A 57,671-nucleotide genomic window follows, 5' to 3' on the forward strand; every position below is an offset into this window, starting at 1 on the left:
GCTCCCGGTCACCGCCTCCGCGTGCCCCTGCTTCACCAGTCGCCGCAGATGGGCCTCGGCCTCCGAGACCGCGATGTTCCGTGAGCCGTACGGGATTTGGTCCCAGGGGCGGTTCCACTCCATCCGCTCCGCGAGCTGCCAGGGGGTGAGGGGGGTGGCCAGGAGGGTGAGCAGGCCGGTGAGGCGGTCCTCGTGGTGGGTGAGCAACTCCGCCACCCGGGAGGGCGCGTCGGTGAAGCTGTACTGGTGGGCCGGGAGGATCTCGGCGGGGGCGAGACGGCCGACGCGTTCGAGGGAGTCGAGGTAGTCGCCGAGCGGGTCGGTGACGGTGGCGTCGTCCGGATCCTCGTACAGGCCGATGTGCGGGGTGATCTCCGGGAGCAGATGGTCGCCGGAGAACAGGCGTCCGTGGCCCGGCAGTTGGGCCGGATGCTCCTCCTCCAGGTGGAGGCAGACATGGCCGGGCGTGTGGCCCGGCGTCCAGATCGCGCGCAGGCGGCGGCCGGGGAGGTCGAGGAACTCGCCGGGGACGATCTCGCGGTCGGGAAGGGCGGGCGCCAGGCCGGGGACGGTGCGGCGGCGGGCCGGGGGCGTGCGCAGCGGGGCGATGTGCTCCTCGGGGGCGCCGGCCGCCGTGAGCTTGTCCGCCATGTACGTGTACCAGCGTTCGGCGCGCGTCTCCCGGGTCCGCCGCACGATCGAGGCGTCCGCGGCGTGCATCGCCACCCACGCCCCGGAAGCCTCCCGCACCTTGCCCGACAGGCCGTGGTGGTCGGGGTGGTGGTGGGTGACGACGACTCCGTGCAGCGCGTCGACCGAGGTGCCGCAGGCGATCAGCCCCGAGGCCAGGGCGTCCCAGGACGCCGGGTCGTCCCAGCCGGTGTCGATGAGCACGGGCCCGCGGTCGGTGTCGACGACGTACACCAGCGTGTGGCCGAGCGGGTTGTCCGGGATCGGCACCCGGAGAGACCTGACACCCCCGCCGTGATCGAACGTAGCCGTCATCTGCCCGCCCCCTCCTGTGGCCCCGCGGCCGCACGGCCATTGCTCACTATAACTAGAACTGGTATCAGTTCTGGGGACAGCTGAGACACCGTCAGAAATGAAGGCAGCGGACATGGCTGAGCTCGTGGAACACGGAAAGCTGGTCATCGGCGGCGAGTTGACGGACCCGCTCGGCGACGCCGTCATCGAGGTGATCTCCCCGCACACCGAGGAGGTCATCGGGCGGGTGCCGCACGCGTCGGCGGCCGATGTGGACCGGGCCGTCGCCGTGGCGCGGCAGGCCTTCGACGAGGGGCCCTGGCCGCGGCTGTCGCTCGACGAGCGGCTCGCGGTGGTCACCCGGATCAAGGACGGGATCCTCACGCGGCATGAGGAGATCGCCCGGGTGATCTCCTCGCAGAACGGCTCCCCCTACTCCTGGAGCGTCCTCGCGCAGGCCCTCGGCGCGATGATGGTGTGGGACGCGGCGATCACCGTCGCCCGGGACTTCACCTACGAGGAGCGGCGCGCCGGCGTGCTCGGGAAGATCCTCGTCCGGCGCGAGCCGGTGGGCGTGGTCGCGGCCGTCGTCCCCTGGAACGTCCCGCAGTTCGTGGCCGCCGCCAAGCTCGCGCCCGCGCTGCTCACCGGCTGCACGGTGGTGCTGAAGCCGTCCCCGGAAACGCCGCTCGACGCCTACATCCTGGCGGACATCGCGCGGGAGGCCGGGCTGCCGGAGGGTGTGCTGTCGATCCTGCCGGCGGACCGCGAGGTGAGCGAGTACCTGGTCGGGCACCCCGGCGTCGACAAGGTCGCGTTCACGGGCTCGGTCGCGGCCGGCAAGCGGGTCATGGAGGTGGCGTCCAGGAACCTGACGCGGGTGACCCTGGAGCTGGGCGGCAAGTCGGCGGCGATCGTGCTGCCGGACGCGGACATCGCCACGGCCGTCCCCGGGATCGTCTCGGCCGCCTGGATGAACAACGGGCAGGCCTGTGTCGCCCAGACCCGCATCCTGCTGCCGCGCTCGCGCTACGACGAGTTCGCGGACGCCTTCGCCGCCGCCGCGAGCGCCCTCGTGGTCGGCGATCCGCTGGACCCGGCCACCCAGGTCGGGCCGCTGGTGGCCGAGCGGCAGCAGCGCCGCAACCTCGACTACATCCGCATCGGCCAGGAGGAGGGCGCGAAGATCCTCACCGGCGGCGGCCGTCCGCCCGGCCTCGACCGCGGCTGGTACGTCGAGCCGACGCTCTTCGGCGACGTCGACAACTCCATGCGGATCGCCCGTGAGGAGATCTTCGGCCCGGTGATCTGCCTGCTGCCCTACGACGACGAGTCCGAGGCGCTGAAGATCGCGAACGATTCCGACTACGGGCTCAGTGGCAGCGTCTGGACGGCCGACGTCGAGCACGGCATCGAGATCGCGCGCCAGGTCCGTACGGGGACGTACTCGGTGAACACCTTCAGCCTGGACATGCTCGGCCCGTTCGGCGGCTACAAGAACTCCGGGCTGGGGCGGGAGTTCGGGCCCGAGGGCTTCAGCGCGTACCTGGAGCACAAGATGATCCATCTGCCGGCCGGCTGGGAGGGCTGAGGCCGTCATGGGGGATCGGTGGCACGTCGAGGTGGACCGCTCCCTGTGCATCGGGTCGGCCCAGTGCATCCATCACGCGCCCGACGGCTTCCGGCTGGACACCGCACGCCAGTCCCATCCGGCCGATCCGGACACGGACGCGAACGAGCGGGTGCTGGCGGCGGCGGAGAGCTGCCCGGTGGAGGCGATCACGATCACGCTGCCGGAGAGCGGGGAGCCGGTCTTTCCTCCGGAAGAGTGAAAAATATCCCTATTGGGGTGTTCTGCTTTGCCCCACGTGTTCTATTCTGGTAGTGGCCTACGAGGCGAATGAGGGAGTTCGACCGGAGTAGCCGACTCTGGCGAGACGCCGAGAGGTACGGGCATCCGCTGGGGCCGACGTCGACGGACGAGCTGAGGGACCGGAAGGTCGCAGGACAGGGCCTGACGGAAAGCCCTCTTCGTCTCGTAGGTTCTATCTATCTGTCCGCCCGGTCCGCCCGAGGGTCCGTCACGTCGATCAGGCGGCAGACCGTCTCGATGTCGATCCGGACCTGGGCGATGGACGCGCGGCCCGACAGCCAGGTGATGAGCGCCGAGTGCCAGGTGTGCTCGATGACGCGGACCGCGGAGAGCTGCTCGGGGGTGGGGTCGGTCAGGCCCATCGAGTCCAGGATGATCGCCGTCGTCTGCCGGGAGACCTGGTCGACCTCCGGGGAGACGCTGCGGTCGGCGAAGGTCAGCGCGCGGACCATCGCGTCGGCCAGATGCGGCTCGCGTTGCAGGGCGCGGAAGGCGCGCATCAGGGTCTCCGCGACCCGGTCCGCCGCGTTCTCGCCCGTCGGGGGCTTCTTCCGCAGTGTGCCGTGCATATGCTCCAGCTGGTCCTGCATCGTGGCGACCAGCAGGTGCACCTTGGAGGGGAAGTAGCGGTAGAGGGTGCCGAGGGCGACCTGCGAGGACTCCGCGACCTCCCGCATCTGCACCGCGTCGAAACCGCCCCGGCTGGCCAACTGCGCGCTCGCGTGCAGGATCCGGCGGCGGCGCGCCTCCTGCCGCTCCGTGAGGGGGGAGTGCGCGGGGCGCTGAGGGGTGACTTCCGCAGGCATGGGTCCCGTTTCCGTTCCGTTCCGTCGGTCGTGCCGTCGGTGGTGCCGTCGGTCGTGGCGCGAATCACCTGATCCACCGCTCACAGCACAGCTACCTGCCGGTAGATTCAGAGCCTCCCGAACGATCAAGTCTGAAACTTGTTCTAGATTAGCGTCCCGTCGTAGTCTCGCGGGACAATGCAGGCAGAAGGGGGCCCGGAGTGACCGCTGAGGCCAGTCAGGCGGGGTCCCGGAAGGACCTTGCCGCTGACGGCGGGCGACCGCTCGACATCGCGCTCCTCACCTATAAGGGGAACCCGTTCTGCGGGGGCCAGGGCGTCTACGTACGGCATCTCTCACGGGAGCTCGTCCGCCTCGGTCACCGTGTCGAGGTCATCGGCTCCCAGCCCTATCCGGTGCTGGACCCGGGCCACGACGACCGCCTCTCCCTCACCGAGCTGCCCAGCCTCGACCTCTACCGCCAGCCGGATCCTTTCCGCACCCCCGGGCGCGGCGAGTACCGCGACTGGATCGACGCCCTCGAAGTGGCGACGATGTGGACCGGCGGCTTCCCCGAACCGCTGACCTTCTCGCTGCGCGCCCGCCGCCATCTGCGCGCCCGGAGCGGCGAGTTCGACGTCGTGCACGACAACCAGACCCTGGGCTACGGGCTGTTGGGGGACGTCGGCGCGCCCCTGGTCACCACCATCCACCACCCCATCACCGTCGACCGGCAGTTGGAGCTGGACGCCGCCGAGGGATGGCGGCGGCGGTACTCCGTGCGCCGCTGGTACGGGTTCACCGCCATGCAGAAGCGCGTCGCGCGCCGGCTGCCGTCCGTGCTCACCGTCTCCGGCACCTCCCGCCAGGAGATCATCGACCACCTCGGCGTCCGCGACGACCGCATCCACGTCGTCCACATCGGCGCGGACACCGACCTGTTCCGGCCGGATCCGGCCGTGCCGCGGGTGCCGGGCCGGATCGTGACGACGTCCAGCGCGGACGTCCCGCTCAAGGGCCTGGTCTTCCTCGTCGAGGCGCTGGCGAAGGTGCGCACCGAGCATCCGACGGCCCACCTCGTCGTCGTCGGCAAGCGCCCGCAGGAGGGGCCGGTCGCCCAGGCGATCGAGCGGTACGGCCTCGAAGGCGCCGTCGAGTTCGTCAAGGGCATCTCCGACGCCGAACTGGTCGACCTGGTGCGCTCGGCGGAGGTCGCCTGCGTGCCGTCGCTGTACGAGGGCTTCTCGCTGCCCGCCGCCGAGGCCATGGCCACGGGCACCCCGCTGCTCGCCACGACCGGCGGGGCGATCCCCGAGGTCGCCGGGCGCGACGGGGAGACCTGTCTGGCCGTGCCGACGGGCGACGCGGGCGCGCTGGCCGTGGGCCTGAGCCGGCTTCTGGGCGACCCCGAGCTGCGGGCCCGGCTCGGCGCGGCCGGCCGCGAACGGGTGCTGGAACGGTTCACCTGGGCGCGGGCCGCCGAGGGGACCGTGGCCCGCTACCGCGAGGCGATAGCCGACGGCCGTCACCAGCGGGCGGCCGAGGCGCCGGCCCCGGCCCAGGCCCAGGCCCCGGCTTCTCAAGCTGTCGACCCTGACGTGGACGTGGACGTCGACGTCGATGTCGTAACCGAAGCATCCGATCGCGAAAGCAGGGCCACGTGCTGACCGTCGACTTCTCCCGGTTCCCGCTCGCCCCGGGCGACCGAGTCCTGGACCTCGGCTGCGGGGCCGGCCGGCACGCCTTCGAGTGCTACCGGCGGGGCGCGCAGGTCGTGGCCCTGGACCAGAACGCCGAGGAGATCCGCGAGGTCGCCAAGTGGTTCGCGGCGATGAAGGAGGCCGGCGAGGCCCCGGAGGGCGCCACCGCCACGGCGATGGAGGGCGACGCCCTCGCGCTGCCCTTCCCCGACGAGTCCTTCGACGTCGTCATCATCTCCGAGGTCATGGAGCACATCCCGGACGACAAGGGCGTCCTCGCGGAGATGGTGCGGGTGCTCAAGCCGGGCGGCCGGATCGCGATCACCGTCCCGCGCTACGGGCCCGAGAAGGTCTGCTGGACCCTCTCCGACGCCTACCACGAGGTCGAGGGCGGCCACATCCGCATCTACAAGGCGGACGAACTGCTCACGAAGATCAAGGAAGCCGGGCTGAAGCCGTACGGCACCCATCACGCCCACGCGCTGCACTCGCCGTACTGGTGGCTGAAGTGCGCGTTCGGCGTGGACAACGACAAGGCGCTGCCGGTGCGGGCGTACCACAAGCTGCTGGTCTGGGACATCATGAAGAAGCCGCTGGCCACCCGGGTCGCCGAGCAGGCGCTGAACCCGCTGATCGGCAAGAGCTTCGTGGCCTACGCGACCAAGCCGCATCTCCCGACGCTGTCCGAGGCGGCCGCCAAGTGACCACCCCCCGGACAGAACACCTGGTCCTGCCCGGGGTCCTCACCGCCGAGCAGGCCGCCGCGACCGTCGCCGGCATCCTCGCCGTGCAGCGCGAGGACGGCGCGATCCCGTGGTTCCGGGGTCACCACCTCGACCCGTGGGACCACACCGAGGCCGCCATGGCACTGGACGCGGCCGGCGAGCACGAGGCCGCCGACCGCGCCTACACCTGGCTGGCCCGGCACCAGAACGACGACGGATCGTGGTTCGCCGCCTACGCCGACGGGGACTTCGACGAGGTCACCGACCGCGGCCGGGAGACGAACTTCGTCGCCTACATAGCCGTCGGCGTCTGGCACCACTACCTCTCCACCGGCGACGACACCTTCCTCGACCGCATGTGGCCGGCCGTCTACGCGGCGATCGAGTACGTGCTGCGGCTCCAGCAGCCGGGCGGCCAGATCGGCTGGCGGCGCGACGACGACGGCACACCGACCGCCGACGCGCTGCTCACCGGCTCCTCCTCGATCCACCAGGCGCTGCGCTGCGCCCTCGCCATCGCCGAGCAGCGCGAAGAGGCGCAGCCGGACTGGGAGTTGGCGGCGGGCGCGCTGCGGCACGCCATACGACGGCATCCGGAGCGGTTCCTCGACAAGGACCGCTACTCGATGGACTGGTACTACCCGGTGCTGGGCGGCGCGTTGACCGGCGCCGAGGCCAAGTCCCGTATCGAGGCGGACTGGGAGCGGTTCGTGGTGCCCGGTCTCGGCGTGCGGTGCGTCGTGCCCAACCCGTGGGTGACGGGCGGCGAGTCCGCGGAACTCGCCCTCGCGCTCTGGGCGATGGGCGAGTCCGACCGGGCGCTGGAGATCCTGCAGGCGATCCAGCATCTGCGGGACGCGGAGTCCGGGCTGTACTGGACCGGGTTCGTGTTCGACGACGAGGCGATCTGGCCCCGCGAACTCACCACCTGGACCGCGGGCTCGCTGCTGCTCGCCGTCGCGGCCCTCGGCGGCCACGAGGCCACCTGCGCGGTGTTCGGCGGTGAGCAACTCCCCTCCGGGCTCGAGGCGGACTGCTGCGCCTGAGCGGACCGGCCGCGCCTGAGCGGATTGCTCAGGGGTGGCTCGGCGGCTGCCGAGTGGCTGCTCGATGGTGGCTCGGCGGCTGCCGATTGGCTGCTCGGTGGCTGCTCAGTGGCGGTGGACGCGGCCTGCGATCGCGTGGCCCACGAACAGGTAGACGACCGCGGCCAGGCCGTACCCCGCCACCACCCTCGCCCACGCCTCGTCGAACGTGAACAGATCGTAGGACCAGCCCGCGAGCCAGCGGGCCGTGTCGTGGACGAACTCCACGAAGCTGTTGCCGCGGTTGGCGTCGAACAGGTACATCACGATCCACAGGCCCAGGATGAGGGCCATCACGTCTGCGACGATCGCGATGACCGTCCCTGCCTGGTTGGCGCCGTTGCGATTTCGAGTGGACATGCTGCTCGGGTTGCCGTTCGCACCCGTATGAAACGTGTTCCCCGCGAAACCCGTTCCCTAGGCGGTGAGTTCCGCCAGCACCCGCAGGGTGTGCGGGTCGGGCGCCACCACCAGGAGGTCCGTCACCGGGCCCTTGCGCCACAGCTCCAGCCGCTCCGCGATGCGTTCGCGCGGGCCGACGAGGGAGATCTCGTCGGCGAAGGCGTCCGGGACGGCGAGTACGGCCTCCTCGCGCCGGCCGGCCAGGAACAGCTCCTGGATGTGCCGGGCCTCCGCCTCGTAGCCCATGCGTGCCATCAGGTCGGCGTGGAAGTTGCGGGTGGCGTGGCCCATGCCGCCGATGTAGAAGCCCAGCATGGCCTTCACGGGCAGCAGTCCCTCGGCGAGGTCGTCGCAGACCCGCGCCCGCGCCAGGGGGGCCACCCGGAAGCCCTCGGGCAGCTCGGCCACCGCCGGGCCGTACGCGTCCGGCCGGTTCGGCGACCAGTACAGCGGCAGCCAGCCGTCGGCGATGCGGATCGTCTGGGCCACGTTCTTCGGCCCCTCCGCGCCCAGCAGCACCGGCAGGTCGGGGCGGAGGGGGTGGGTGATCGACTTGAGCGGCCGGCCGAGGCCCGTCGCGTCCGGCCCGCGGTAGGGATGGGCGTGGAACCGTCCGGCCGCCTCCACCGGCCCCTCGCGCCGCAGCACCTGCCGGACGACGTCCACGTACTCCCGGGTCGCGGTCAGCGGCGACTTCGGGAACGGGCGGCCGTACCAGCCCTCGACGACCTGGGGACCCGACAGGCCCAGCCCCAGCATCATGCGGCCGCCGGACAGATGGTCCAGGGTCAGGGCGTGCATCGCGGTCGTGGTGGGGGAGCGGGCCGCCATCTGGGCCACCGCCGTGCCCAGCCGGATCGTCGACGTCCGGGCGGCGATCCAGGTCAGGGCGGTGAAGGCGTCCGAGCCCCAGGCCTCCGCCGTCCACACGGAGTCGTAGCCGAGCCGTTCCGCTTCACGCGCCAGCTCCACGTGGTCGGGGGAGGGGCCGCGGCCCCAGTAGCCGAGCGCCAGACCGAGCCGCATGACTGCCTCCTGACGGTTCGTCAGATCACAGAGGTGGGCTGCGACTGTACGACAACGGCCCCCCGCCCGGAAGGGCGGGGGGCCGTTGTCGTACAGGTGCTGCGCGGGGGTGGGACTCAGCCGCGCTGGATGCCGGAGGTGTCCCGCAGGACACCGCGACGGCCGTCCTGCGTCTGGGCGACCAGACCCTGGCCGCCCTGCTCGACCGCCAGGTACCAGGTGCCCGGCGCCAGTTCGGCGATGGGCAGCGGCGCACCGTCCTCCGCGTACAGCGGACGCGGCACCGGCACCGCGAACCAGAACGGCGAGAAGTCCCCGGCCGGCGGCTGCACCGGACCCGGCTGACCGCCGCCGAACGACTGCGGACCCGGCTGACCGGGCTGGCCCTGCTGCGGCGGAGTGCCGAACGCCGACGGCTGCGGCGCGCCCGGGTAGCCGTAACCGGCGGGCGGCTGCGCGCCGTACGGCTGGGGCGTCGGAGGCTTCGGCGCCGGGATGAGCCCGGCCTGGAGCGCGGGGACCAGCGGAGTGGCGATCGCGCCGCCGGCCATCACCAGCGTGGCGACCAGGGCGAGGATCAGACCGGTGCCGGCGGAGGGGGCGTTGGAGTTGTCGCCGCCGAAGTTGTCCAGGCCGCCGATCGGGTCGATGACGTTGCCCAGCGCGCTCCACGCGGCGAAGACCACGAAGGCCACGCCGAACGGGCCGAGGTCCAGACCGGCGACCTTGCGGGGCTGCGGCAGCGCACGGGCCACGACGATGAGCGCGGCGCCGATGAGGCCTGCGAGGACGACGCTGAGCAGGACCGGTCCGCTCGACCAGAGGCTGGGGATGTCGAGACCGCTGGCGACGCCGTCGTACGAGTAGTTGTCCAGGAACGACGCGATGAACAGCAATACCGCTGCTCCGATCACCACGCCGTCGCCTCGAGTGAGGGAGCGGATATTCACTTCAGGTCCTTCGTCAGTCGTCTCGTCGTCGGTACACGCGTGTACGCATACACGTAGCGGGTGGAGGCGTCGCTGTCACCATGTCGCCGTAAGGCCCCTGTGTGAAGCGCGGGGGTGGCCCCTCATCGTAGGGACGACACTATCGTCCGCACGATTGAGCTGTCCGCCCGGATCAGTCCGCTGATCACTACCCGCGCAGGAAACTCACGATTCCCTCAGAGATCCCTCGCGCCGCCTGCTGCCGCCAGGCGCTGCTGGTCAGCAGCGCCGCGTCCTTGGTATCGCGCATGTTGCCGCACTCGATGAACACCTTGGGAACCGTTGACAGATTGAGACCGCCCAGGTCCTCACGCGTGACGAGACCGGTTCCGTCCCCGACGTAGTTGGACGGCGAAGTGCCCGTCGTGCGGGCGAAGTCGCCCGCGATCAGCTTTCCGAGGTCCTTCGACGGGGCGACGATGCCCCGGTTGTCGGCGATGCCCTCGTGCACCGCGCCCGGCAGGATCACATGGAAGCCGCGCTGCCCGGCCCCGGCGCCGTCGGCGTGGATCGAGACGACCGCGTCGGCGTGCGCCGTGTTCCCGATCCTCGCCCGCTCGTCGACACACGGGCCGAACGGCCGGTCCGCGTCCTGCGTCAGCTTCACCGTGGCGCCCTGCTGTTGCAGCAGCGTGCGCAACCGGTGGGCCACGTCCAGCGTGAACTCCGCCTCGCTGTAACCCGAGTTCGTGGACGTACCCGTCGTGTCGCACTCCTTCCGGTTGGTGCCGATGTCCACCTTGCGGTTGATCTCGGCGGTGTGCTCGACGTTGGTGGGGTTGTGCCCGGGGTCGATGACGACGACCTTGCCCGCGAGGCCGGCCGCGCTCTCGCTCGGCGACGCGGTGAGCGTGCCCGGCTTCTCGTTGCCGCCGGCCGGGGTGGGGTCGAGGACGCCGGCGCCGGCAGAGGCGCCCGCCCCCGCACCGGCCACCCGGTCCGCTCCGCCGCCCCCGTCGCTCCCGCCGTTCCCGGTTCCGCCCAGCGTCTCGAACGCCAGCCAGCCCAGCAGCGCCCCGGGCACGAGCACGGCGAGCGCCAAGGCCAGCGGGCGGCGCGGCGGCGAGCGGCGCGGCGGCGGAGGGCCGAAGGGGTCGGAAGCGCCGAAGGGATCGACGGGGCCGGAGTTCGAGCCTGTGTACGACACGCCTGCCACCCTAGGGCCTGTCGTTTGGATCACGCCGCAGACGCGGGGTGTGGCACGCACATCTGCGGCGTTGTCGTCAGTCGCCGACTCCCCCACTCTCGGCTGCGCTCGAGCGGGGGGACCCCCATCGCGTCGACTCCCTCCTCCGCCTTGCAGCTGCACGCACCACACCCCGCTCACCGGCGCTGATTCGGCACCGCCGATTTCCTGCGACCTGATCCAAACGACAGGCCCTAACGGGCACCCCTAACGCGTCACCTCCGCCGACTCGTACTCGGTGCCTTGTGGGGCCAGACAGGCGAACCAGTCGTACGGGGAGCCGTCGGCCGTGCGGAGGGCCGGGGCGGCGACGCCGTCTCCGGCGGCGTTCGAAGGGGCCCTGCCGACCTCGGTCTTCGTGCCGTTCTTCCAGGTGCAGGTCACCTGTCGGGCGGTCTTGGCCACATGGCCGATCACCAGCCGGTCGGGCCCTTCGGCGGTCGGGTCGAGCGGAACCGCGAAGGCGTCCATGGCCGTGCCCGACATGGTGTCCCCTGCGGCGGTCAGGCCGTGCAGGGTCAGGTGCTGCCAGGCGACGCCGTTCGCCTCGGTGCCGCGGTACACGAAGTACGCGCTCCTGCCGACCAGGTCGGCGGCCGTGTTCGCGGCCGTCGGGGTCTCGCCGTACTCCTCCATCGCGTTCATCATGGCCCGGGCGTCCCGCACGTCGGCCGGCGCCGGCCAGACGTCGAGCGTGACCTGCCATTCTTTGCCGCCGTCCGTGCCGGTCCAGAGGGTGATGCTGGTCGTGGGCCGGAACGACGACGCCGTCCCGGTGGCCGCCGGCTGCGTCGCCGCCGGTGTCACCCGCTCTCCGCCGCCGCCCGGCAGGCCGCCCGCCGCCAGCGCCCCCGTGGAGCCGGCGACCACCAGGGCCGTGGCCGTGGCGACCGCCCAGCGGCGGGCCCTGCGGCGGCGGCCGCCGCGGATCAGTGCCTGGGTGGGGGCTATGCCGATCTCGACCTCGTCCGCGGCCTCGGCCAGCAGGACGGCGATGTCGTGCTGTGTCATGTCGTGGCTCGTCTCCCGGTCCGCGTTCATCACTTCCGCCCTCCGTACGTCACCGTGTCCGCCAGTTCCGGTATGGCGCGCAGTTTCGCGATCCCCTTGGCCGCGTTGCTCTTCACCGTGCCGACCGAACAGCCCATCGCCTCGGCCGTCTGCGTCTCGGTCAGGTCCTCCCAGTAGCGCAGCACCACCGCCTCCCGCTGCCGTGGCGGCAGCGCGGCCAGCGCCTTCAGCAGGGTGTGCCGGTCGTCGGCCCGGGCGATCAGGTCGCCGGTGTCGGCGACCTCGTGCGCCGGGCCCGAGCCGTCGTCCCTCGGCGCGAGCAGCTCTCGGAGCTTCCTGCGGTACTTGCGTGCATGCGCGTTGATCATCACGCGCCGTACGTAAGCCTCCGGCTCGTCGGCTGCGCCGACCCGGCGCCAGGCCACGTAGACCTGTTCCAGCGTCGACTGGACCAGGTCCTCCGCGGCGTGCTGCTCCCCCGTGAGGAGAAAGGCCGTGCGCATCAGCCGCGGCCAGCGGCCGACGACGAAGGCCTGGAACTCCGTGTCCCTGTCCTGCTTCCCATCCCGATCCCGATCCCCCATGGGCACTGCACCTCCTAGATGTTCAAAGGAGGCCATGAGCGGTCCGGATCGTTGCCTCGGGAGGGAGAGATTCTCCGCGACAGCCACAGCAGTCACAGCGGCCACAGCAGTCACAGCCCGGCGCCACGGTCCCGTTTCCCAAGAGAACCTAAAGAAATCGTTAGTACGCCGAAGCATCGGAATAGTTGCCCATGCGTACAGGTTCAGGTCCCATGTAATCCCCGAACCACCGCCCCGGAGGCACCACCTCATGACGCACACGACCGACCGGCCCACCCGCCAAGCGAGCGGAGCCGTCGTCCCGGTGCTCGCCTTCGCGGGCATCGTGGTCGCGGTGATGCAGACCCTGCTCGTCCCGGTCATCAAGGACCTGCCGCAGCTGCTGGGCACCGAGCCCAGCAACGCCACCTGGGTCCTGACCTCCACCCTTCTCTCCGGCGCCGTGGCCACCCCGATCATGGGCCGCCTCGGCGACCTGTACGGCAAGCGGCGGCTGCTGATCCTCAGCCTCGCGGTGATGGTCGTCGGCGCCCTGGTCAGCGCGCTCACCAGCGACCTGCTCACGATGATCGTCGGCCGTACCCTCCAGGGCTTCGCCATGGGCGCGATCCCGCTGGGCATCGGCCTGATGCGGGACATGCTGCCCCGCGAGAAGCTCGGCTCGGCGATGGCCCTGATGAGCTCCTCCATCGGCGTCGGCGGCGGCCTCGCCCTGCCCGCCGCGGCCCTGGTCGCCCAGCACGCCGACTGGCACGCCCTCTTCTACGGCGCCGCCGGCCTCGGCGTCCTCGCCATCGGCCTCACCCTCCTCGTCGTCCCCGAGTCCCCGGCCCGCGCCGAGGGCACCTTCGACGTGCTCGGCGCGATCGGCCTCTCCACCGGGCTCGTCCTCTTCCTCCTGCCGATCACCAAGGGCAGCGACTGGGGCTGGACCTCCGGCACCACGCTCGGCCTGTTCGCCGCCGCGGCCGTCGTCCTCCTGCTGTGGGGCGTGATGGAGCTGCGGCTGAAGGCCCCGCTGGTCGACCTGCGCACCACGGCCCGCCCCGCCGTCCTCTTCACCAACCTCGCCTCGATCATGGTCGGCGTCTCGTTCTACGTCGTCTCCCTGGTGCTCCCGCAGCTTCTCCAGCTGCCGAAGGCCACCGGCTACGGACTCGGCCAGTCGATGGTCACCGCCGGTCTGCTCGTCGCACCGCTCGGTCTGACGATGATGATCACCGCGCCCGTCTACGCCAAGCTGTCCGCGAAGTACGGCCCCAAGGTGACCCTGATCCTCGGCATGCTGATCATCGCGATCGGCTACGGCGCCGGACTCGGCCTGATGAGCGCCGCCTGGCAGAGCCTCGTCATCGCGGTCGTCCTGGGCGCCGGCATCGGCCTCGCCTACTCCTCCCTCCCCGCGCTGATCGTCGGCGCGGTCCCCGCCTCGGAGACCGGCGCGGCCAACGGCCTCAACACCCTGATGCGGTCCATCGGCACCTCGGTGTCCAGCGCCGTCATCGGCATGGTCCTGGCCAACACCGCGAACGACGTCGGCGGCGTAGCGGTCCCGACCATGCACGGCTTCCGCGTCTCCTTCCTGATCGCCACGGCCGCCGTCGCGATCGGCCTGCTCCTCGCGCTCTTCCTGCCCGGCCGGCCGCGCCCGTCGACGGCCACGCAGCTGCGCGCCAGCAGCGAGGAGGACGCCAACCTGGAGCGCGCCGAGGCAGTCCTGCGGGGCTTCCGCGGCCGGGTCCTGGACTCCGCCGGCACCCCGGTCGCCCGCGCCAAGGTCACCCTGATCGACCGCCGCGGCCGGCAGGCCGGAGCCACCCTGTCGTCCCAGGACGGCAGCTACGCCCTCGCCGTCCCGGCCCAGGGCGCGTACGTCCTCGCCGCCAAGGCCACCGGCCACGGCCCGCTGGCGAGCGCCGCGACCCACGCGGGCGACGAGCGGGCGGTCGCCCTGGACCTCACCCTGCCGCTGCCCGAGGAGACCGAGGAGACCCTCGCCGCTCGCTGAGGGCAGGGGCGCACCTATCCTTGGCCCCGGGGTTCCGGGGCCAAGGATCGGAGGCGACGCATGCTCGGGACGGTGTTCCGCACCGACGACGTACCCGCGGAGGGCAGGCTCGACCTCTGGCGGGATCTGCTCACCACGACCCGCTCGCCCAGCGAGATCACCAGCCCGCACGCCGCCGACTTCTGGGCCGAGTACCACCTCATGGAGCTGGGACCGGTCACCGTGTGGCCGACGTCGTACCAGCCGTCCCGGTTCCGGCGCAACCAGCGGCTGGTCCGCCGGTCGGACCCCGAGCGCTACCACCTGACGTTGCTGATCCAGGGCGGACTCGCGGTCGAACACATCGGGCGGGCCAACACCTTCGGCCCGCGCGACCTGCTCATGACCGACAGCTCACGCCCCTACGACGTCCTCCCCCACGGCGCCCCCTCCTACGACGACCGGGGCCGGCAGGTCGTCCAGGGCGTGGGCGTGGACTTCCCCAAGGCGCTGCTGTCCGTGCCGCCGCACCTGGTCCGGGACCTGCTGTGCCGACGGCTGCCCGGGCAGGACGGCGTCGGCGCCCTGCTCACCGACTTCCTCGTCGGCCTGGACCGGCAGGCCCAGCACCTCGGGCCGTCCGACGCGCCCCGCCTGGGCAGGATCGTCCTCGACCTGGTGTCGGCCTGGCTCGCCCACCTCCTGGAGACGGAGGACGCCCTGGACCCGGAGACCCGCCACCGGGTCACCGTGGACCGCATCCGGGCGTTCATCCGGCAGAACCTGCACGACCCGACGCTGACCCCGACCGTGATCGCGGCCGCCCACCACATCTCGCTCAGCTATCTCCACCGCATCTTCCAGCAGCGCACCCAGGGCGACACCGTCGCCGCCTGGATCCGCGACCAGCGGCTGGCGGGCGCCCGCCGCGACCTGGCCGACCCCGCGCTGCACGCCACCTCCATCCACACCGTCGCCGCACGCTGGGGCATGCCCCGCGCCTCCGACTTCACCCGCGCCTTCCGCACCGCGTACGGCGTCACGCCCAGCGAGTACCGGCTCCGGGCGGAGCACGAGCGGCAGCAGGAGCAGGAGCCGGGGCGGTAGTCCCACCCCTCGGTCGACGACCCGCGGGGCGTACGGCAGCATGGGCCGCCGACACCGTCGTACGACCATCGGAAGGCAGGCCCCCATGCCCGCGGCACCCGCGCCCGAGATCCTCGCCGCGTTCGAGGCGGCGAAGGGCTTCATGCCCGTCGACGAGGGGCTCGCGCTGTACGCGGCCGCCGTCGAGGCTGGTGCGCTCGGACTGCCGTTGCTGGAGGTCGGCACCTACTGCGGGCGTTCGACGATCCTGCTCGCCGACGCGGCCCGCGCCGCCGGGGTCACCGCGCTCACGCTCGACCACCACCGGGGCAGCGAGGAGCAGCAGCCGGGCTGGGAGTACCACGACCCGGAGACCGTCGACCCCGAGATCGGCCTGATGGACACACTGCCCACCTTCCGCCGGACCCTGCACCGGGCGGGTCTGGAGGAGCATGTCGTCGCCCTGGTCGGACGCTCGCCGCAGATCGCCGCGTTCTGGAACTCGCCCCTCGGCCTCGTCTTCGTCGACGGCGGTCACACCGACGAGCATGCCGCCTCCGACTACGAGGGCTGGGCCCCGCAGGTCGCCGAGGGCGGCCTCCTCGTCATCCACGACGTGTTCCCCGACCCGGTCGACGAGTTCACCGGCCAGGCCCCCTACCGCGTCTACCTGCGCGCCCTTGCCTCCGGCGCCTTCACGGAGGTCTCGGACACCGGCTCACTGCGGGTGCTGCGGCGCACGGGCAAGGGGATCTAGGCTCGATTCAGCCGACGGCGGTACCGGACCCCGGCAACGACGACGACCAGCAGGGCGCCGACGGCCGTCCACACGACGGGGTGCCGGGACGGCAGGTAGAGCGGCGCCGGTGACGCCTCCAGCGGAATGACGGCGACGTCGTTGGCGGGGGTGCGGTCGAACGGGTTGTACGTGCGGATGCTGCCCTTCGCACCCGGCACCTGCCGGTCGATACGGATGTGGAAGTCGATGGCGGTCGTCCCGCCTTCGTGCCGTACGTCGTAGAACGAGTCGTAGCCGATCTCGCAGACGAACGCCCCGCCGGGCTTCTCCGGCCGGTCGCACGCCCACTTTTTGCCGTCCTCCTCGAACTCGTACGGGATCGAGGTGACCGTGGTGCCCTCCGGCGGGACCACCTCGAAGCGGCCCAGCTCCTCGGAGCCCTGGATCCGGCCGGGGCCGAGGTCCTTCAGCCCGAGCCGCACCTTCACCGTGCTGCCGACCCGGCCCCGCACGGTCGCGGTGACCGGACGGTAGTCGGCCTGCACGGTGGTGGTGATCCCGACCCTGCCATGACTGTCGTCGAAGGCCTGGCGCGCGGTCGGGACCAGGGTGAGCGGGGCGCCCGTGCCGCGCACGGTGTGGTCGGCGGGCTGCTGCGGCGCCGACGACCAGCTGTAGCTCACCTCGCCGGTCAGCTGCCCGGGCGGGGTGAGCGTGTAGACCAGCGGGGCGCTCGTGCGGTAGGCGGCGCCCGCCGCGGCCTTCGTGGGGAACGTGCACCATGCCGAGGTGGGCGCGGGGCCCGCGTAGAAGCAGTTGCTGTGCCGGGCCGTCAGCGTCACCCCGTCCGACACGTCGACCTGGAGCGCCACGCCCTTCGTGGCGGGGAACCGGGTGTTGTTGGCGAGCCTCGGGGTGAGGTTCGTGGGGGTGCCCGGGGCCAGCCCGCTCACGCCCTTCTCCTGCCCGGGCGCGGACAGCGTCGGACCGCCGACGGTCATCCGGGTGGCGCCGGTGACCGGGGCCGCGTTGTCGGCGGTCGCGGTGTACGTCACCGTCCCGGCGGCGCCCGGCTGGACGCCGTCCACGCCGAGGAGGGTGAGGGGCCGGTAGCTCTCGCCGTCGCCGTTCTGCAGGTCGCCGTACTCGCAGGTGTAGATCGGGCCCTCGGCCGCACACGCGCGGTTCTCCCCGAGCCGGGCGACGCCGGTCAGCCCTGACGCGTCCACGACGACCCGGACGTTGCGCGCGGGCCCGCCCTTGCTCGCCTCGACGAAGACCGGCACGACGAATTCGTCGTTCTGGGCCTTCGCTCCCTCGTCGGCGTTGTACATGACGTAGGTCGCCGCGGTCTCGAAGCGCAGCACGACCTGTCCGGACTCGTCGGCCGCGGCGGGCGCCGCGGCCATGGCGAGGACGGCGGCGGCGAGACCCGACACCAGGGCGGCCAGGTGCCGGACCGCACGCTTCCGTATGGGTAGGAGCATGCGGGCACTATGCCAGCGCCGGTCCGGACCCTTGCAGCTACCCCTCCCACCCCTCTACAACCAGCCCTGTTGACGAGCCTCCCGCATCGCCTCCATGCGGTTGCGGGTGCCTGTCTTGCCGATCGCGGAGGAGAGGTAGTTGCGGACCGTGGGCTCCGCGAGGTGCAGCGCGGCGGCGATGTCGGCGACCGTCGCGCCGTCCGCCGACGCCTTGAGCGCGTCGCGTTCGCGGGCGGTGAGCGGGTTCGGGCCGGCGCTCAGCGCGGCGGCGGCGAGGGCCGGGTCCACGACCGTCTCGCCGGTCAGCACCCGGCGGATCGCCGCCGCCAGCTCCTCCACCGGGCCGTCCTTGACCAGGAAGCCCGATGCCCCGGCCTCCATGGCCCGGCGCAGATAGCCGGGCCGGCCGAACGTGGTGAGGATCAGCACCCGGCACTCGGGCGCCTGCTCACGCAGCTCGGCGGCGGCGTCCAGGCCGCTCATGCCGGGGAGCTCGATGTCGAGGAGCGCGACGTCCGGGCGGTGGAGGAGGGCCGCGTCCACGATCGCGTCCCCCCTGCCCACCTGCGCGACCACTTCGAGGTCGGCCTCCAGCCCCAGCAGCAGGGCCAGTGCCCCGCGCATCATGCCCTGGTCCTCGGCGAGCAGCACTCTGACGGACTTGGCGGGACGGTGGTCGCGGGGCATCTCGGTCACGGGGCAAGGCTATGCGTGGTGGCCGCGTACGGCGCTCTGTCGCGGCTGCCCTCGCTGTCGCCGCCGGCCTCGCTGTGGTCCGCGGCCGTCGGCAGCTGCGCCGTGACCGTGAAGCCGCCGTGTGGTTCCGGGCCCGCCGTCAGGGAGCCGCCCGCCGTCGCGAGGCGCTCACGCAGGCCGGTCAGGCCGGTGCCGCCGCCTTGCGCGCAGCGGTCACCGGCACCCGCGCCGATATCAGTGCCGGTACCCGTGCCGTTGTCCGTCACCGTCAGCCGGACCTGCTCCGGCTCGCCGGACACGGTGATCCGACACCGGGTCGCCCCGCTGTGCCGGACGACGTTGGTGACCGCCTCGCGCACCACCCAGCCCAGCAGCGCCGCCGTCTGCGGCTGCGGCTGCGGACCCGACCGGCTCACCGACGGTTCCACGCCCGCCGCCGTCAGGGCCGAGCGGGCCCGGTCCAGCTCGGTGGCCAGGCTGCCCTCGCGGTAGCCGGTGACCGCCTCCCGGATCTCGCTCAGCGCCTGACGGCCCACCGCCTCGATGTCCGTGACCTGGGAGAGAGCCGCGTCCATGTCACGCGGCGCCAGCCGTCTGGCCGCCTCCGACTTCACCACGATCACCGAGAGGGTGTGGCCGAGCAGGTCGTGCAGATCGCGGGAGAAGCGCAGCCGCTCCTCCTTCACCGCGCGGCGGGCCAGCTCCTCGCGGGCGGCGCGCAGCTCCCGCACGGCCTCGGAGAGGGACAGGATCGCCGCCGTCACCATCGTCGAGATCCAGGTGGCGTAGGCGATGGTGAGGCCGCCCCAGCCGTCGTGGACGCAGGACACCACGCCCGCCAGGACGGCGACGGCGGTGCCCAGGGTGCGCAGTTGCGGGCCGCGCAGGACCGCGCCCGTCGCGAGGCCGAGCAGCGGGAAGAAGAGCAGCCAGTTGCCGCCGTAGCCCAGGGCGAGTCCGCAGGTCACGAGGCCCATCAGGGCGAGGGCCACCCGCGTCGAGGTCGCCTCGCGGGCCACCTTCACGAAGGAGCGGAAGGCGATGTAGACGTAGAGGGAGTTGAACGTCAGCAGGCCCAGGCCGCCGATCCACGGGTTCGCGGCGTCCCCCTGGAAGAGGTTGGAGAACGCGCCCATCCCCATCAGCAGCCACGGCAGCAGGGAGAAGCCGTTGGCCGGCGGGCCGGGGTCCTGGACGGCCTCGCAGGCCTCGGAGACCTGCCCGTCCCTGCACCGTTCCCGCCCGGCCTTCCAGCGCCGCCGCTGCTCCCGCGCGGCGGTCCAACGGCACCTCACCGCAGTCCACATGGTCGTGTCCCTTCCCCCGGTCCCGCTCCAGGCTCCATGCCCGTCTTCGACGCTACGTTCCCGGGCGCGCGGCCGGCAGGTCGTGATGTAACCGGTCGGGCAGTACGAATGTCACGGCCGCCCGCGACGGCGTCCGCCAGCGGGTCTGACACCCCGTCAGGAGCCTTCACAACTGTGGAGCGCTCGGCTATACAGGGGACGCCGGACTGGAACGCGTTCTAGATCGGCCACCGTGACGACCTCGGTGCGGCCGATCGGTGCGGACGGCCGTGCCGAGGTCTTGCCGCCGTCTTCGAACGATCCGAGCGATCAGGAGTTCCATGCCCATCGACGCAGCCAAGGCGCTCGCCGCCGAGCCCCGGACCGGCGAGATCACCTGGGACCGCCGGGACGTCCAGCTGTACCACCTCGGCATCGGCGCGGGCGTTCCGGCCACCGACCCCGACGAACTGCGCTACACGCTGGAGTCCCGGCTGCATGTCCTGCCGAGCTTCGCCACCGTCGCCGGTTCCGGCTCGCCCGGCGTGATCAGCGGACTGTCCATGCCCGGCGTAGACGTCGATCTCGCCCGCGTCCTGCACGGCGGCCAGCGTCTGGAGATCCACCGCCCCCTCCCGCCGGCCGGCCGGGCGACCGCCACCGGGCGCATCGCCGGCGTGTACGACAAGGGCAAGGCCGCCGTCCTCGTCATGCGCACCGAGGTCGGCGACCAGGACGGGCCGCTGTGGACCAACGACGCCCAGATCTTCGTCCGGGGGGAGGGCGGCTGGGGCGGCGACCGGGGCCCGTCCGCCCGGCTCGACCCGCCCGCCGGCGAGCCCGACAAGGTGGTCGAGCGGGCCGTCCGCGAGGACCAGGCCCTCCTGTACCGCCTCTCCGGCGACTACAACCCGCTGCACGCCGACCCCGAGTTCGCGAAGCTCGCCGGGTTCGACCGGCCCATCCTGCACGGTCTGTGCACCTACGGCATCACGCTCAAGGCGGTCGTCGACACCCTGCTCGACGGCGATGTGACCCGGGTGCGCGCGTACACCACCCGTTTCGCCGGGGTCGTCTTCCCCGGCGAGACCCTGCGCATCCGCATGTGGCGGGGCGAGGGCGAGAGCGAGGTGCGGGTGGCTGTGAGCGCCGTCGAGAGGGACGACGCGCCCGTCCTCGCCGACACGATCGTCGAACACTCCTGAAGCCCGGACGACCTGACGACCTGATCGCCTGACGACTTGATGACCTGATGACCTGAGGGGAGCCGCACCATGCGCGCAGCCGTACTGCACGAGATCGGCCAGGACAAGCTGGAGGTCCTCGACGACGTCGAGGCGGTGGGCTTCGGCCCGGGGCGGGTCAGGATCCGGGTGCGCGCCACGGGGCTGTGCCACTCGGACCTCTCCGCGATGGGCGGCGTGCTGCCGCAGCCCGCGCCGTTCGTGCCCGGCCACGAGGGCGCGGGCGAGATCATGGAGGTCGGCGAGGGCGTCACGAACGTCAAGCCCGGTGACCGGGTCGTGGTCTGCTGGCTGCCCGCCTGCGGTGTCTGTCCGGCCTGCAAGCGGGGCCAGACCGAGCTGTGCCTGGCCGGGTTCATGAACGCCGGCACGCCCAACTTCCGCCGCCCGGGCGGGGATCTGTTCGGCATGGCCGGCACCGGCACCTTCGCCGAGGAGGTCGTGGTGGACGCCCGCTGCGCCGTCCCGATCCCCGACGACGTGCCCTTCGACATCGCCGCGCTCATCGGCTGCGGGGTGACCACCGGTCTGGGCGCCGCGCTCAACACCGCCGACCTGGAGGCCGGTTCGTCCGTCGCCGTGATCGGCTGCGGCGGGGTCGGCATATCGGCGATCCAGGGCGCGCGACTCAAGGGCGCCGCCGAGATCGTCGCCGTCGACCCGGTCGCCTCCCGTCGCGAGGCCGCCCTCAAGTTCGGTGCCACGAAGGCGGTTTCACCGGACGAGCTGGGCGAGGCGAAGCAACTCGTCACCGGCGGCGAGGGGTTCGACTACGTCTTCGAGGTCGTCGGCCGCTCCGCCACCGCCCGCACCGCCTACGAGACCACCCGGCGCGGCGGCACCCTGGTCGTCGTCGGCGCGGGCGCCCTCGACGACTTTCTCCAACTCAGCATGTTCGAGCTGTTCTTCGACGAGAAGCGCATCCTGCCCTCGATGTACGGCGGCGGGGACGTCCTGCGCTCCTACGAGCGGACCATCGCCCTGTGGCGGGCCGGCCGGATCGACCTCACCGACCTGATCACGCACCGGGTCCCGCTCGCCGAGATCAACGAGGCGCTGGACCAGATGCGCACCGGGGCCGCGCTGCGGACCTGCATAGAGATCTGAGGGGCGGGAGTTGCGGATGGCACTGCCACTGGAGGGGCTGTCGGCGATCGTCACCGGCGCCGGACGCGGGCTCGGCCGGGCCGAGGCGCTGGAACTGGCCCGGCTGGGCGCGGCCGTCGTCGTCAACGACTACGGGCAGCCGGGACGGGACGGCTCCGGTGAGGCCTCGACCGGACCGGCGGAGCAGGTCGCGGCGGAGATCCGGGCCGCGGGCGGCACCGCGCTCGTCCACACCGGGGACGTCTCCGACTTCCGACAGGCCCGTGAGCTGGTCGAGTCGGCCGTCGACACGTTCGGCAAGCTGGACGTCGTCGTCAACAACGCGGGCATCCTGCGCGACCGTATGGTCTTCTCCCTCACCGAGGGCGAGTGGGACGCGGTGATCCGGGTCCACCTCAAGGGGCATTTCAACACCACCCGGTTCGCCGCCGCGCACTGGCGTGAGCGCTCCAAGGCGGCCGGCGCCCCGGTCTACGGGCGGATCGTGAACACCTCCTCGGAGGCGTTCCTGGCCGGGTCGGCCGGACAGCCCAACTACGCGGCGGCGAAAGGCGGGATCGTCGGGCTGACGACCTCGACCGCGCTGGCCCTCGCCAAATACGGCGTCACCGTGAACGCGATCTGCCCGCGCGCCCGCACCCGCATGACGGAGGACGTCTTCGCCGGGTTCGAGCAGCCGGCCGAGGGGCTCGACCCGCTCGCGCCCGAGCATGTCGCCCCGCTGGTCGGCTACTTGGCCTCGCCGGCCGCCGCCCGGATCAACGGGCAGCTGCTCGTGGTGCACGGCGGCATGGTCGCCGTCGTCGAACGGCCGCGCGTGCAGGCGAAGTTCGACAGCAAGGAGGACGTGTTCAGCCATGCGGAGCTGGAAGCGGTCCTCGGCGCGCACTTCGCGGAGCGACCGACGGGCGAGACGTTCGCGGCGGCGGAGGTGCTGGGCCTGCGGAGGGGTCAGGAATAGCGGCGAGGGGGATGCGAAGGGGGCTCCGGTCGTCCGTGGACGACCGGAGCCCCCTTCGGTCCTTCGGCGTATCTATGCATCTATGCATCTGTGTATCTGCGTTACGTCAGGCAGCCACTGAATGCTGTCCTACGCCTTGTCCTCGGTCTTGCTCTCGGCCGGCTTGCGGTGCCGGCCGTGGGGGGCCGAGTCGCCGTCGTGGGACGAGACCGGGCCCCGGTGTCGGCCGTGACCGGCCGTTTCGTGGGAGTCGGCGGACAGCGGCTGCATCGTGCTTGCGTCGCTCATCGGAAGTGTTCACCCCGTCAACATGATCTTTCTTACAGCCGGGCGATTTTATCCAGCACACCGAGGGGCGAATCCAGGCGGCCACGCCAACCGCAGCTAGTTCGTTACAAGTCTGCCGAGCGGGGCCTGTTGGAGGGGGACCGGGCGGGGGGCGGCGGTCGGCTGTTCCGTCGGCGCGGAGGGCATCGACGGTTCCTCGGGGAGCGGGTCCGCGATCGGCGCCGTCAGCAGGGCCACCGCGCACGGCTCCGCCGCCGAGGCGTACGGCAGCCGCAGCACGCCCTGCGCCGTCCACAGCCCGCTGCCCGTCAACCAACCCTCCGGGGCGGCGAACTGGTGCAGCCGGCGCTCCACCGGGCGCCACACGCCGACCCAGGCGCCGAAGGCGCCGTCGATCCGGAGCGCCACCGCGCAGGTCTCCGGCACGAGCAGCTGGCCCGGCTGGATCGCGAACGGGGTGACGGTGAGATCGGGCAGCCGCAGGGACTCCGGGAAGCGGACCGGCAGTGTGCTGCCGAGCACTCCCCAGCCCAGTCGGGTCTCGCCCGGCGAGGGGGCGTCCGAGCCGATGAGCAGCAGGCCGCTGTCGGGGTCGGCGAGCAGCAGACGGTCGTCGCTGTCGGCGCTGATCTGCAGGAGGGGCGACACCTCGCCGCCGCGCTCCAGGTCCACCACGACGGCCTTGGTCCGGCCGGCGATCTCCCGGTCCAGGGCGAGCATGCGGCCCGTATCGTCCAGCCAGACGCCGCCGGAGCAGCGGCCGGGGATCTCGGCGACGTGCTCGGGGCCGAAGCTGCCGCCCGCGACCAGCCACACGGCCGTCGTGTAGCGGCCGACGGCGAGGGCGTAGGCGCGTTCGCCGCAGGGGGCCGGGGGGAGCAGGTGCAGCCGGGTGCCCTCGTCCGGGCACTCGACGCCGCCCAGCGGCAGTTCGCCCGTGCCGGGGCCGGTCGGATACAGCAGGGAGAAGACGTGCCGTCCGTCGATCAGCCGCCGGATCAGGACCCGGCCGTCGGCCATCGGCTGCACCTCCGTGCCGGGCTCCTCCGGCTGGTTGCCGGGCAGCGGCACGGCGTACGGCTCGGGGCCGTCCAGGGTCCAGCGCTCCGGGAACCAGGAGTCGCCGTCCCGGGCCAGGCGCGCGGCGTAGGCGCCGTTCGCCGTGATCACGCAGCCCGCGGCCGGGCTGTCCGCGGCCGGGCTGTCCGCGGCCGGGCCGACGGCCGGCAGGCCGTCTGCGAGCATGCGGTCCGCGATCACGCCGTCCGCGTGCGGTGTGCGCTCGGCGGCGCCCCCCTCGTCGGGGTCTCCGGCCGATCCGGGGTCTCCGGCCTCTCCGGCCCCTCCGGGGTACTCGGGGTTCCCGGAGACCTCCCCGCCCGCCCCGTCCGCTGCGTTGGGCTCGATCGCACAGGTCGGCGTCGTCATCGTTCGGTCACCTCCGGCCACGAAGCTAGTTTTCGTACGCACGGACGTGGGACCGCCAGGCGGTCTACTTCCCTCATAAGAGTGGCGCAGAAGCGATTCGCCTGAGGGGGGCGGAGGGGGTGTGCATGGGCGGCGGCGGCAGCGGTACGGGCCCGTGGGGTGGCCAGGTAGCCTTTCACCCGTGCCCCGTCTGTCTGAAGTCATCGCCGCGTTGGAGAACCTGTGGCCCGCCGAGCGGGCCGAGTCCTGGGACGCGGTCGGCACCGTCGTGGGCGACCCCGACCTGGACGTCTCCCGGGTCCTGTTCGCCGTCGACCCCGTCCAGGAGATCGTCGAGGAGGCCGTGAAGCTCGGCGCCGACCTGCTCGTCACCCACCATCCGCTCTATCTGCGCGGGACGACGACCGTCGCGGCGTCCGACTTCAAGGGCCGTGTCGTGCACACGCTCATCAAGAACGACATCGCCCTGCACGTCGCCCACACCAACGCCGACACCGCCGATCCGGGAGTGAGCGACGCCCTCGCCGGCGCCCTCGACCTGCGCGTCGTACGGCCCCTGGTGCCGGATCCGAGCGACCCCGAGGGGCGGCGCGGCCTCGGGCGCGTCTGCGAGCTGGACCACCCGCTCACCGTCCGTGAGTTCGCCGCCCGTGCCGCCGAGCGGCTGCCCGCCACCGCGCAGGGCATCCGGGTGGCGGGCGATCCGGAGGCGCTCGTCCGGACGGTCGCCGTCAGCGGCGGGTCCGGCGACAGCCTGTTCGACCATGTCCGGGCGGCCGGCGTGGACGCCTTCCTCACCTCGGACCTGCGCCACCACCCGGTCTCCGAGGCCCGCGCCCGCAGTCCTCTCGCGCTGCTCGACGCGGCGCACTGGGCCACCGAGTGGCCCTGGTGCGAGCTGGCGGCCGCCCAGCTCGACGAGATCTCCGACCGGCGGGGCTGGGACCTCAGGGTCCATGTCTCCCGCACGGTCACCGACCCCTGGACGGCCCACGCGGCGTCCAACGCCACCTCTAGCTCAATGGGAGCCCCCAACTGAACGCCGCGACCGCCGACCAGATCCGACTCCTCGACGTCCAGGCCTTCGACGTCCGGCTCCAGCAGCTCGCGCACAAGCGGAGGTCGCTGCCCGAGCACGCGGAGATCGAATCGCTGACCAAGGACCTCACCCAGCTGCGCGACCTTCTCGTGGCCGCCCAGACCGAGGAGAGCGACACCGCCCGCGAGCAGACCAAGGCCGAGCAGGACGTCGACCAGGTCCGTCAGCGTGCCGCCCGCGACCAGCAGCGGCTCGACTCCGGGGCCGTCACCTCCCCGAAGGACCTGGAGAACCTCCAGAAGGAGATCGTCTCCCTCGCCAAGCGCCAGGGCGACCTCGAGGACGTCGTCCTGGAGGTCATGGAGCGCCGTGAGAGCGCGCAGGAGCGGGTCGCCGAGCTGACCGAGCGCGTCGGTTCCGTCCAGGGCAGGATCGACGACGCCACCGCCCGCCGGGACGCGTCCTTCGAGCAGCTCGACGGCGAGGCCGCCACCGCGACCAAGGAGCGCGCGGTCGTCGCCGGCTCCGTCCCGGCCGACCTGCTGAAGCTCTACGAGAAGCTGCGCGAGCAGCAGGGCGGCATCGGCGCGGCCAAGCTCTACCAGCGCACCTGCCAGGGCTGCCGCCAGGAGCTGTCGATCACCGACATCAACGAGATCCGCAAGGCGCCGTCCGACACGGTCGTCCGGTGCGAGAACTGCCGTCGCATCCTGGTCCGTACGTCAGAGTCCGGTCTGTAAGAGTCCGGTCTGTAAGGGCCCGGTCTGTAAGAGTCCGGTCTGTAGAGGAGCTGCGCGGTGCGGGAGTTCATCGTCGAGGCCGACGGCGGGTCGCGGGGCAACCCGGGGCCCGCGGGCTACGGCAGCGTGGTGATCGACGCGGGGACGGGGGAGACGCTCGTCGAGCGCGCCGAGTACATCGGCGTCGCCACGAACAACGTCGCCGAGTACCGGGGGCTGCTGGCCGGCCTGCGTGCCGCCCGTGAACTCGACCCGTCGGCCGCGGTGCGCGTGCGGATGGACTCCAAGCTGGTCGTCGAGCAGATGTCCGGCCGCTGGAAGATCAAGCACCCCGACATGAAGCCCCTCGCGGCGGAGGCGGCGCGGATCCTGCCGCGCGCCCAGGTCGCCTACGAGTGGATCCCGCGCGAGCAGAACAAGCACGCCGACCGCCTGGCGAACGAGGCGATGGACGCGGGCAAGCGGGGCGAGCAATGGGACGCGGAAGCGTCCCGGGCGGCGCTGCACCCCCGCTCCTCGGCACCCGCCGCCCCCGAGCCGTCCGGCCCACCCGGCGACGCCACCGCAGGCGCGGCAAGGGCCCGCGAGGCGCTGGCCGCGGCCCGCCCGGCTGCCGCGGGGAGCGCGAGAGGGGCGAGGGCTGTGGGATCGACGAGGGCTGTGGGATCGACGACGGCTGGCGCAGCGACGGCTGCCGCGGGATCGGCGACGGCTGCCGGGCCGACCAGGGCTGCCGGGTCGGCCGCGGGCGACACGGCCGGCGTGTCCGCCGCGGGCGCGGGATCGACGACGGTCGCGGGATCGGGGACGGCTGCCGGATCGGCCAGGGCTGCTGGGTCGGCCGCGGGAGATACGGCCGGCGGGTCCGCCGTGGGCGGCGATTCGGCGACGGGTGGTGACTCGGCCGCGGGTGGCGACTCGGCGCGTGCCGTGAAGTCGGCGACGGCTGTCATGTCGTCGGGTGGGGGCACCGATTCGGCCGCGGGCGGCCCGGCTGATGGGTCGGCCACGGGTGGCACGGCTGCCGACGCCGGCGTGAGCGGTACGGGCGGCGGGTCCCCCGTCGGTGGTACCGACCCGGCGGGTGACCCGAAGGGCGGCGACGCGGCGGGCGCTGGCGCGAAGGGCGGTGACGCGGCGGACGGTGACGCGGCGGGCCGCGACCCGGCGGGCGCTGACGCGAAGGGGCAGGCCGATCGTCGTGCTGCCCGGGCTGTCGGCGGCTCCGCGTCCTCCAGCCCCTCTGTCGGCTGGGGGGCTGCGCCCGATCTCGGGGCGCCTGCCACCTTTGTGCTGCTGCGGCACGGGGAGACCCCGCTCACCCCGCAGAAGCGGTTCTCCGGGAGCGGGGGCACCGATCCCTCCCTCTCCGACGTAGGCCGGGAGCAGGCCGAGCGGGTCGCCGCCGCGCTCGCCCGGCGCGGCACCGTCCAGCACATCCTCGCCTCCCCGCTCGCCCGGACCCGGCAGACCGCCGGCGCCGTCGCCGCCCGTCTCGGTCTGGAGGTCACCGTCGACGAGGGGCTGATCGAGACGGACTTCGGGGCCTGGGAGGGGCTGACCTTCGGCGAGGTCCGCGAGCGCCACCCGGAGGACCTGAACGCCTGGCTCGCCGACCCGGAGGCCGAGCCGACCGGCGGCGGTGAGAGCTTCGCGGCGACCGCCACCCGGATCGCGGCCACCCGCGACCGGCTGGTCGCGGAGTACGCGGGCCGTACGGTCCTGCTGGTCACCCACGTGACCCCGATCAAGACGTTCGTACGGCTCGCCCTGGGCGCCCCGCCCGAGTCGCTGTTCCGTATGGAGCTGTCGGCGGCCTCGCTGTCGGCGGTGGCCTACTACGCGGACGGCAACGCCAGCGTCCGCCTGTTCAACGAGACATCCCACCTGCGGCCCTGAGCGACGCGGCGGCCCGCGCGAGCTCCTCGACCCGCGACCAGTCCCGGGCCGCGAGCGCGTCCGCCGGAAGCATCCAACTCCCGCCCACGCAGGCGACGTTGGGCAGAGCCAGGTACTCCGGCGCGTTGTCCGGGCCGATCCCGCCCGTCGGGCAGAAACGGGCCTGCGGGAGCGGTCCGGCGAGCGACCGCAGATACGCCGTGCCGCCCGCCGCCTGCGCCGGGAAGAACTTCATCTCCCGTATCCCGCGCTCCAGCAGCGCCACGACCTCCGACGTGGTCGACACCCCGGGCAGGAACGGCAACCCGGACGCCCGCATCGCCGTCAGCAGGACGTCCGTCCAGCCGGGGCTGACCAGGAACCGCGCCCCGGCCGCCGCGCACGCCGTCACCTGCTCCGGGGCGATCACCGTCCCGGCCCCGACGACCGCCTCCGGGACCGCCCCGGAGATCTCCCGGATCGCGTCGAGCGCGGCGGACGTCCGCAGCGTCACCTCGATCGCGGTCAGCCCGCCCGCCACCAGCGCCCGCGCCAGCGGCACGGCGTCGGCGGCGTCCTCGACCACCACCACGGGCACGACGGGAGCCAGATCCAGTACCGAGCCGGCCGGGCCAGTCGAGCCGGCCGAGACAGCCGAGTCAGCCGAGCCGGTCAAGGTGTCCGGGACAGGCGAAGGGGAGGGCAAGGGTGAGGTCATGCGCCTCATCCTGCCCCCGGTGTGCAACACGCGCAAAGGGCATTGCGCATGTTGCAATGACGGTATGTGTGACGGGGACGACGGTCAGTGCACCTCGTCCACCAGCACATCCAGCGTCCAGGCCGTCCCCGCCCGCGTCGGCGCCTGCTCCTCCACCACGTATCCGAGGTCCCGCAACGCCTCCACGAGCTCCGCCGGGCCCTTGGGGGCGATCCCCGCCGTCAGCAGGCTCCGGACGATCCGCCCCTTCGTCGCCTTGTTGAAGTGGCTGACGACCTTCCGGGTCGGCGCGTGCAGCACCCGCACGCTCGCCGTCCGCCCCGCGACCTCGCCCTTCGGCTTCCACGCGGCCGCGTACGCCGCCGACCGCAGGTCGAGCACCAGCCCGTCGCCGGCCACCTCGGGCAGCACGGACGCCATCGGCGCACGCCAGTGCGCGCCCAGCGCCCCCAGCCCCGGCAGCCGTACGCCCATGGAGCAGCGGTACGACGGGATCCGGTCCGTCACCCGGACGGCGCCCCACAGCCCCGAGAAGACGAGCAGCGACCTGGCCGCGCGCTTCTTCGCCGCCGCGTCCAGAGTGGCCAGGCCGAGGGCGTCGTACAGGACGCCCGTGTAGATCTCCCCGGCCGGCCGGGTGCCCGCCGTGCGCAGCTCCGTGTTCTTCGCGATCTCGCCGCGCAGCCCCTCGCTCAGCCCGAGCACCTCGCGCGCCTTGTCCTCGTCGGCCGCGCACAGCTCGACCAGCTCGTCGAGGACCGCCTCGCGGGCGGCGCCGATCCCCGGCAGGGAGAGCGCCTCCGGCTTGAGCGGGGCACCACGTCCGGAGGACGCCTTGCCTTCGGAGGGCGGCAGCAGGACCAGCACGGAAAATCTCCTTCGAACTTCAGACTTCGAACGTCAGACTTCGGACTTCGGACTTCGGTAGAACGTGAACCTGGGCGGAACGCGAAACTGTGCTGCGACAGCGTACGGCGTGCCGCCGGGCCGCCCCGGTCCTACGCTCGTTGCATGCCCCGCCGCCACATCCGCGTGACCGGCGCCCCCGAAACTCCCCTCCGGGCCGCCCTCACCGCACTGCGCACCGAGCTCGGGGCGCCCGGCGACTTCCCGCCCGAGGCGCTGGCCGAGGCGGAGCGCGCCGCACAGGCCCCGGCGCCCCCGTCCCCGTCCTCGTCCTACGACGCCACGGACATCCCCTTCCTCACCATCGACCCGCCCGCCTCCACCGACCTCGACCAGGCGCTGCATCTCTCCCGGCAGGGCGCCGGCTACCGCGTCCGGTACGCCATCGCCGACGTCGCCGCGTTCGTCGTCCCCGGCGGAGCGCTGGACGCCGAGGCACACCGCCGGGTCAACACCCTGTACTTCCCGGACGGCAAGGTTCCGCTGCACCCGGCCGTGCTGAGCGAGGGCGCCGCCAGTCTGCTGCCGGGCCAGATCCGCCCCGCCGCCCTGTGGACCATCGACCTCGACGCGGACGGCCGTACCGTCGCCGTCGACGTCCGGCGCGCCCTGGTCCGCAGCCGCGCCAAGCTCGACTACGCGGGCGTACAGCGCCGGATCGACGACGGGACCGCCGAGGAACCGCTCCGACTCCTCCCCGTGGTGGGGAAGTTGCGGGAGGGCCTGGAGGTCGAGCGGGGCGGGATCTCCCTCGATGTGCCCGAGCAGGAGATCGTCGAGCGCGACGGCGGCTATGAGCTGACCTACCGCGCCCCGCTCCCCGCCGACGGCTGGAACGCGCAGCTCTCCCTCCTCACCGGGATGGCGGCGGCCGACCTGATGCTGGCCTCGGGCACGGGCGTCCTGCGCACGCTGCCCGCCGCTCCCGACGGCGCCGTCGGCCGACTGCGCCGCACCGCGCACGCCCTGCGCATCGACTGGCCGCACCATGTCTCGTACGCGCAGCTCGTCCGCTCCCTGGACCCGCACGAGCCCCGCCACGCGGCCTTCCTCCAGGAGTGCACGACCCTGCTGCGTGGCGCCGGCTACACCGTCTTCCGGGACGGCAAGCTCCCCGACATCACCACCCATGCCGCCGTCGCCGCCGCGTACACCCACTGCACGGCCCCGCTCCGCCGCCTCGCCGACCGCTACGCCACCGAGCTGTGCCTGGCCGCCGTCGCGGACGAGCCCCCGCCCGGCTGGGTGCTCGCCGCGCTCGACGCCCTGCCCGAGGAGATGGCGGAGGGCGGGCGGCGCGCGAACGCCGTCGAGCGGGGCTGCGTCGACATCGCCGAGGCCGCCCTGCTCGAGGACCGCCTCGGCGAGGTCTTCGACGGCTGTGTGGTGGACGTGGAGGAGCGCCGCCCGTCCGTCGGAACCGTCCAGCTGGAGTCCCCGGCGGTCATCGGCCGGATCGACGGCGATCACCTCCCTCTGGGGGAACGGTTGAGGGTCCGGCTGACCCAGGCCGACCCGGCGACGCGGAAGGTGCGGTTCGCGCCCGCCTGACGACCCCGCCTGACGACCCCGCCTGACGGACCCGTCTGACGACCTCGCCTGACGGACCCGTCTGACGACCTCGCCTGACGGACCCGTCTGACGGCCCCGCCCGACGGACCCGACGCGGCGGTCAGGAGACGGGCGCGCCGAACCAGCGCTCCAGGGCCGCCTCCAGCGTGTCCTCGGGACCCTTCCCCATGTCCTGAGCGCTGTCGGTCGTCGCCGCCCATGCCACGTATCCGTCCGGCCGCACGAGCAGCGCCGCCAGCTCCGGGTGGCCGGCGGCGACGGTCGTGCGGACGTCCACCCGGTCGCCGTGGCCCTCCGCGCGGGCCCGCAGCTTCGGGTCGTCGGCCAGGTCGAGCAGCAGGGCGCGCCCGCCGTGCAGGTGGTCGGCGAGCCGGGTGCCGTCGGCGAACTCCAGGTCGGGGGCGCTGTGGCCGACCAGCGGATGGTCGCCGGGCAGGTCGTAGTGCTGCCAGACGCCGGAGATCTTCTTGACGAGGTAGGTGGTGCCGCCGACGGTTCCCGCCATGCCGGTCACCACCTCGCGCAGGGCGCGCGCGTGCGACTCGGTGCGCATCAGCGCGATCTGGGCCCGAGTCCACTCCAGCACCCAGGCGCCGATCGGATGGCGTTCCCTCGTGTACGAGTCGAGCAGTCCCTCGGGGGCGTCCCCGCGTACCACCGCCGCGAGCTTCCAGCCGAGGTTCATCGCGTCCCCGACGCCGAGGTTGAGCCCCTGCCCGCCGAACGGCGAGTGCACATGCGCCGCGTCGCCCGCGAGGAGGACCCGGCCCGCGCGATAGGTGCTCGCCTGGCGGCAGTTGTCGGTGAACCGGGTCAGTGAGCGCACCTCGCCCACCGTGACGTCCACGCCGGTCACGCGGCGCACACTGGCCTGCAGCTCCTCGGTGGTGACGGGCGTCTCGCGGTCGGCGGGCGGTCCGTCGAACTCCACGGTCAGGATGCGGCCGGGCATCGGACCGTAGGCGTACGTCCCGGACTCCGTCGTGTTCCAGCCGCCCCGCAGCCCCTCGACGCCGGTCAGGTCGGCGATCGCCTGGTAGCCGGTGATCTCCGGGGGCGTGCCCGGGAAGTCGAACCCGGCGAGCTTGCGCACGGTGCTGCGGCCGCCGTCGCATCCGACGAGCCAGCCCGCACGCACGTCCTGCGCACCCGCGAGACGCACCGTGACGCCGCTGCCGCCCTCGTCGGTGTCGTCGGTGGCGAAGCCGGTCAGCTCGACCTGGCGGCGGACCTCCACGCCGAGCTCCCGGGCCCGCTCGCCGAGCAGCCGCTCCAGCGTGGCCTGCGGGATCAGGCCGATGCCGTCGGCCGGCCCGAGGTCCGCGAAGGCCGGGTCCGACTCGTCCAGCAGTGCGGCGCTGAGCATGATCCCGGCGAAGTGTCCGGCGAACCTGGGCGGAGGCACGGCCGACGCGGCTGCCGCGCCCGACTCGCCGCCCCGCGACTTCCGGAACTCATAGGACTCCCGGAACTCCCGGAACCGGTTCATCGCCGCCTCCTGCACCTCCGCGAGCGCGGGCAGCAGTCCACGCCGGTAGAGGGCGACGGCCGTCGGGGAGTTGATCGCGCCGGCCTTGATCGTCTCGTCCACCTCGGCCAGCCGCTCGACGACCAGCGTCCGCGCCCCGCCGAGCACCAGCTCGCAGGCCAGCATCAGCCCGACCGGCCCGGCCCCGGCCACCACCACGTCGTATTCCGCCACACTGTCATCCATCATGCATTTGACTGTAGTCACTAAAAGTTTGTTGCCGCTATAGTTTTCCTCATGGTGGAGGAAAAGAAAGCGGAACCGGAACCGTCCCTTCGGGAACGCAAGAAGCAGGCCACGCGGCAGCGGATCTCGAACGTGGCGACGGGCCTGTTCGTGGCGCGCGGCTTCGACGAGGTGACCGTCGCGGAGGTCGCCCGGGTGGCGGAGGTGTCCGCGATGACCGTCTTCAACTACTTCCCGCGCAAGGAGGACCTCTTCCTCGACCGCATCCCCGAGGCCGTCGAACTCTTCACGGAGGCGGTACGGCGACGGGGCCCCGACGAGAGCCCGCTCGCCGCCCTCCGCGCGCTCGCGCTCCGGCTCCTGGGCCGACGGCACCCGTTGGGCGGGCTCGACGACGACTTCGCGCACTTCTGGCGGATCGTCGTCGACTCGCCGGCCCTGCGGGCCCGGGCCCGCGAGGGGGTCGAGGAGGTGGAGGAGGCGTTGGCGCAGGCCCTCGCGGAGACCGCCCCCGAACTCCCCGACCCGCACCTGGCCGCCGCCGTGACGGTCGCGGCGTACCGCGCGGTCTACGTCGTCACGGCGCGCCGCATGCTGGAGGGGGAGCGGGCGGCGACGCTCGTGGACGGACATCGGGTGCGACTGGAGGCAGCCTTCGACGCACTGGAGGGGGTGTTCGGGACGGGAGGCTGACGTCCAACGCCCAGCGGCATGGAACCGCGGCCGGAAAGCGTTGCACTCCCAGTGGCACGAAGGGGTCGGCGGAGAGACGAGGGGGATCGGCGCGTGAGCCGTGAACAGGCCGTGAGCCGTGAACAGGCGTTGTGGACGAGAGCCCGGCTGGGCCGCTGCGGCCCTCCCCTCGACCTGCTCACCGCCCGCTTCGACAAGCACGTCTACGCCCCGCACGCCCACGACGAGTTCACCGTCGGCGTCTGCGTCGGCGGCTCCGAGATCATCGACTACCGCGGCGGCCACATCCGCAGCGGCCCGGGCGCCATCGTCGTCCTGGCCCCGGGCGAGATGCACACCGGCGGCCCCGGCAACGACACCGACGGCTACGCCTACCGCGCGCTCTACGCGGCCCCGGGCCTGCTCGGCGACGGCGCCCTCGGCACCGGCGTCCCGCACTTCCGCGACGCCGTCGTCGACGACCCGGAACTGGCCGCCGCCCTACGCCGCGCCCACACGGAGCTGGCCGCCTGCCCCGACCCGCTGGAGGCCGAGTCCCGCTTCCCGTGGCTGCTGACGGCCCTGGCCCGCCGCCACTCCACGGCCCGCGCGGTCACCGACACCGTCCCCGGCGCCGACCGCATCGCCCACACCGTCCGAGACCGGCTGGCCGACGAGCTGGTCGAGCCGCCCTCCCTGGCCGAAATGGCCGCCGACCTGGACCTGTCCCGCTACCAGCTCCTGCGCGCCTTCCGTACGACGATGGGGATACCGCCCTATGCCTGGCTGGCCCAGCACCGGGTGGCCCGCGCCCGCGGCCTGCTGGAAGCCGGACTGCGACCGGCCGAGGTGGCGACCCTGGTCGGCTTCGCGGACCAGGCCCATCTGACCCGCTGGTTCCGCCGCGTGCTGGGGGTGACCCCGGCGGCGTACCGCAACAGCGTTCAAGACGGGCTTCGCTGAAACGGTGAGCATGGCCGTATGACTGCACGCGGCTGGTTTCTGTTCTCCCTGATGGGAGTGGTCTGGGGCATCCCCTATCTGCTGATCAAGGTGGCGGTGGAGGACCTCTCCCCGTCCATGGTCGTGTTCACGCGCTGTGCGCTGGGGGCGCTGCTCCTGTTGCCGTTCGCGATCCGCCAGGGCGGCCTGATCCGTACCGTCCGGGCACACTGGGCGCCCATGCTGGCCTTCGCGTGCATCGAGATCGTGGGCCCCTGGTTCACGCTGACGGACGCCGAGCGGCACCTGTCGAGCTCCACCGCCGGCCTGCTGATCGCGGGCGTCCCGATCGTCGGCGTCCTGGCGGCCCGCTTCTTCGGCGACACGGAGGTACTGGGCGCCCGGCGGATCACCGGCCTGGCCCTGGGCCTGGCCGGCGTCGGCGTGCTCACCGTCCCGCACCTGACGGGAGGGGACGTGAAGTCGCTGGGCGAGGTGCTGCTGACGGTCGTCGGCTACGCCACGGCCCCCCTGATAGCCGCCCGCCGCCTCAAAGACGTCCCCACCCTCCAACTGATCGCCCCCTGCCTGACCCTGACGGCCTTGATCTACGCCCCCGCGGCGGCGGCGTCCTGGCCGTCAACACTCCCGTCAACGGAGGTCCTCGCCTCCCTCGCGGCCCTCGGAGCCATCTGCACGGCGGTCGCCTTCGTGGCCTTCCTCGAACTGATCAAGGAGATCGGCCCGACCCGCTCGACGGTCATCACGTACGTCAACCCGGCGGTGGCGGTGGCGGTCGGGGCGATCTTCCTGGACGAGCGCCTCACGGCAGGAATCGTGGCCGCGTTCCTCCTGATCCTGGCGGGTTCGGTACTGGCGACGGCGGGCGGTCCTGACAAAGGCACCCGCCCGGTAACATGGTCGACACGGCAGACGAGCCGGGCGGACGGCCGCGTGGAGTCCCCTTAGGGGGCTTCCCGAGGAACGTCCGGGCTCCACAGGGCAGGGTGATGGCTAACGGCCACCCGGGGTGACCCGCGGGACAGTGCCACAGAAAACAAACCGCCCGGCGCTCAGGCGCTGGGTAAGGGTGAAACGGTGGTGTAAGAGACCACCAGTGCCCAGGGCGACCTGGGCAGCTAGGTAAACCCCACCCGGAGCAAGGTCAAAAGGAAACACCCCGGTGTTTCTGCGTGGACGTCCGAGGGCTGCCCGCCCGAGTCCACGGGTAGACCGCACGAGGCCGGCGGCAACGCCGACCCTAGATGGATGGCCGTCTCCCCGGCCGCCGCGAGGCAGCCGGGCGACAGAACCCGGCGTACAGCCCGACTCGTCTGCCGTTCAGGCTCTGACCTGAATATTTGGTTAGTCACGGGATCTCGAATGTGAGGTTGACCGCGGCTGGCCTAGGACCTGCTGGAAGGCTGCCCGCGAACGGGTATTCGCCTTCGGCGAGTTCGGGCCGCTGGGGATCCGGATGACGCAAGGCTTCTGCTGGGCAGAGCAGGGCAAGCTGAACCGATGCGTCGACCGGCGGGGCAAGGCCTTCACCAACGGCTTGGCTGTGCGAGTTGATCACACCGCCGGACCCGGCGGCGCTCCAACCTGCGGCGTGACGCGGCGGGCCCGCCGAAGCCGCGCCCCAGCAGCGCGGGTGCGCCTCTTCCCTGGAGCCGTTTCCGCCGTCGCCAACCGCTGGCCTTCGAGGACCTACTACCAGGGCGCGGCACGGTCATACAGACTCTGCGTGCCGTCCACGCGTCAGCATTACACCGCTCGCCGACACCCGGCTGATGGACCGCGCAACGGCGGTCGAGCTGTACCCGCGTGCCGCGCGTCTCCGCTGCGGTCACGCCCATGCACATCGAGGTCGAGGACGTGCTGCGCGAAGCGAGTTTTCCCTCACCTACGACTCCGAGTGCAGGCGCTTCTTCCCACCGGCTGTCGAGGGCGCCCGCTGAATGGGGTCGGCACGCTGCTGGTCGACCTCAACGCGGAGTTCCTGATCGTCTTCCGTGCACTTGCCGACGAACTCGGCACCGAATGGACGAAAGTCCAAGGGCCGTGGCCATCGTCACAGAGGCCGGCGAACTCAAGCCTGGGCTGCGCTCCTACGACCAGCGCGTCACCGCTTGCCTGGTCGACCGGCTGAGGGGGCGGGCGGAGACGTCCGGCCCCAAGACGGTGCTCCTCGTCCACAACTCCGGTCTGCTCGCACTGCTACAGGGTCTTTGGTGGCTGTGTCCGATGGAGGACTCGAAGCAGAAGCCCGCGCTGGACGGGCGGCTGTAGAGGTCGATGGACCGGGCGATGGAATCGGTTGTGCCATTCGCTGTTCCTGAACGGGCTGCGGGCCGTGAACACCGAGGCTTCGTGACCGCCGAGATAGCCGTTCTGTAGTTAACGCTTCACGCATTGGTGAGCTGACCGTAGAATTCCGCGTCCAGGGGGATCAGCGGGACTTGTGCGGCCACCAGGACAGTACGGACGTCCGTGGCCGCGCTTTGAGTTGGCGGCGGTGGGGACTGCGGTCGACGCCGGTGCTCCGTCGGCCCAGAAGCGACAACATCGGGGACCAGCGTGACGAACTCGGGTGACTTCAGGGGGAGCCAGGAACTCGACCGCCTCAAGGCGATGCTCGAGAGCTGGCGCACCTCTCTGGTGGACCTGAGCGGCCGCAACCGGCTGCTCAATTTTCGCCACACCAAATCGGCGACATTGGAGATCTCGACTCCATCCGCACAGGAGCTCATCAAGGGCCTGGCCCGCGGCTGGGACTTCGCGCCGCTCCCGGACGAGGAACCGGAGGCCGGTGAGGGCATACGATCCAGCGATGTGGTCCTCGCGAAGAAGGGCGACCGCGCCGACGGCATCGTCACCCAGAAGACCACCGCGCCTGCCCTCCTGCGCGCGTTGAACAGCCTTCGCACCAAAGCGACGCAGGTCTTCAACGACTACGGTCTGTGGACCCTCAGCCTTGGCGTCGGCATGCTCCGCTGGCGTGAGGACGGGGCTGAGACGGGCAGCGACGCACCCCTGGTCCTGATGCCGGTGATCATCGAGCGCGCGCGCAACGGCCGGATCCGCCTCAGGGCGAGCGACGACGAGGAACCGCGCCTCAACCCGGCCCTGAAGGTGAAGCTGGACCAGTTCCATATCGACTGGACGCCGGTCGGCGAACAGGACCCTTCGGACCTGCAGGCGGTGCTCTCCGCCGCGGCCCGCGCGGTGGCGGGCAAGGCCGGATGGCAGCTCTCCGACCGTGTGGTGCTCGCACTCTTCGCCTCCCACAAGGAGTCGATGTACCAGGACCTGCTGGACAACGAGGACCGCGTCCTCGGCAGTGACCTCGTACGGGCGATGGCTCTCGGTCCGAACTCCGGACTCGCCTCCGACCGTTTCGACTTCGAGGAGATCGAGCTAGACCGGATCGACGAACTGAGCCCGCCCGAGGACAGTCCGCTGGTCCTCGACGCCGACGCCTCGCAGCGGCAGGCCGTCGCCGCGGCTGTGGCCGGACAGTCGTTCGTCCTGGACGGCCCACCCGGCACCGGCAAGAGCCAGACGATCACGAACATGATCGCCGGCCTGATGCACGCGGGCCGCAGTGTGCTGTTCGTCAGTGAGAAGGCGGCGGCCCTCGACGTCGTCCTCGACCGGCTGAAGTCGGTCGGACTCGACTCGTACGCCCTTGCCCTCCACAGCCACAACACCAGCCGCAAAGCAGTGGCCCATGAACTGGGACGGGCGCTCGCGGAGGAACCGCGCGCACCGCAGCTGTCACAGCAGACCCTGGCCCAGGCCAGGGAACTGCGCCTCGCGCTCAGCGCCTATGCCGAAGCGATGAACGAGGTCCGCGACCCGCTGGGACGGACCCTGCACGACGTTCTCGGTCGGGTCGGCCGACTGTCCGAGGTGCCGGTCGCCTACCTGAGCCATGGTGAGGACCCCCGCACGGGGGCAGAGGCGACGTTTCGCGCCGAGACGCTCAGTGGCGAGGATCTGCGTCTGATCGTCGAGGCGACGAAAGCCATCTCCCATGCTTGGGAGGCGGTCGCCGATCCATCGTTCCCCTGGCGTGACCTGCGGGCCGGCCTGCCCCATCCCCGCCCCGTGCTGGAGCAGGCCCAGGCGGCGCGGAACGCGCTCGCGACGGTGGCCGAACGGTACCGGGATCTCGCGCCCGACGGAGTACCCCTCACGGATCAGAGCGGAATCGACCGTCTGATCCTGCTCCTACGGCTGCTCGACGTGCGGAGTCCCGTGCCGGAGGCTTGGCTGACCACGGATGCCTTCGCCGATGAGGTGGCCGACCGGGTCGACGCTTTCCTGGCAGAACTGCGCAAGGTGCAGCGCACGAGCACTGTCGTCCGAGCGACGGTGGGCGAGCGGTGGCAGGAACTGTCCACCAGGCTGACGGCTGAGCCGGGGGAGGCCGAGAAGACGCTCTCGGCGATGGTGCCGCGAGGCCTCGACCTTGCCGGACTAACGGAGGAGCGAGCGCGACAGTTCGCCCGGGAGTTCGACGCGACCGCTGGTGTGCTGGAGCGGACCCTGCAGAGCCTTACCCGCGTCAGCCGATTCGCCGGGCTCATGAATCCCAGCACCCCCGAGGAAGCACGTCATCTGTGTGACGTGGTCGCCGTGGCCGGCACCGAACACCGTCCTCTTGAGCGGTGGTTGGTCCCTGAAGGCCCCACGCGGGCGGAGGCGGCGGCGGTGGGGGTCGCCTCCGATGCGCTGAGCGACTTCTTCACACGACGGAACCAGGTGCTCTCCGCCCAGGCCCTCGCGACGGATCACGCGGGCCCGGGGTGGGCCGAACTGCGTCGGGAAGTGAGCGCCGAGCGACCGGCCAACGAGCAGGCCCTCGCTGCACTCGAACCGCCTGGCGCCGACATCGCGTCGTTGACCGGCCGCGAGGCCGCGGAACTGGCCGAGCGGTTCGACACGCTCGCCGACGCGCTCGGGATGGCCGCCGAGCACGCCGACTCGGTGGCCGAGCGCCTCGGGTGTGACCGGCCGAAGGCGACGTCCGAGGCCGAGGGCCTGGCTACGCTAGTGGAGCTGGCCACAGCCGCGGACCGCGCGCTCGAAGCATGGCTCGACCCCCGGGCTCTTCCCGGTGTCCGGGCAGCCGTCGCGGAGATCTCCTCGGCCGCCGATGACCTGGCTACCGCAGAGGACGCGGCGGGCGACACCTTCTTGCCCGAAGTCGTCTCCACGCCCGAACTGCCCGAAGCAGTCCACCGGCTCCTGGAGGGCCGCCAGGGACTTGCCGGAATGCTTTCCAGCGGCATCCGGGCCGACCGGAAGCTCGTGGCCCGGCTGACGCACGGCGGCTCGTGGCGCAGCGAGCTGTACGACAAGCTGCCACTCGCCGACGCCTGGTGCGCCGCGTACCGAAAGCTGCGGTCGCTGGCCACGACCCACGCCGAGTTGATCGGCCGCTATCGGGGCACGTCGCTGCCCGATGTCCCGGCACTGCGCAAGGCACTCGCGCACGCCGAAGCGGTCCACGCACTCGCGCCGGAAACCGTCGCCGACCCCTACCGCCGGAGTCAGCTCGCCACTCACCTGGCCGACGGCCGAGAGCCGCAACCCGCACTCGTCGAGCGGGGAACGGCACTGCGCAGCCATCTCGCCACGTGGCGAAGGGATTTGGGCAGCCCGTCGCTGGCACCGCATGCGGCCGACCTCACCAAGCAGCCGCTCGACGACGACGCTCGCTGGCTGCGCGCCCACCTCGCCCCGTTGCAACAGGCCGTCGCGCTGTTGGACACCGTGGCGTCGGTCGGTCGCCGGGACCATGGCCCCGGCTCCGAGCACGTGCTTGCCTCAGCGCGTACGGCGGTCGCAGCCGCGCACGCGGCACAGAAGGAGACCGCCACGTTCGCCGCTCAGGCCGTCACCGACCGCAGCCTTCTCGGCCCCTGGTACCGGGGCCTCGACACGCAGGCGGACGACCTGCACGACGCCGCGCCCAACGGTGTGACGGGCTACGGGCCCATGGGGCAGCTTCTGCGCCGCGGCCTTGACCTGACGCGACAGCAACCGGGCCCATACGCCACGGAGCTACAGCGCGAGTTTCTGGGCCGGTACGTCCCCGAAGGGCGCCCCCACACCGAAGCTTTGCAGGCCGCCCTGGACTCCGCCCGGCTGATCGCCCGCCTCGCATCCGACACGCTCACGGAACCAGCGCGCCGGACGAGCCTCGTTGAGGTACTGGCCGACGGCCGGCCCCAACCGCGCGACCTCCTCACGCAGACGGACCAGATCCGCCGTGACCTGGACCTCTGGCAGGAGTACACCGGGCAGCCCCACGTCGCGACGGTCGGCACAGCGCTTGCCGCCCGCCCCCTCGAACGAGCGGCGAGCTGGCTTCGCGCGCATGTGGAGCCCTTCGAGGACGCGGCCGACCTCATCCGCTCAACCGCCCGCGTCATGGACGAGGCGACGGGCCTCACCCTGTCCCGGGCCAGGGAAGCGGTGGCCGCCGTCGTCTCCGCCCGAGCCGCCGAGTCCTCTTTCGCGGAGAACGACACCACGTACCGAAGCCTTCTCGGTTCCCTCTACCAGGGCATCGAGACAGACCGCGACACGATCCTGGATGCCCTGGACTGGGCCCAGAAGGTCCGTCGTACCGCACACGGCGGCCACTCCGCGCCCCTGCCGCGAGCGGCGGCCCGGCTGATGCTGGCCGCGCCGGCCGACCCGTCCGTCGCTGACCGCGCCGGCGACTGGAGCGGTCAGCGCGAGGCACTCGCCGGGTACTTCGAGCCTGGGCGGGCCGAGGAGCTGCGACGCGAACTCGCCGAGTCCCTCACCGCGGCTCAGTCCACCCTGTCCCGCCTCGACCGCGACCCCTTCGGCCCGGAAGCGTGGACCAGCTGCGCCGACGCACTGACCCTGCTGCGCCGCTACCACCTCGACGGGTTGCCCGACCAGCTCGCACGCCGCGAGGTTTCCGCCGAGGATTTCCCCGCCGCTTTGGAGCGTGCTGTGCTCACCGCGTGGGTCGAGCACCAGCTGGCAACCGACCCGAGGCTGAAGCCGATGCGGGCCGTGGAACGCGACCAGTTGGTGGAGCGCTTCCAGAGGGCGGACCAGGACCTGGTGGCGGCGGCACATGCCGAGGTCATCGCCGCGTGCAACTCCCGCCGCCCTCGCCGGGCATCGGTGGGCCAGGCCGCCGTGATCCGCCGTGAGTCCGAGAAGCAGCGTCGTCACATGCCCGTACGGCACCTGCTGCAGCAGACCCGCGACGTCGTACGGCTGGTCAAGCCCTGCTTCATGATGAGCCCGCTGACGGTCAGCCAGTTTCTGCCACCTGGCTTCGAGTTCGACGTCGTCGTCTTCGACGAGGCATCCCAGGTGCTGCCCCAGGACGCGGTGAACTCCGTCTACCGGGGCAAGGCCCTCATCGTGGCGGGCGACCAGAAGCAGCTGCCGCCGACCTCGTTCTTCAGCGCGGCCGGCGACAGCGACGACGGCGACGAGTGGGACGAGGACGCCACCGACGGCTTCGAGTCCATCCTCGACATGTGCAAGGCCAGCGGAGTCCTGCGCGGGCTGCCCCTTCGCTGGCACTACCGCAGTCGGCACGAGAACCTGATCGCCTTCAGCAACCACGACTTCTACGACAACTCCATGGTCACGTTCCCGGGCGCGCTGGAACAGGGACCGGACATCGGAGTGGAGTTCATCAAGGCGGACGGTGTCTACGACCGCGGCGGGAGCAGCGACAACCCCCTCGAGGCCACGAAGGTGGCCCAGCGCGTCATCCATCACTTCGACACCCGCCCCAAGCACACCCTCGGCGTGGTCGCGCTGTCGAAGGCGCAGGCGGAGGCGATCGAGGAGGCGGTGCAGAAGGCGAGGGCCGCCCGCCCGGACCTCGACCACCACTTCACGGAGGGCCGACTCGACGGGTTCTTCATCAAGAACCTCGAAACCGTCCAGGGTGACGAACGCGACGTCATCATCCTCTCCATCGGCTATGGTCCCGACCACCGCGGCAAGCTGTTGTCGACGTTCGGCCCCATCAACAGGGAGGGCGGCTGGCGACGCCTCAACGTGGCCGTGACCCGCGCCCGGCGCCGCATGGAGGTCATAGCCTCCTTCCACGGAGGCGATCTGCCGGACAGCGCCAACAAGAGCGTGCAGCACCTCAAGCGGTACCTGCAGTACGCCCAGCACGGTCCGGCGATCCTTCAGACGGAGGCCGCCGATCCGGAAGCGGCTCCAGAGAGCCCCTTCGAAGAGGAGGTCATCGACGTCCTGCGCGGCTGGGGGTATGAGGTCCAGCCGCAGGTGGGGGTTGCCGGTTTCCGCATCGACATGGCGGTACGGCACCCGGGCGCGCTCGGCACGTACGCGCTGGGCATCGAGTGCGACGGCGCCATGTATCACTCCTCGAGGGCGGCTCGGGACCGCGACCGGCTCAGGGAAGCGGTCCTGCGCGACCTGGGGTGGAAGCTGCACCGAATCTGGGGGACGGACTGGTATCGGAACCGGCGGGATGCCATGGCACGGCTGCGGGCCGCGGTGGAGGCGGCGTGCGCAGAGGATCCGCATGCGGTGCGAGTGGCGCCGCCCGTGAGGGTGGACGGCAGCAGCAGCGGCGGCGGCCTTGGTAACGGTGACGGTACGGCGGAGGTCGCGGACGGCCCCCTGAGCGCGGGGGGCGGAGAAGCTGGAGAAGTGGCCGGTGGTCCGGCAGTCCCGCGAGTGGAGTTCGTGACGGTCGACGCCGGCCCTGCACCCTGGAGCCGTCCCTACCAGGAGGTCGACCCTGACCTGTTGGCACAGGTACGTGACAGGTCGAGCAGCCAGCGGGGCATGTGGGGCGTGGAGTTGCAGGACCCCGATGCCCTCGACGTGGTGGCGGACGTGGCGCTGTGTGTGGTCGAGGTGGAAGGGCCCGTCGAGAAGGAGGTGATCTACACCCGGGTTCGTCTCGCGTGGGGTCTCGGAAGAGCCGGCCAGGTGGTCCGCGACCGCATCGACCGAGCTCTTCGCCGTCTGCTCAAGCAAGGCAAGATCGTCCGCGTCGGTACGGCCTATGACAGGCCCGGCCACGAGACGGAGTTCGCACGCACGCCCACTGAGCGGTGCGCCCGACGAGTGGCGGAGGTTCCAGTGGCGGAGCGGCAGCTCGTGCTCAGAAACGTGGTCGAAGAGGGACCGGGCGTGCAACGCGAGGACCTACTGCGGGAAGCCGCTCGCTTCCTCGGGTGGGCGCGGCTCGGAGCCGATATCCGGGATGCGCTGACTGGCGACATCGACGCGTTGATCGCCGCCGGAGACTTGGTCGAGTCGGAGGGCGGCCTGATGCCCGCGGAGGGTTCCTGATTCGTTGAGGTGGGCTCTCCTCCTATCGCCCGGATGGCCCGCTGAGCCGGCAGGATGCGGCAAGCACTCTCCGATGTCTCGTTGACGACGCGAGCGATCGAAGGTGGGACGCTCTCGTGGACAAGCCCATCGCTGATGGATTCGTGCTGCTCCCGGACCCGGACCCGGACCCGACGCGCGCTGGCGCGATCCTCATCGTCTACAACGTAGAACAGCGGTCCGATGTCCAGGTTGGGCGGCGCAGGGCGACGACGGGGTTCTGGTCGCCGTTGCGTCGACCAGGCTCCCTTGCGGCCTGTGAGCCCCTACACCGGCCGCATTAGCTGGTACGGCTGTCAGTAGCGCCAGGTACCCTCAAACACATCGTCAACGCGGCCCGACGGGCTTCCGCTCCACCCCGGTGGAGTCTCGAAGGACATGCCCCCACCCGCACGAGTCTTTTCGTGCTGCCTGGGGGAAGTCCTTGCTGTTCCGCGCGTCCGCGAAAACGGTCGCCGTCATGGCACTCGACGGTTCGCTGTTCCTGCACCTCACCGACAAGTTCGTCCACATGCATGGCTATCGGCCCGGCGCTTCGGAGGTGCGTTCCTGGGAGCGCAGCATCCCCGTCCTGGCCGCCGCACTCAACGATGCCGGCCTGGGCGACGTGGAGGTCATGCTGGAGTACGCGCTCCCGCTCAACAGCAAGCGGGCCGACGTCGTACTCGCCGGTGTGCACCCGGTCACGGGAGAACCGTCATACGTCGTGGTGGAGCTGAAACAGTGGAGCGAGGCACTGCCCCACGACGACGACCCCACGTTGTGCGAGCTCGACAGATATGCCCACCCGGTCCTCAACCCGATCGAGCAGGTACGCCGCTACTGCGACTACCTGGTCAACTTCAACGGGGCGGTGGCCGGACACGGACACCGGGTCAACGGAGTGGCATTTCTTCACAACGCCACAGAGTTCGGCGTGGCCGGCCTGAGGGAGATCGAGAGTGACGGCCGAGGACTGCTTTTCACCGGGCAGCGCCGCGGTGCCTTTCTCGATCATCTGCGTTCCAGGCTGAGCGACAGGCATCCCGGGGCCCGGGCGGCGGACGAACTGCTCGCGGGTTCCACTGTGCCGTCGAAGCAGTTGATGACCGTGGCCGCCGAGGAGGTGCGGGAACGCCAGCAGTTCGTGCTCCTCGACGAACAGCAGGTCGCGTACCGCATGGTGCTCAACGCGGTGGAGAGGGCGAAGCGCGCCGACCGCAAGGAAGTCGTCATCGTCACCGGTGGCCCCGGCACCGGCAAGAGCGTGATCGCTCTTCAGCTGCTCGGCGAGTTGTACCGGCGCGGGGTCTCGGCGCTGCACGCCACCGGATCGCAGTCGTTCACCAAGACGATGAGAAAGGTCGCGGGATCACGCAAGCGGGAGGTCCAGGACCTGTTCAAGTACTTCAACAGCTTCATGACCACCGAGAAGAACAGTCTGGAAGCCCTGATCTGCGACGAGGCCCACCGTATCCGGGAGACCTCAGCCAACCGCTACACCCGAGCCGAACACCGGACTGGCAGGGCCCAGATCGACGAACTCATCGACGTCGCCCATGTGCCCGTCTTCTTCCTCGACGAGCACCAGGTCGTGCGTCCGGGCGAGATGGGTAGCGTGGCTGAGATCAAGGCCGCTGCAGCGAAACGCGACATCCCCTGCCGCGTGGTCCCGCTGGACAGCCAGTTCCGCTGCGGTGGCAGCGACGCCTACCTGCGCTGGGTGGTCCGGCTCCTTGGCCTGGAACCCGGCGGGCCGGTGGTCTGGGAGCCCGACGACCGTATGCAGTTGCTGGTCGCCGACAGTCCCCGACAGATGGAGGCATTCCTCGAGACACGCCGCGCCCAGGGTTACGGTGCCCGGATGTCCGCCGGGTACTGCTGGCGCTGGTCCCCGGAACCCAAGCCAGGCGACCCGCTCCCGCCCGACGTCGTCATCGGCGACTGGGCCCGTCCCTGGAACCTGCGTGGAGAGCGTTCCGTCTCGGGCGCGCCCCCGGCCGCCCTCTGGGCCACCGACCCGGCCGGTTTCGGTCAGGTCGGCTGTGTGTACACCGCGCAGGGCTTCGAGTACGACTGGTCGGGCGTCGTCATCGGCCCCGACCTGCTCTGGCGCGGCGACCGCTGGATCACGGACCGCACAGCTTCCAAGGATCCGGTCTTCAAGAGGTCCACCCCCGACACGGACGTCGACCGCCTGATCCGCAACACCTACAAGGTGCTGCTGACCCGGGGCATGGTCGGCACGATCGTGTACTCGACGGACCCGGAGACACGGGAGAAGCTGCGGGAACTCGGGGGACAGCCGACGCGGAAACTGGTCGCGACGTGACCGCGGCACCCACGGACGGGCAACCGAGCCTGCCGTGAATCGGCCAAGCCACTCGGTCGAAGAGGCCGAAAGAGGATCGTCGTTCCCTGGGTGAGCGGCTTTCTGCCTAAGATCACCGAACCGGTCGCGGCCCGACGGGCTTCCTATGTGGACACGCCCCCACCCGCACGAGTCACTCGTGCCCTGGGGGAACCTCCTCGTGTCCATGCTCCTGCTGCGGTTGGCAGCGCGGGACCTGCTGGCCCTGCACGCACGGCGCCGCCTGGTGCCGCATTTGGCCGCCCGCTGGGTGCACTTCGGGCGAGGTGAGTCCTCTGACGGCGAGCGCTCCGCCTGGGCCAGAAGCCTTGTCTCCCTCGCCGAGGACCTGGTGGCCGCCGAGCGGGGCAACGTCGAGATGATCGTCGAATGCTCGCCGACCGTGGAGGAATCCGAAGGCCCCGATACGGACGGGCAGATCGATGTGGTTCTCGTGGGCAGGCATCCTGCGGAAGGCACCCTTTCCGTCCAGCTCGTCGAGTTGAAACAGTGGTCGGCGGTGACGAGGGTGGAGGCTGCGACAGCCGATCTCGTGTACGTCGACGGGATCGACGACCCTGTCAAACACCCCGCCCTCCAGCTCAGTGAATACCACGCGCTTTTCACCGGCCCCACAGGTCCGCTGAACGGGCTGCAGTTCGAGTGCGGTGGTTTTGCCTATCTGCACAACGCCACGAATGAATCCGTCCGGCCACTGCTCGGCGTCGACGCGCCTACAGGCCCCTACGCGTACACGTACACGAGTGATACCCGGGCCAGGCTCCTCAGCGACTTGCAGCGCCATTTCACAGCCGAGGACGACTACTCCTCGGCGGAGTACATACTGCACCGGCTGAATCTCCGGAACACGCCGTTGCTCGACGCCATGGTCAACTCGTGCGGGGAGGACACGGTCTTCACCTTGAGGGGACGTCAGAGGAAGGTCGCCGATGACGTACTCGAGGCTTCGGAGCTGATTCTGGACAGCCCGGACCGAGTGGCGATCGTGCCCCGTCCGCAGCATGCCGTCTTCCTGATCAGCGGAGGGCCGGGCACCGGGAAAAGCGCCGTCGGGCTGCAACTACGAGCCGATCTGGAAGCCGCAGGTCGAACGGTGAAGTACGCGAGTGGTTCGCGGGCCTTCAACGCCGCGATCAAGGAGAACGTCGGATACACCACGGCCGAGTTCCGGGAGCGCTTCGCGTACTTCAGCAGTTTCGTGAAAGCGCCGAGTCCGCCGCTGGACGTGTTGATCTGCGACGAGGCGCACCGGCTGAGGGACAGGACCACCAACTACCGCCTCCCTGCGGAGAAGCAGGGCACGAAGCCGCAGGTGGACGAACTGCTCGATGCGTCACGTCTGACGGTCTTCTTTCTCGACGCCGGCCAGACCGTGCGCCCGCACGACGTCGGCACCGTGGAACACATCGAGGACGCCGCGCGACGCCGCGATGCGGTTGTCCGTCGCTACCATCTGACGGAGCAGTACCGATGCGGAGGCAGTGACGCCTACCTCCGCTGGGTTCGGGCATTGCTCGGCGTTTCGACGCAGGAGCCGCACGATTGGGTCCCGGACGGACTCATGCACATCGAAGTCGTCGACACACCCGACGAGATGGAGCACATCGTCCGCACCGAGTTCGAGGCAGGAGCGACCGCCCGGATGGTGGCCGGCTACTGCTGGCCCTGGAGCAAGCCGGACGAGAACAAGAACCTGGAGAAGGACGTACGCATCGGTGGCTGGCACCGTCCGTGGAACGCGTCCAGTGAGTCCTTCTGCGCCAACGGCGAGCCACCGTCGAGGATCTGGCCGGTACACGATGCCGGAATCGGGCAGGTCGGCTGTGTCTACACCGCGCAAGGTCTCGAGTGGGACTGGTGCGGGGTGATCATGGGCGAGGACATGGTCTGGCGCACCGACCGCTGGGTCTTCCGGCGAGGAAAGCAGCGAAAGGACCCGGCGGCCGGTGTCATGCGGGTCGCGAAGCCGGGCTCGCTCGATCCGAAGGTTCGGACCAGCACCCTCGACGACGACGAATTCGCGCGCTGCGTGCGTCACGCCTACCACGTCCTGCTGACCAGAGCGAGCCGGGCGACCGTCCTCTACTCCACGGACGAGGAGACCCGGCGTCACCTCAGGAAGCTGGTGGGGGAAACCGACGTGCAGGGGCTCCGGCCGACGCAGTCGACCATCCCTCCCGAGCTGAGGATCGCGCGGCACAGCGGGGCCACACGGAGCCGTAGAGCCCGACGGGCACAGAGCAAGGCCAAACGGAAGAACGACATGATGTTGTTCTGAGCTCTGCGCTCGAGGTGGAGTGGCGGGCTCCCGGTGCCCGCCACTCGCCTGCTTCAGAAAAGCAGGTGCGCTGCCGACATCATCGCGGCCACCAACACGTTGGCGACGACACTGATGGCGACGTCCACCAGGACCTTACGGAACCAGGCGAAACGCGCAGGCTTGTACTCGGCAGGGTTCACAGGTGACCACTCCTTGGCAGTGAGCAGGAATGGTGGGGGGACGGCCCACCGGGCATCCGCTCACACACCACGCGTGTCCGCGTGGCGATTCACCACCACTGCTCACATGCCGCCGACCGGCACATGAACTCCGCACTCGTACCCCTCCGGGAGGATGCGCAGCACAAATAACCCTACTGCAACTGGAGTTGTGCACGCGTCATGATGATGGTGGCAGCCAGCGCGCGGCCTGTTCCCGGCTCACCTTGGCGGCGTCCACATACCACTTGCGGCGGTCGGGATCCCACCGCGCGCCGAGCTGTTTCTTCGCCTCGTCCTTGTCCGCGTAGGGGACTTCCAGATAGAGGCGTTCTCCGTCGGCACGGCCCGCTCCGCCCGCCTTGCCCGCGCCTGTCGTCCGCGGGTTCCATGCGGCCCTCTCCTTGCGGGCACGCTCGATGACTCGCCCAACCCGCTCGCATGCCACCGGGTCCGTGAGTCGCATCATCAGGTCGGTGGGGCCCTTGTTGGCCAGCAGATTGAGCGAGCCGTGCCACAGCACATTTCCGTCCAGGATCAGCACCTTCTCGTGCATCCGCTCGCGGAACTCGACCTGGCAACCCACCGAACGCAGTTCGTCGACCAGTTCCTGGACACGTTCAGCCGCAGCGTCGGTCGTCTGCTCCTGCGGGTCCCGCGTCCTGATCGTCACCTGAACGCCGTCCACCGCCCGCTTCGCAAGATGGGCCGACCAGGTGCGGACCGGCTGGCGGTCGAGGAACGGTGAGTACAACTCGATCGTGCGGGTGGCCTTCGCGATGTCCCACTGAACGGCCGCGGGCACCTCGTCCGCGGGGAAGAACGAGGGCCGTGCGAGCTCCTCGTCGGACAGGGCCGACAACTGGGCGGCGTCACGGACCGGGATGAGCTGGTCGACGGACATGCACTGCGCGTTCGCCTCCAGGTGATCGAGCATGCGCAGCGCCTCGCTGCCGACGGGCAGGTGCTCACGCAGATGCTCGACGTCCGCAAGGACGACGAGGTGGTCCTGCGCCCGGCTCAGTGCGACGTTGAGGAGCCGGCAGGTGTGCGAGGACAGGCCGCTGCCGCTGAAGAAGTACCCTGGCGACCTGCCGGATCCGGCCGTGGTGTCGAGGACGACGATCGGCCGCTGGCTCCCCTGGAACCGGTGGACGGTGTCCACGAGACCTTCGTACGACGTCCCGAAACGGTACGACAGGCTGTTCTTGAGGGCCTGTACCTGCGCGCGGTACGGGGCGATCACCGCCAGCCGGTCCGTGGCCTGCTCCCCGGCGGGTATGTCCTCCGCCTTGCGGCCGGGCAGGACGCCCTCGTACTGCAGGCCGCGCACGAGTTCATGGACGGCCGCCTCGTGCACCGTGTTGGTGAGGTGGTCGCGCCCGGCGATCCGCTGCTTCGACGTGTCGATGAGGATCACCGGCGCGTCGACCAGCGGGTTGAACGGAATGCGAGAGCCGTCTGCCCGTCCTGTGGACAAGGGCGCGTCCGGATAGGCGACGGTGTTGACCACATCGCAGATCGGACCGCGCATCCGGTACTGAGTGTTCAGCGCCACGAGCCGATTGTCCGGCCGGACGGATCCGGACTCCCCGACCAGGCCCGCCGCGTGGAAGACGTCCCGCGCGCACCACTGCAGGGCGTGGTCGCGTTCCTCCGGCGTCGCCTTGCGGTCGCCGCTGCCCTTGGTCACCGCCGGAAGCTGGCGGAAGTCGCCCGCCACGATGACCCGCTTCCCGGCGAGACCTGCCGCGTACCAGGCGGAGGGAAGATCGACCATCCCCGCTTCGTCGATGACGACCACGTCGACCCGGTCGAGCAGCCTGTGCGACTGGACGGCCTTGGCGACGGTGGCACCGAGGACCCGACACTTCGAACGGACCGTGTCCTTGATCGCCCGCCGCTGCTCTTCCAGCGTGTTGATCTCCTGTTGCAGCCTGTCGGCCTGCGACACCAGAGATGCCCGGCTCGGCAGGCCGGACACCTTTGCCGCCTCGGCCGACAGGACGGACCGCAACCGGGTCACTTCCGCCATGGCATGCCGCCCGGCACGTTCGGCAGCGGCGAGGTTCGACGCGATCGACTCCAGGCGGGTACGGGCTCCGGTGATGGCCACCCGTGCGTCGTCCAGCTGCTTCTGCTTCCGGTCGGCGAACAGGCCGCGTGGAGCGCCGATCTTCTCGATCAAAGCGGTCTGTTCGGCGATCTCCCTGCGGGCGCCGGCCTGGGCTGAGTTTGCCGCGTCGCGGCTCTGCGTGGACTGTGTGTACTGCTGCTGGGCCGTCGCGAGATCGGCGCGGACGACGCCCACCTTGTCGTGCGCGGCGATGCCCGTCTGAGCGGTGCGCAGGGCGGCGGCGCGTTCGGTGAGTGCGGCGTCCAGCGTCGCGGAGAGCCGCGCGGCGATCCGGTCGGGATCCACCTGCTCGCCGTACCTGTCCCGCAGCGACGGGACCGTGATGTCTCCGGCGCGCTGCACGAGTCCGTCGGGGAAACCGGTCTCCGCGGAGAGAAGGTCGCAGACGCGTTCCAGGGCCTGGTCGACGGCGACCTTGGTGGGCGCCAGGAAGAGAACCGTGAGGTCCTGCCGGTAACTGCCCTCGATGATGTGTCCGACGACATCGGTCTTGCCGGTGCCGGGCGGCCCCCACAGGAAGGTGACCTCGCTGGCGAGAGCCTGGGAGACCGCCTGACGTTGTCCGGAATTGAGCTGCAAGGACGCCCAGTCGGCCACCCACCGGGTCATCGAGCGGTCGCTGCCGAGCCGCGGGCTGCCCCGGCCGACCATCCACCCGGCGCTCTCCACGCGCACAGGGTGTTCCGGCTGTCCCACTGCTTCCAGGCGTTCGGCGAGCGTGCGCCATCCGGCTGCGTCGTCCTCGCGGATCTGCACGTTCGCGGGCGAGTCGCCCAGGTCCACGGCGGTGGTCAGGCGTACACCGCCGTCCGGAAGCCGCTTGGCCTCGGCCGGCGCCCAATCACCGGTGGAGCGGGACGGCCGGACCAGCACGGGCTTGCCGTCGAGGCCGTCCTGCCACTTGCGGCACTGGAACAGGTACTCGTGCCGCGCCTCGGAGTGCGAGGTACGGCGGCCCTTCGACAGGGCCACCTTCTGCTCGTCCTTGCCGTCGCTGCGCAGCTCGGCGGTGACCTCCAGCCGGACCGCTGCCAGCAGCTCACCCACCGGATACCGACGGGTCGACTCCTGCGCCATCTCCACCCCCGAGGTGATCGGCTCATCGTCATGACATGTGCCGGACCGAGGCACATGCGGAAGAGCGAGCTTATGTACGCCGAGGTGGGGCAAACGTGTTTCCGGTCAGGGCTGCTTCGGCCGGGAGATTGGCTTCTTCGCAAGGCACACTCGGCCCATACCGTCTGGAACAGGAGCGTGGGCGGCCGCTTTGGATCCGCTGTGGATCAGGAGCCCGGAGCGTCGGAATTCGGCTGCGGCGAGGCGGGCGGGGAGTAGGAGTTCACCTTCGGCCTCTTCTTCGCGCTGCGGCTGCGGGCGCGTGTGGCCCGTGCACGGGGCGTCTCCTCGCTCGTTTCGAACCCCAGCATGACGCTGTACCCCTCGCGGGCGCGCTGTAGCCCGAAGTCCCGCAACTGCTCGACGCTGGTTCCCACGGTCCCGACCATGCCGTGCTTGACCAGTTCCGCGAACTCTGAGCCGACGAGGTAGCGGCCCACCCTTTCGTAGCTGAAGATGCGCCCGCCCTTCTTCCCGAGTGTGCAGTCGTCGTCCAGGAGAACGCGGGCGTACGAGAGGGGGATGTACATTCCGTGGGCCAGCTCGGAGGTGGGAGCCGCCCCGTCCCGCCAGTGCGCGAACTTCAGGAAGCACGAGTCCTGGGAGAGGCGCCACTCGTGAGAGCGCTCAGGCTTCGCGCTGAGCTCCGAAACCCGTTCCAAGCGGTCCATCTGGTCGAGGAGTTGCTTGTTCACCCGGTATTCCTTGTTCCGGGATCCCAAGCGTTTGTACTGGACGAGGACGAAGCTGTGGGTGGGGTGGTGGTAATAGATCATGTCCGTGCCCAGTCGTCTCTCGACCGGAGTGGCATTGACGTTGACGATCTCGAGACGGCGCCCGGTGGAGTCCTCCAGCACGTGGATGTCACATCGCACATCACCGAGCCCTCGCCAGTCGTCGAAAAGGGCAGTCTCGCTGCCCAGGCCGGCTCGTACGTCGTGGTCGATCAGGCTGTTCTCCACCGGGTCCGGTATGAGGCCCGCGAGGTACGGCTCGTCCCGTGACGCAGGGCGTCCCCAGGCCGACAGCGCGGAGGGAGGGAAGTCGGTCACCCTGGTGAGGGACTGAGCGGCGTCCCTCTGTTCCTGCCACGCACGGTCCGCCGCGTCCTCGACGTCGAAGACGACCGGTGTCAAATTGGCGAGCAGCCACTCGATGTACCGGGCCAACTCGGGGTGAGCCTTCAGGAGCGCTTTGCGGAGAGCCTCCCAGGCAGCCGTGCCGCAGTGCCCCGCGCTTCCGGAAAGGGCCTGCTCCACATGGGCTCGGTGCGTCGAGGAAAGGGAAGCGAGAATACCGTCCGGACCGTCCAGAGGTACCGGCCTCGGACATCTGCGCATGGGCTCGATGGTGATGCTTCTGTCGACCGGCCCCACGGTGTTGAAGCGCTGGACCGACCCGACCCAGGTGATGAAGCGGCCGTGTTCGGAGAACTCCCTACGGCTGTTGTTCGCGGGATGCTTCCGGTTGTCGCACACCAGGAACGCTAACCGGGTACCGGGTTCGGACGTTTCCAGCTCGGTGGGCAGTCCTTTCGTGAAGCGTTCGGTGATGAGCCAGTCGGCTTCGTTCTCGGCCATCTGGGGCGAGGTGAGGGTCACTATGTACGTCACTCGGCGACCCTACCGACGCCGCTGTGACCGCAGACCTTCGTCCGATCGTCGCGTTATCGGACAAGCGTGCGGCAGGGCGGGATATTTTTCTGCGAATGCCCTTTGGTCCCGTTCTTCACGGCCTCTTCTCATGTCGTAGCCAGCCACTAGGATCTGCATGCAGGGTCTGACCATGGGGAACGGCGGCCCTGGATGGAACGAGGAGCGGGGAACAGGCATGCGGGAAGGCCGGTGGGGCACGGTCACCGAGTCCGAGTTCGATCATGAACGCCGCGGCTTGGACGCGATCCGGGAGAAGCTGCCGGACTCCGACCCCTGGCGTGCCTGGTCGAACTTCACCTTCACCGCGAACACCGGTCACGTCCGGGAAGTCGACCTCCTGGTCGTCACTCCCGGCGGCGTCTGCATGATCGAGCTGAAGGATTGGCACGGCTCGGTCACGTCCGAGAACGGCACCTGGGTGCAGACCACTCCCGGTGGTCGCCGCCGTACGCACGGCAATCCGCTGCACCTGGTCAACCGCAAGGCCAAGGAACTGGCCGGCCTGCTCGCGCTGCCCGGCGGCAAGCGGGTCTGGGTCGCCGAGGCCGTCTGCTTCACGGACAACAGCCTCCGCGTGCGCTTGCCCGCCCACGACCAGAACGGCGTGTACACCGTCCACCAGCTGGTCGAGATGCTCAAGCAGCCTCCGCGTGACGAGCGGCGCCGTATCACCGCGATCGGCTCGCGCGAGATCGAGGCGGCCCTCAAGAACATCGGCATCCGCAAGAGCGACGCGCAGTACAAGGTCGGCCCGTACGAGCTGGAGCGGAAGTCCTTCGACTCCGGGCCCACCTGGGCGGACTACCTCGCCCGTCACAGCGACCTGCCCGAGGCCGCCCGCGTCCGCATCTACCTCAGCGAGCGAGGCTCCGACGCCTCCCTGCGCCAGTCCGTCGAGAACGCAGCCCGGCGCGAGGCCGCGGTGCTGGGCCGTTTCAAGCACCCCGGAGCGGTCGAGCTCAAGCAGTACTTCCCCTCCGGGCACGCCGCCGGCCCCGCGCTGATCTTCGACTACCACCCGGACACCCTGAAGCTGGACGAGTACCTGGTCCAGTACGGCGAGAAGCTGGACATCCTCGGCCGGATGGCGCTGGTCCGCCAGATCGCCGAGACCATGCGCTCCGCGCACTCCAGCCGCATCCACCACCGTGCGCTCGCCGCCCGCTCCGTGCTCGTCGTCCCCCGGCCGCGCGGCGGGAAGGGCCGGGCCGTCGGGGAGGAGGCCGCCTGGCTCACCCCGCACCTCCAGATCTCCGACTGGCAGATCGCCACCCAGCGCAGCGGCGACTCCTCCCAGGGCCAGGGCATGACCCGCTTCGCGCCGACGGCCCTGTCCGCGATGCACCTGGCCGACGACGCCGACGCCTACCTCGCCCCCGAACTCACCGCCCTCAACCCCGACCCGGTCCACCTCGACGTGTACGGGCTCGGGGTCCTCACTTACCTGCTGGTCACCGGTAAGGCCCCGGCCGCAAGCCAGGCCGAGCTGCTGGCCCGACTGGAAGCGGGGGAGGGGCTGCGCCCCAGCTCCCTGGTGGACGGCCTGTCGGAGGACGTGGACGACCTGGTCCAGGCCGCCACCGCGTACCGGCCGGGCCAGCGGCTGTCCAGCGTGGACGAGTTCCTGGAGCTGCTGGAGGTCGTCGAGGACTCCCTCACCGCCCCGGCTCAGGCGGCCACCGCCACGGAGGGGCCGGCCGACGAGGACGACGGGACCGCCGCCGACAAGGACCCGCTGGAGGCCGTCGCCGGTGACGTGTTCGCCGGCCGGTGGGAGATCCGCCGCCGCCTCGGCACCGGCTCCACCAGCCGCGCCTTCCTCGTCCGCGACCTTCAGGCCGAAGCCCGCAGGACCCGCCCGCTGGCCGTGCTGAAGGTCGCCCTCTCCGACAGCCGCAGCGAGATCCTCGCCCGCGAGGCCGAGGCCATGGGACGCCTGCGCCCTCACTCCGGCATCATCCGCCTCGTCGAACCCGAGCCGCTGCACATCGGCGGCCGTACCGTCCTGGCCCTGGAGTACGTCGGCGACGAGCGCGACGACAACGGACAGGGCGCCGAGGGCGGCGTGCGCCCGCGCCGCCGTGAGGAGACCGTCTCCCGCCAGCTCCGCGAGAACGGCCGCCTCCAGGTCGACCAGCTGGAGGCGTACGGCGACTACCTCTTCGGAGCCGTCGACTTCCTGGAGGGCGAGGGCGTCTGGCACCGCGACATCAAGCCCGACAACATCGCCATCCGCATCCGCCCCAACCGCACCCGCGAACTCGTCCTCATCGACTTCTCCCTCGCCGGCTACCCGGCGAAGAGCACCAACGCGGGCACCGACGGCTACCTCGACCCCTTCGTCGACGTCATCACCCGTGGCTCGTACGACTCGCACGCCGAGCGGTACGCCGTCGCCGTCACCCTGCACCAGATGGCCTCCGGCGAGCTGCCCAAGTGGGGCGACGGCAGTGTCCTGCCCCGCATGACCGACGCGAAGGAATGGCCATACCCGACCATCGCGGCCGAGGCCTTCGATCCGGCCGTACGGGACGGTCTCGTCGCCTTCTTCCAGAAGGCCCTGCACCGCGACGCCGGCCGGCGGTTCCCCGAGCTGAAGCCGATGCGGGACGCCTGGCGCAAGGTCTTCCTCGACGCCTCCCAGACCGTCCCGTCCAGCCACCGTTCGCGCCACCCGGCCGCTACGGCCACTGGGGAGGGGACACCGGCCGAGGGCACCGCCGCGGTGGCGATCGCGGACGCCGAGCCGGAGACCGCCGAGCAGCAACGTGACCGCCTCGCCGCCGAGGTCACGCGGGATACTCCGCTGACGGTCTCCGGCCTCACGCCCGCTGCCCAGTCGTTCTTGTACGGCCTCGGCATCACCACGGTCGGCGAACTGCTCGACTACAGCCGCCGCAAGCTCGTCAACGCCCCCGGACTGGGCGCCAAGACCCGCAATGAGGTCCAGCAGAGGCAGCGCGAGTGGGGCGAGCGGCTGCGCGAGATCCCCGTCTCGCCGCTCACACCGAAGGGCCGCGCGGAGGCCAAGGAGGAGCTGGAGCAGCTCACCGCCGCCGAGTCGGCCCTCGTCGGCGAACTCGCCACCGGCGAGTCGGCGGGCGCGCTGTCCCCCCGCACGCTGCGCTCCGTCAGCCTCGACACCCTCGCCACCGTCTTCGTGCCCGCCGTCAACAACAACGGCTCCAACCGCAACAAGGCGGAGATGGTGCGGCTGTTGCTGCGGCTGCCCGACGAGCACGGGGTCCTGCCGGACATCGGCGTCTGGCCCAAGCAGAAGGATGTCGCGGAGGGCCTTGGGCTGAGCCACGGCCGTATCCCGCAGATGCTCAAGGACGAGCGCAAGCGCTGGAAGGCGGAGCCCGCCGTCCAGGCACTGCGTGAGGAGATCATCGACCTCCTGGTGAGCATGGGCCGGGTCGCCTCGGCGGTGGAGATCGCGGATGCCCTGGCGGTCCGGCGCGGCACGCATCTCGCGGGGCGCGAGCAGCGGCGTGCGATGGCGCTGGCGGCCGTACGGGCTGTCGTCGAGGTCGAGCAACTGCTGCCGCAGGAAGCCGAGTTCCAGCATCAGCCGAACCGCAAGGCGACGGACGAGTCCCTGGGCGCCGGCCTGCTCGCCCTGGACGTACGGGAGAACGACGGCCCGGACACCCCGACCGCGCCGGGCCTGCTGGAGTACGCGACCCGCCTCGGCAAGAC

General features: G+C 71.1%; 41 protein-coding genes, 1 other RNA gene and 1 pseudogene (1 of these 43 running past the window's edge). 24 read left to right on the forward strand and 19 right to left on the reverse strand.

The features are described from left to right. On the reverse strand, window positions 1-1,005 hold a 1,005-nt coding region (locus ABZ725_RS39545; RefSeq protein ID WP_358807219.1), incomplete at its 3' end, for an MBL fold metallo-hydrolase. A gap of 112 nt (window positions 1,006-1,117) precedes the next feature. On the opposite strand from ABZ725_RS39545, the gene ABZ725_RS39550 reads away from it, so the two are divergent. Both ABZ725_RS39550 and ABZ725_RS39555 read left to right on the forward strand, forming a co-directional pair. After that, complete coding sequence (locus tag ABZ725_RS39550; protein WP_358807220.1) at window positions 1,118-2,575, forward strand: aldehyde dehydrogenase; 1,458 nt, start codon at window positions 1,118-1,120, stop codon at window positions 2,573-2,575. A 7-nt stretch (window positions 2,576-2,582) separates the two neighbouring features. Continuing rightward, a complete protein-coding gene (locus tag ABZ725_RS39555; protein ID WP_358807221.1) occupies window positions 2,583-2,816 on the forward strand; it encodes a ferredoxin in 234 nt (77 codons plus the stop codon). 217 nt (window positions 2,817-3,033) lie between these two features. Here the strand turns inward: ABZ725_RS39555 and ABZ725_RS39560 are convergent, their stop codons facing one another. After that, complete coding sequence (locus ABZ725_RS39560) at window positions 3,034-3,663, reverse strand: TetR family transcriptional regulator (RefSeq protein ID WP_358807222.1); 630 nt, start codon at window positions 3,661-3,663, stop codon at window positions 3,034-3,036. Between the two features lie 200 nt (window positions 3,664-3,863). Here ABZ725_RS39560 and ABZ725_RS39565 point away from each other — a divergent pair, with 200 nt between their 5' ends. From ABZ725_RS39565 to ABZ725_RS39575, 3 genes are read left to right on the forward strand one after another with little or no spacing between them, the layout of a single operon-like run. Then, window positions 3,864-5,309 (forward strand): glycosyltransferase family 4 protein, encoded by a 1,446-nt coding sequence (locus tag ABZ725_RS39565; RefSeq protein WP_358807223.1) that lies wholly within the window; start codon window positions 3,864-3,866, stop codon window positions 5,307-5,309. Next, window positions 5,303-6,046, forward strand: coding sequence for a class I SAM-dependent methyltransferase (locus ABZ725_RS39570; RefSeq protein WP_351911268.1), 744 nt, complete (start codon window positions 5,303-5,305; stop codon window positions 6,044-6,046). Before ABZ725_RS39565 ends, ABZ725_RS39570 begins: the two co-directional genes overlap by 7 nt. Beyond that, window positions 6,043-7,113, forward strand: a complete 1,071-nt coding sequence (locus ABZ725_RS39575) for a prenyltransferase (protein WP_358807224.1) — start codon at window positions 6,043-6,045, stop codon at window positions 7,111-7,113. The genes ABZ725_RS39570 and ABZ725_RS39575 overlap by 4 nt, the downstream gene beginning before the upstream one ends. Window positions 7,114-7,218: 105 nt before the next feature. Here the strand turns inward: ABZ725_RS39575 and ABZ725_RS39580 are convergent, their stop codons facing one another. The 6 genes from ABZ725_RS39580 to ABZ725_RS39605 form a co-directional block, all read right to left on the reverse strand. Then, complete coding sequence (locus ABZ725_RS39580) at window positions 7,219-7,512, reverse strand: hypothetical protein (RefSeq protein WP_358807225.1); 294 nt, start codon at window positions 7,510-7,512, stop codon at window positions 7,219-7,221. Window positions 7,513-7,569: 57 nt separating this feature from the next. After that, the gene (locus tag ABZ725_RS39585; protein ID WP_358807226.1) at window positions 7,570-8,580 is read right to left on the reverse strand and encodes an LLM class F420-dependent oxidoreductase; all 1,011 of its coding nucleotides are present in this window, start codon (window positions 8,578-8,580) and stop codon (window positions 7,570-7,572) included. A gap of 116 nt (window positions 8,581-8,696) precedes the next feature. Then, complete coding sequence (locus ABZ725_RS39590) at window positions 8,697-9,530, reverse strand: hypothetical protein (protein WP_358807227.1); 834 nt, start codon at window positions 9,528-9,530, stop codon at window positions 8,697-8,699. Between the two features lie 187 nt (window positions 9,531-9,717). After that, entirely contained in the window at window positions 9,718-10,716 is a 999-nt protein-coding gene (locus ABZ725_RS39595) for an N-acetylmuramoyl-L-alanine amidase (protein WP_358807228.1), read from the reverse strand. A 246-nt stretch (window positions 10,717-10,962) separates the two neighbouring features. Beyond that, window positions 10,963-11,766: a hypothetical protein gene (locus ABZ725_RS39600; protein ID WP_358807229.1), complete on the reverse strand. Its 804-nt coding sequence runs from the start codon at window positions 11,764-11,766 to the stop codon at window positions 10,963-10,965. 29 nt (window positions 11,767-11,795) lie between these two features. Further along, a complete protein-coding gene (locus tag ABZ725_RS39605; protein ID WP_351911261.1) occupies window positions 11,796-12,350 on the reverse strand; it encodes a SigE family RNA polymerase sigma factor in 555 nt (184 codons plus the stop codon). Window positions 12,351-12,600: 250 nt separating this feature from the next. On the opposite strand from ABZ725_RS39605, the gene ABZ725_RS39610 reads away from it, so the two are divergent. From ABZ725_RS39610 to ABZ725_RS39620, 3 genes are all read left to right on the forward strand, one after another. Continuing rightward, window positions 12,601-14,358 carry an MFS transporter gene (locus tag ABZ725_RS39610; protein ID WP_358807230.1) on the forward strand — a complete coding sequence of 586 codons (1,758 nt, stop codon included), beginning with the start codon at window positions 12,601-12,603 and terminating at the stop codon, window positions 14,356-14,358. 60 nt (window positions 14,359-14,418) lie between these two features. After that, complete coding sequence (locus ABZ725_RS39615; RefSeq protein ID WP_358807231.1) at window positions 14,419-15,444, forward strand: helix-turn-helix domain-containing protein; 1,026 nt, start codon at window positions 14,419-14,421, stop codon at window positions 15,442-15,444. 85 nt (window positions 15,445-15,529) lie between these two features. Further along, window positions 15,530-16,180, forward strand: a complete 651-nt coding sequence (locus ABZ725_RS39620) for a class I SAM-dependent methyltransferase (RefSeq protein ID WP_358807232.1) — start codon at window positions 15,530-15,532, stop codon at window positions 16,178-16,180. Here the strand turns inward: ABZ725_RS39620 and ABZ725_RS39625 are convergent. Genes ABZ725_RS39625 through ABZ725_RS39635 form a run of 3 tightly spaced genes read right to left on the reverse strand, consistent with a single transcriptional unit; the run spans window position 16,177 to window position 19,652 of the window. Next, on the reverse strand, window positions 16,177-17,649 hold the full coding sequence (locus ABZ725_RS39625; RefSeq protein ID WP_358807233.1) for a hypothetical protein: 1,473 nt from the start codon (window positions 17,647-17,649) through the stop codon (window positions 16,177-16,179). The genes ABZ725_RS39620 and ABZ725_RS39625 overlap by 4 nt on opposite strands. A 54-nt stretch (window positions 17,650-17,703) precedes the next feature. Continuing rightward, window positions 17,704-18,336 carry a response regulator transcription factor gene (locus ABZ725_RS39630; RefSeq protein WP_351911317.1) on the reverse strand — a complete coding sequence of 211 codons (633 nt, stop codon included), beginning with the start codon at window positions 18,334-18,336 and terminating at the stop codon, window positions 17,704-17,706. A 5-nt stretch (window positions 18,337-18,341) separates the two neighbouring features. Further along, complete coding sequence (locus ABZ725_RS39635; protein WP_358807234.1) at window positions 18,342-19,652, reverse strand: sensor histidine kinase; 1,311 nt, start codon at window positions 19,650-19,652, stop codon at window positions 18,342-18,344. A 320-nt stretch (window positions 19,653-19,972) separates the two neighbouring features. Here ABZ725_RS39635 and ABZ725_RS39640 point away from each other — a divergent pair, with 320 nt between their 5' ends. The 3 genes from ABZ725_RS39640 (at window position 19,973) to ABZ725_RS39650 (ending at window position 22,943) form a co-directional block, all read left to right on the forward strand. Continuing rightward, on the forward strand, window positions 19,973-20,836 hold the full coding sequence (locus ABZ725_RS39640; protein WP_358807235.1) for a MaoC/PaaZ C-terminal domain-containing protein: 864 nt from the start codon (window positions 19,973-19,975) through the stop codon (window positions 20,834-20,836). A gap of 69 nt (window positions 20,837-20,905) precedes the next feature. Continuing rightward, window positions 20,906-21,982, forward strand: a complete 1,077-nt coding sequence (locus ABZ725_RS39645) for a Zn-dependent alcohol dehydrogenase (RefSeq protein WP_358807236.1) — start codon at window positions 20,906-20,908, stop codon at window positions 21,980-21,982. 16 nt (window positions 21,983-21,998) lie between these two features. After that, window positions 21,999-22,943 (forward strand): 3-oxoacyl-ACP reductase, encoded by a 945-nt coding sequence (locus ABZ725_RS39650; RefSeq protein WP_358807237.1) that lies wholly within the window; start codon window positions 21,999-22,001, stop codon window positions 22,941-22,943. A 129-nt stretch (window positions 22,944-23,072) separates the two neighbouring features. Here the strand turns inward: ABZ725_RS39650 and ABZ725_RS39655 are convergent, their stop codons facing one another. Then, window positions 23,073-23,231, reverse strand: a complete 159-nt coding sequence (locus ABZ725_RS39655) for a hypothetical protein (RefSeq protein WP_351911252.1) — start codon at window positions 23,229-23,231, stop codon at window positions 23,073-23,075. A gap of 96 nt (window positions 23,232-23,327) precedes the next feature. Next, window positions 23,328-24,659, reverse strand: a complete 1,332-nt coding sequence (locus tag ABZ725_RS39660) for a hypothetical protein (RefSeq protein WP_358807238.1) — start codon at window positions 24,657-24,659, stop codon at window positions 23,328-23,330. A gap of 181 nt (window positions 24,660-24,840) precedes the next feature. On the opposite strand from ABZ725_RS39660, the gene ABZ725_RS39665 reads away from it, so the two are divergent. The 3 genes from ABZ725_RS39665 to ABZ725_RS39675 are packed head-to-tail and all read left to right on the forward strand — an operon-like array spanning window position 24,841 to window position 28,337. Then, window positions 24,841-25,698, forward strand: coding sequence for a Nif3-like dinuclear metal center hexameric protein (locus tag ABZ725_RS39665; protein ID WP_358807239.1), 858 nt, complete (start codon window positions 24,841-24,843; stop codon window positions 25,696-25,698). Then, a complete protein-coding gene (locus ABZ725_RS39670) occupies window positions 25,695-26,438 on the forward strand; it encodes a C4-type zinc ribbon domain-containing protein (protein WP_358807378.1) in 744 nt (247 codons plus the stop codon). Before ABZ725_RS39665 ends, ABZ725_RS39670 begins: the two co-directional genes overlap by 4 nt. A 57-nt stretch (window positions 26,439-26,495) precedes the next feature. Then, complete coding sequence (locus ABZ725_RS39675) at window positions 26,496-28,337, forward strand: bifunctional RNase H/acid phosphatase (RefSeq protein WP_358807240.1); 1,842 nt, start codon at window positions 26,496-26,498, stop codon at window positions 28,335-28,337. Here ABZ725_RS39675 and eda read toward each other — a convergent pair. Beyond that, window positions 28,309-29,034: a bifunctional 4-hydroxy-2-oxoglutarate aldolase/2-dehydro-3-deoxy-phosphogluconate aldolase gene (gene eda / locus ABZ725_RS39680; RefSeq protein WP_358807241.1), complete on the reverse strand. Its 726-nt coding sequence runs from the start codon at window positions 29,032-29,034 to the stop codon at window positions 28,309-28,311. The two genes, ABZ725_RS39675 and eda, sit on opposite strands and share 29 nt — an antisense overlap. Before the next feature lie 84 nt (window positions 29,035-29,118). Then, window positions 29,119-29,901 carry a peroxide stress protein YaaA gene (gene yaaA, locus ABZ725_RS39685; RefSeq protein WP_358807242.1) on the reverse strand — a complete coding sequence of 261 codons (783 nt, stop codon included), beginning with the start codon at window positions 29,899-29,901 and terminating at the stop codon, window positions 29,119-29,121. Window positions 29,902-30,045: 144 nt separating this feature from the next. On the opposite strand from yaaA, the gene ABZ725_RS39690 reads away from it, so the two are divergent. Next, the gene (locus ABZ725_RS39690; RefSeq protein WP_358807243.1) at window positions 30,046-31,491 is read left to right on the forward strand and encodes an RNB domain-containing ribonuclease; all 1,446 of its coding nucleotides are present in this window, start codon (window positions 30,046-30,048) and stop codon (window positions 31,489-31,491) included. 121 nt (window positions 31,492-31,612) lie between these two features. Here the strand turns inward: ABZ725_RS39690 and ABZ725_RS39695 are convergent, their stop codons facing one another. Continuing rightward, window positions 31,613-33,226 carry an FAD-dependent oxidoreductase gene (locus tag ABZ725_RS39695; RefSeq protein ID WP_358807379.1) on the reverse strand — a complete coding sequence of 538 codons (1,614 nt, stop codon included), beginning with the start codon at window positions 33,224-33,226 and terminating at the stop codon, window positions 31,613-31,615. Window positions 33,227-33,277: 51 nt separating this feature from the next. Between ABZ725_RS39695 and ABZ725_RS39700 the strand changes: the two genes are divergently transcribed. From ABZ725_RS39700 to ABZ725_RS39735, 8 genes and pseudogenes are all read left to right on the forward strand, one after another. Next, window positions 33,278-33,919: a TetR/AcrR family transcriptional regulator gene (locus tag ABZ725_RS39700; protein WP_358807244.1), complete on the forward strand. Its 642-nt coding sequence runs from the start codon at window positions 33,278-33,280 to the stop codon at window positions 33,917-33,919. Between the two features lie 93 nt (window positions 33,920-34,012). Further along, window positions 34,013-34,861 carry an AraC family transcriptional regulator gene (locus ABZ725_RS39705; RefSeq protein WP_358807245.1) on the forward strand — a complete coding sequence of 283 codons (849 nt, stop codon included), beginning with the start codon at window positions 34,013-34,015 and terminating at the stop codon, window positions 34,859-34,861. A 51-nt stretch (window positions 34,862-34,912) separates the two neighbouring features. Then, window positions 34,913-35,659, forward strand: a pseudogene (locus tag ABZ725_RS39710) (DMT family transporter); the annotation flags it as partial. A gap of 115 nt (window positions 35,660-35,774) precedes the next feature. Beyond that, window positions 35,775-36,177, forward strand: an RNA gene (gene rnpB / locus ABZ725_RS39715) — RNase P RNA component class A. A 727-nt stretch (window positions 36,178-36,904) separates the two neighbouring features. Next, window positions 36,905-37,132, forward strand: a complete 228-nt coding sequence (locus ABZ725_RS39720; RefSeq protein WP_358807246.1) for a hypothetical protein — start codon at window positions 36,905-36,907, stop codon at window positions 37,130-37,132. A gap of 288 nt (window positions 37,133-37,420) precedes the next feature. After that, window positions 37,421-44,194 carry a DUF3320 domain-containing protein gene (locus ABZ725_RS39725; protein ID WP_358807247.1) on the forward strand — a complete coding sequence of 2,258 codons (6,774 nt, stop codon included), beginning with the start codon at window positions 37,421-37,423 and terminating at the stop codon, window positions 44,192-44,194. Between the two features lie 463 nt (window positions 44,195-44,657). Further along, complete coding sequence (locus ABZ725_RS39730) at window positions 44,658-46,544, forward strand: DUF2075 domain-containing protein (protein ID WP_358807248.1); 1,887 nt, start codon at window positions 44,658-44,660, stop codon at window positions 46,542-46,544. A 205-nt stretch (window positions 46,545-46,749) separates the two neighbouring features. After that, on the forward strand, window positions 46,750-48,861 hold the full coding sequence (locus ABZ725_RS39735) for a DUF2075 domain-containing protein (protein WP_358807249.1): 2,112 nt from the start codon (window positions 46,750-46,752) through the stop codon (window positions 48,859-48,861). 53 nt (window positions 48,862-48,914) lie between these two features. Here the strand turns inward: ABZ725_RS39735 and ABZ725_RS39740 are convergent, their stop codons facing one another. The 3 genes from ABZ725_RS39740 to ABZ725_RS39750 all read right to left on the reverse strand — a co-directional run bounded on the left by ABZ725_RS39740 (window position 48,915) and on the right by ABZ725_RS39750 (window position 53,927). Further along, window positions 48,915-49,043 carry a DUF6408 family protein gene (locus tag ABZ725_RS39740; RefSeq protein ID WP_266585070.1) on the reverse strand — a complete coding sequence of 43 codons (129 nt, stop codon included), beginning with the start codon at window positions 49,041-49,043 and terminating at the stop codon, window positions 48,915-48,917. 199 nt (window positions 49,044-49,242) lie between these two features. After that, complete coding sequence (locus ABZ725_RS39745) at window positions 49,243-52,275, reverse strand: AAA domain-containing protein (protein ID WP_358807250.1); 3,033 nt, start codon at window positions 52,273-52,275, stop codon at window positions 49,243-49,245. 206 nt (window positions 52,276-52,481) lie between these two features. Beyond that, window positions 52,482-53,927, reverse strand: coding sequence for a hypothetical protein (locus ABZ725_RS39750; RefSeq protein ID WP_358807251.1), 1,446 nt, complete (start codon window positions 53,925-53,927; stop codon window positions 52,482-52,484). Between the two features lie 217 nt (window positions 53,928-54,144). Between ABZ725_RS39750 and pglW the strand changes: the two genes are divergently transcribed. After that, a protein-coding gene (gene pglW / locus ABZ725_RS39755) for a BREX system serine/threonine kinase PglW (protein WP_358807252.1) crosses the window boundary here: on the forward strand, window positions 54,145-57,671 show its 5' portion. The gene runs 1,195 nt beyond the window's last position; only the first 3,527 of its 4,722 coding nucleotides appear in the window; its start codon is at window positions 54,145-54,147; its stop codon lies beyond the right edge, outside the window.

Origin of the sequence: Streptomyces sp. NPDC006872 (genome assembly GCF_040635845.1) — a bacterium.
GTDB lineage: Bacteria > Actinomycetota > Actinomycetes > Streptomycetales > Streptomycetaceae > Streptomyces.

Excerpts from the sequence above, each read along its gene's own strand:
- ABZ725_RS39585 (WP_358807226.1), bottom strand. The coding sequence starts at position 8,580 with ATGCGGCTCGGTCTGGCGCTCGGCTACTGGGGCCGCGGCCCCTCCCCC.
- ABZ725_RS39745 (WP_358807250.1), bottom strand. The coding sequence starts at position 52,275 with ATGGCGCAGGAGTCGACCCGTCGGTATCCGGTGGGTGAGCTGCTGGCA.
- ABZ725_RS39635 (WP_358807234.1), bottom strand. The coding sequence starts at position 19,652 with ATGTGGACTGCGGTGAGGTGCCGTTGGACCGCCGCGCGGGAGCAGCGG.
- ABZ725_RS39695 (WP_358807379.1), bottom strand. The coding sequence starts at position 33,226 with ATGGATGACAGTGTGGCGGAATACGACGTGGTGGTGGCCGGGGCCGGG.
- ABZ725_RS39550 (WP_358807220.1), top strand. The coding sequence starts at position 1,118 with ATGGCTGAGCTCGTGGAACACGGAAAGCTGGTCATCGGCGGCGAGTTG.
- eda (WP_358807241.1), bottom strand. The coding sequence starts at position 29,034 with ATGACCTCACCCTTGCCCTCCCCTTCGCCTGTCCCGGACACCTTGACC.
- ABZ725_RS39620 (WP_358807232.1), top strand. The coding sequence starts at position 15,530 with ATGCCCGCGGCACCCGCGCCCGAGATCCTCGCCGCGTTCGAGGCGGCG.
- ABZ725_RS39560 (WP_358807222.1), bottom strand. The coding sequence starts at position 3,663 with ATGCCTGCGGAAGTCACCCCTCAGCGCCCCGCGCACTCCCCCCTCACG.
- ABZ725_RS39690 (WP_358807243.1), top strand. The coding sequence starts at position 30,046 with ATGCCCCGCCGCCACATCCGCGTGACCGGCGCCCCCGAAACTCCCCTC.
- ABZ725_RS39600 (WP_358807229.1), bottom strand. The coding sequence starts at position 11,766 with ATGACACAGCACGACATCGCCGTCCTGCTGGCCGAGGCCGCGGACGAG.
- ABZ725_RS39655 (WP_351911252.1), bottom strand. The coding sequence starts at position 23,231 with ATGAGCGACGCAAGCACGATGCAGCCGCTGTCCGCCGACTCCCACGAA.
- ABZ725_RS39645 (WP_358807236.1), top strand. The coding sequence starts at position 20,906 with ATGCGCGCAGCCGTACTGCACGAGATCGGCCAGGACAAGCTGGAGGTC.
- ABZ725_RS39625 (WP_358807233.1), bottom strand. The coding sequence starts at position 17,649 with ATGCTCCTACCCATACGGAAGCGTGCGGTCCGGCACCTGGCCGCCCTG.
- ABZ725_RS39660 (WP_358807238.1), bottom strand. The coding sequence starts at position 24,659 with ATGACGACGCCGACCTGTGCGATCGAGCCCAACGCAGCGGACGGGGCG.
- ABZ725_RS39610 (WP_358807230.1), top strand. The coding sequence starts at position 12,601 with ATGACGCACACGACCGACCGGCCCACCCGCCAAGCGAGCGGAGCCGTC.
- ABZ725_RS39640 (WP_358807235.1), top strand. The coding sequence starts at position 19,973 with ATGCCCATCGACGCAGCCAAGGCGCTCGCCGCCGAGCCCCGGACCGGC.
- ABZ725_RS39630 (WP_351911317.1), bottom strand. The coding sequence starts at position 18,336 with ATGCCCCGCGACCACCGTCCCGCCAAGTCCGTCAGAGTGCTGCTCGCC.
- ABZ725_RS39700 (WP_358807244.1), top strand. The coding sequence starts at position 33,278 with ATGGTGGAGGAAAAGAAAGCGGAACCGGAACCGTCCCTTCGGGAACGC.
- ABZ725_RS39605 (WP_351911261.1), bottom strand. The coding sequence starts at position 12,350 with ATGGGGGATCGGGATCGGGATGGGAAGCAGGACAGGGACACGGAGTTC.
- ABZ725_RS39580 (WP_358807225.1), bottom strand. The coding sequence starts at position 7,512 with ATGTCCACTCGAAATCGCAACGGCGCCAACCAGGCAGGGACGGTCATC.
- ABZ725_RS39555 (WP_358807221.1), top strand. The coding sequence starts at position 2,583 with ATGGGGGATCGGTGGCACGTCGAGGTGGACCGCTCCCTGTGCATCGGG.
- ABZ725_RS39650 (WP_358807237.1), top strand. The coding sequence starts at position 21,999 with ATGGCACTGCCACTGGAGGGGCTGTCGGCGATCGTCACCGGCGCCGGA.
- ABZ725_RS39615 (WP_358807231.1), top strand. The coding sequence starts at position 14,419 with ATGCTCGGGACGGTGTTCCGCACCGACGACGTACCCGCGGAGGGCAGG.
- ABZ725_RS39735 (WP_358807249.1), top strand. The coding sequence starts at position 46,750 with ATGCTCCTGCTGCGGTTGGCAGCGCGGGACCTGCTGGCCCTGCACGCA.